The sequence below is a fragment of the Shewanella sp. Arc9-LZ genome (genome assembly GCF_010092445.1).
GTDB lineage: Bacteria > Pseudomonadota > Gammaproteobacteria > Enterobacterales > Shewanellaceae > Shewanella.
In genome coordinates this window covers 1,787,815-1,845,485 of record NZ_CP048031.1, presented here as the reverse complement: position 1 = coordinate 1,845,485, position 57,671 = coordinate 1,787,815, and the positions used below count along the sequence as shown (strand labels likewise).

Genomic DNA, 57,671 nt, shown 5'->3' with positions numbered 1-57,671 from the left:
ACCCATTTTAAAACCATGCGTTAACATGCCGGCTAAATCAATTAGCATGCAGTTAAACATCGGGAAAAAAGGCGCATAATCTAAGTCGTGATAGTGAATTTCGCCTTTTTCATGGGCGGCTACCACATCTTTTGGCAGTAAATGCGTTTTGGCATAATGCTTGGCCACAATGCCCGCTAATAAATCTCGTTGGGTCGGGATGACTTTGGCATCTTTATTGGCATTTTCGTTTAAAATGGCACTATCAGATTGCTCAACCAAACCGCGAATAGCACAATTTAATTTACTCTGGGTTTCACGGTGTTTATCTCTATCGTGACGGTACTCAATGTAATGACGCGCCACCGACTTAAACGGGCCCGACATTAATAAATTTTCAACTGCATCTTGTAGTTCGTGAATATCAACTTCGGTCTTCACAGCCATTTGCTGCTCTACCGTCTGCGCTAACTGCTGTGCATATTGATGGTCGGCTATACCTGCAGACTCCATTGCTGCCACAACAGCCTCTTTGATTCGACATCCATCAAAAGCAGTTCGGCATCCATCCCTTTTCACTACTACAAGCATACAACCATCCTTTACAAGCACTATATATAGCGCTTTAATACACGTACAACACAAGATAGAGTGTATTAGACACATTTACGCGGAGTAATACCTTGATCCAGATCATAATTGTCGGCAGTACTTAATATTGAAAAAACACTTGCTATCAGCGATAGATATTGTAGGAATAGCAACTAATTTTGACAGGCTAATACAAGGGGATAAAATCGACATAATTTAGCGATTTGGGATGCTTTGCTGAATCGATAATCTGATGTGAAAACGCCATAAGGGTTGTATTTGACAGCTTAAAATGGTGCTGAATGACGGTATTAAGTCATTGATCGAACCTTAAATGGCTAGATCAACAACACAAATAACTTACCCACTGTATCTAATGACTCGGTAGTTATCGTTAGATAGTTGCGGGTAGATCATTGCGGGCAAGTCACTACTAGATAATGACTAGATAATGACTAAATAACCATGAGTTAACTATGAGATAACTATGAGATAACTATGAGAGAGTGAATAATCTTATCAACCCATCAGACTGCGCAGGTTAGACAATGCCCTAGTTGAATAACAAACGCGGATTTAATGACAAATACCGATAAAATAGCAAATATTCACACAGCGGCAATCAACGGGTGTATTTATCATAAACACACCACTATATTCGATACTGCTTCAACATTTCTTTAAGGTCGCTTCGATTAAATGTTTAATATCACTTACAGCCTGCTCACCTGCTTTAATCGCTTCTTTAGCGCGATGAAACTCCATGGTGCCAATATCACCCACATCAGGTACGATGCAAATATCAGGTGGCTCGCCCATTAGGCGTGAACGTTTATGGCGTTGTTCTAAAATATCCATCGATTGTGACATCACCGCCAGCATACCCGGATGGGATTTTGAGCTTCCTAAAGAGAATTTATCGGTTAAGCCATTCATATAATCTTTGCCTTTACCCCATAGGTCCATAAAGCCAGATTCAAGCTCGCGCTTTTCATCAATAGGTTCAGACTTAGTGGCTTTGCGGCTTTTTACTTGCTCTGGGATTAAGTGCATTTGGCCACGACGATGGCCATTTAAATCCACCGCAATAACCACATCAACGCCCATAGAGCGAGCTAATGATACCGGCACAGGATTCACTACCGCACCGTCCACAACCCAGCGATGCCCTTGCTGTACTGGGGGTAAAAAGCCCGGCATTGAACATGAAGCCCTAACCGCATGGCGTAAGTCACCTTCTTTAAACCAAATCTCTTGCCCAGAATATAAATCTGTCGCGACTGCAGCAAAGGGACGATTCAGCTGTTCAATGTTAAGGTCGCCAATACGATTAGCCAATACATCAAATACTTTTTCACCACTGATAAGTCCGCCTTTTCGCCAGCCTAAATCCATTAACCCGAGTACATCCCAACTTGAAAATCCACTCACCCAGGTTTCAAGTTCACCCAAATGATTATTGGCATAGGCAGCACCCACTAATGCCCCTACCGAACAACCTGCCACTTTGTCAGGATAAATATCTAACTTGGCTAAACCATTCAATACCCCAATATGTGCCCAACCTTTAGCGGCTCCACTGCCTAGCGCTAATCCCACGGTGAGCTTTGTCATCTTTCGTTCCTTCCATGCTCGGTATTCAATTTTACGATACGCCCGCCTGAATCGTCCAATAGCGACGTAGAACTCAGGCCATAATATAAAGCTAAAAAATAGCATAACTAAAGCGACTCTTGTTGGCTATAGCAAGGTGAAACAGCTATAATCGTCGGCTATCATTTTTTAGGGGATTTACCTTTGCAATTTACCGATTTTTCGTTGGACAAGCGCCTGCTTGACAGTCTAAAGCACCTTGGCATTTCTACGCCTACCGATGTTCAAGCGCAAGCACTTCCCATTGCCTTATCAGGTAAAGATTTAATGGCATCGTCTAAAACCGGCTCAGGTAAAACCTTAGCGTTTTTATTGCCCGCAATGCAACGCGTGATATCCACTAGAGCATTGTCGAAAAAAGATCCTCGGGTACTTATCTTGTTACCGACTCGTGAATTAGCCCAGCAAGTTTATGGCCAATTACGTTTATTAGTCGCCAATACCCAATATAAAGCCATTAGCGTACTCGGCGGTGAGAACTTTAACGACCAAGCCAAAGCATTGGCCAGAGATCCACATTTCATTGTTGCCACACCGGGACGTATTGCGGATCACTTACAACAGCGCCACTTATATTTAAATGGCTTAGAATTACTGGTTCTTGACGAAGCTGACCGTATGCTCGATTTAGGTTTTGCGCCACAGCTAAAAGCCATTAATGATGCCGCTGATCATAAGCGTCGCCAAACGTTAATGTTTTCAGCTACGTTAGATCATGAAAGCATCGGTGACATTGCAACAACATTGCTCAAAACACCAAGCCATGTCTCTATCGGTGAGTCTTACACTGAACATAAAGATATTGAGCAACGAATTATTTTGGTTGACCATTTAGACCATAAACAAGCCTTGCTACAGCACATCTTAAGCCAAGAGCAACACAAGCAAGTGATTGTATTTACCGCTACGCGTTCAGATACCGACCGTTTAGCCACGCTATTGGCTGCGCAAGGTTTTGCCACCTCAGCACTCAGTGGTGATTTAAAGCAATCGGCTCGTAACCAAATTATGGATCAATTTGCTCGTGGCCAATCAAAAATATTAGTGACAACCGATGTGGCATCACGCGGCCTTGATTTAATCAACGTATCATTAGTGATTAACTTTGATATGCCAAAGTTTGCAGAAGAGTACGTCCACCGTATTGGTCGTACTGGCCGTGCAGGCGCTAAAGGTGATGCGGTTTCATTTGTAGGTCCTAAAGATTGGGACAGCTTTAAAAAAGTACAATTGTTTTTACGTAAAAATTTCGACCTCACGGTGATTGAAGGCTTAAAGGCCAAATTTAGCGGTCTAAAAGATAAGCCTCAGGCAGGCAAAGCCGGTACCAGTGCAAAAGCAGCTGTGATCAACAATAGAGTTAGCGCACCTAAAAAACCTAAAGCGGCACCAAAGAGTGATAAACGCTTTATCACTGGCGTCGATGTCGGTGATGCGCCAGTTCGCCGTAAAGTTAAGCCTATTGTCATTATCGAAGACGACGGCACAGCAGAAGACTAGATAGCCCATAAATCGCAGGTAATCTGCAAGTAGATGACCAACAAACTGCGATGACAGAATAATGAATGTAGGGCAGTACACTGCCCTGCAACAAATGAACGATAACGAGCATGCCAACGGCACACTCGTATGAATAAACCAGTAAGGATTAACATGAAAATTTGTGGTGTGGAATTAAAAGGCGGCGAAGCCATTATCTGTTTACTGACCTATGAAGGCGAAACCTATAACGTGCCAGCATGTCGTAAAGTTTCATTCAGTATTTCACAATCAGCTAGCACGGACTCAATTCGTGAGTTTGATTTTGCGTTTAAAAAACTAATGAGCGACTACAAAGTCGATGAAATAGCTATTATTGAACGTGAACAAAAAGGCAAGTTTGCCGGCAGTGCCACCAGCTTCAAACTTGAAGCGGTACTTCAATTAATGGACCTTCCAGTTTCGCTTATTTCTCCATTGATTATTAAAGAGCAATTAAAGCGTAACCCGCCACAAGTTGACTTTGAATCATTGGATCTAAAACGCGTGCAGCTTAATGCATTTGATGTTGCTTATGTTCAGCATAACCGACTCATCTTCGGTAAAGTGTAACCCACCGCTTTCACCGTTCTATATTGGCGTTATCGATACCGACTCAGATAACGGTAACGCCAAAAAATCAGTTGAACTACAACCATGTCAGATACTAAAACTAAAAAACCTAAAGCCCCACCTAAAATGCCAGTCAAGTCGGCAAGCCAATCATTAAAGCCAAAAACAGATCTCAGCCTGTTAGTCACCAGCGCCGACATTAAAAAGCAGCAAAGTGAACAAAGTGCATTGCGTTATTTGAATGGTTATCGTCCTGACGTGGTCGAGAAAATTCGCCAACTCGTTGACGCTAACGCCTTAGCTGCCCACTTTTTAACACGCTACCCAAAAATACACGACGTTCGCACAGACAAAGCCTTATACGATATGGCGCTGACATTAAAAAATACCTATATGCGTCAGTCAGACCCATTAGCCAAAGTCATTTTTGACGAAAAAATCAGCTTAAGCCACCATGCCCTGGGTTTGCATTCTTATGTTAATCGCCGCCAAGGTAATAAAGTGAAAGCCAAAAATGAAATTAGAATTGCAGCACACTTAAAACACGTTCCGTTTGAGCTATTACAAATGGTAGTGGTGCACGAATTGGCCCATCTGCGGGAAAAGGAACACAACAAAGCTTTTTATCAACTATGCAGCTTTATGTTAGCGGATTACCACCAATTAGAATTTGATATGCGAGTATGGTTAGTAGCTGAAGAAGTCGGACAATCGCCCTATACGAAGTAATCGATAAGCTATTGGCTCAATATTTTGTTTTAAAAAGACCCAGATACTGAGGGCTTGCAAACAGACCCCTCCATACTGAACAGAACAAATTAATCCATAAGTTAAGCACCGACATATTCAAGTTTGATTGTGTTGTAACTCATTTATGGACAAAAGTTAGTTTAAGATCTGGCCTGCAGCCACTAACGTCGCAAATAACCGGATATCAAAAGCCGCATAGCGCGAAGCGGCGCAGTTCTTGACAGTCCGAGTTAATTTGCCTTGTTAGATTTTTGCCTTGCCGGCTTCTGTTGCCTCTGGAACTTCTACAAGACTTCCAGATTTACAGTCATAAATATAGCCATAAATTGGAATATCACCTGGAACCATTGAGTTACTTCTGATTCGCTGAACATCCTCCAAAACACTTTTTTCTTGATCACTGATAGTTAACCAATTGATGTATTTACCATCGGTTGTACCACCACCAGCATTGCTATCGTGCCAACCCGAGGCATCAACACTTGCGGTTTTGAGACTACCAGACAACAAACCACCCATAATTTCATTGTTGAATGTTTCCATCCCACAATCCGTATGGTGAATTACAAACCATTCTTTCGTTCCAAGTAACTTATAAGAAATTACCAAGGAACGGATGGCATCATCACTTGCTCGGCCACCCGCATTACGAATCACATGGGCATCACCTTCAGCAAGACCTGCATATTTTGCAGGATCTAAACGAGCATCCATGCATGTAAGTATTGCAAACTGCCTTCCAGGAGGCATTGGTAGATTACCTTTATCTCCAAAGTCAGCCACGTAATTAGCATTTGCAGATGTTACTTCCTCTACTATTTTACTCATCATCATTCTCCTTTGTTTTGCCGCCAATTTTTCTCTATTGCTAGTTTCCACGACAGATTATGAAAACCTAACATTTTAGTCTTTATGCGTTGTGTTATTTGCGACGCATTAATCGCTTGTTGGACTTGGCCGATGCCTAGTCAAAGCTAATTGACATACTTAATGCTATTTTTGATGCGGGCTCTGGGCTACAGAGCCGTTTTTTGGTCAATTGATATCGAGTAGTGTGTAAGTTTTCATTGAAATCACTTTTCATAGTATTTTTCTATCATACATCTTTAAGCTTGGCTGATTCAATGAGGGTTATAAACTCAATTGAAACCGAGAATTTTTATGATTACATAACGAGAAACAAAACGGCTAATTTACAAAAGGCAAATTATAACTGTGCTTATACACAGCATTAGAGGTCTATGCCTTCTATGGTATTTGTTGAAAAAAATAGCATGAAGCTCACATGGTTGTGAGCTTAGTTTTCGCGGTACAGGTCGTTATTTGGCATCCATGCCACCACGACATTAGTGAATCCATTCACATCAGATTCCAATCGAAAGCGTTAGCATTTTCACTCTTTACAACAAAATGGGCCGAAGCCGTATTCAAATGAGGTTCAACGCTGAATTAATCCCTATGGCGACCTTTTCGCTCTGTTTTTTAAGTAAATAAGGAAAATATTGCGGGGCAGCGGGGCCAATTATGTTGTAAACTATAAGAGGGAACTACCGTTGGTTTACTCTTGGTCTGGTGTGGTCGAAGCGCCACGTTCGTAGTGGCCGCAGGCCAGAAAATTAACCATGCTCCCTATTTCTATAATGAATTAACATAACTACTTTTAGCTTTAATTACGATAGCTTTAATTACGATAGCTTTCAAGATGATACAACTGTATAAATTGAACAGGAATTACTCACAAACAGAGCGTTAGATAGAAAGTTCTGTCCAATTCAGTAGATTCAAAGCAGTGCTAGTGGTTAGATCCGCCTTGTGGCTTCATCACGGCCAATACTAGCCCTTTTATCACGAGTCCCTTATCACCAACCTAATGCCGCCATTTTATTATTCGCTATGCTTTTATTAGTAACATGCTCAAACATTAATAACTGAGTCACAATTTTCGCACCTAAGTCCAAGGCAAGATATATACAAACTGTAACCACTGTAACAACTGGTATATGCTGCAAACCATTGTTAAATCACTTCCTTATTCGATTTATTCTAAGAGAGTTTCATCATAATGACTCTTTTCAAATAAGCAGTTTGTTACAAAGGTTATGACTGGTAAACGTTTCAATTTATATCATCTTTATTGAAAGCATTTATCACAATATTTAGAGTAAATATTGTTCGATTTCAGTGCAATGCTGCTCAGCATTGTACCGCTGTAAAACTAATCTAAACTGCAAAACCAAAAGCCATACTCTCAACGTGCTGATTTATAAAATAAAAAAATAATAACCACACTTGGCATAAATCTTCCTTTCATATTGTGTGTCAGTGAAATGTGTAAAACGCAGGTTACATCAGCGTTAACCAACGTCGTTTCTTGCAACAACATCGCCCAGTTCTGTCCCAAATAGTACGATAAGCAGCGTCACACGCGGTATTAATAAACTAAAACACGCTTTAATACCTGGGCAAATTCGGAGTTCATTACAATCAATCTTGGTTATTAGCTGTGTGAATTGGTGACGTATCACACACAAAACCTATTGGAGTGACATGTTAAACGCGTTAATCCCACTTTCAGCATTACTCATATCTAATGCATTCTTAATTCTTGGCCATGGTTTATTACTGACTCTGCTCCCCATTGCGGCGAGTGAATCTGGTTTTAGCGATACTCAAGTCGCTTTAACCGGATCGGGGTACTTTTTAGGATTTGTTTCCGGCTGTTTAGCCACACCCTATATGTTAAAACGAGTTGGGCATATTCGTAGCTTTGCTGTATTGGCAACATGTTACTCGGTGGTCATCTTACTATTTCCATTATTATCCGAGTTTTATAGTTGGATGTTGTTAAGGTTTTTAATCGGGGTGATGATTTCTGGTTTATACATGATCATTGAAAGCTGGCTAAACGGCACGTCAACAGCGAATAATAGAGGAACAATACTGTCTATTTATACCACGCTAAATTTAATCATGGTGATGTGTGGCCAACAACTGTTCAATTTAGGCAGCGAGCACGAATCGATGCTATTCGGTCTAGCCGCTATATTTATCTCTATCGCAATCATTCCGGTGTCACTGACACGTTCATCAGCACCTGCGGTGGTAAAACACGTTAAGTTGAATATGGCCAAGGTATGGCGGCACTCTCACGTTGCACTGATTGGAGCCGTGGTTGCCGGTTTTGTCACAGGTGCATTTTGGGCATTAGCGCCTATTTACGCTAAAGATAATGGTTTTGACAGTATTCAACTCGGTGCATTTTTATCTGCTACCGTCCTTGGCGGAGCTTGTTTTCAAGTACCACTAGGTAAGTTATCCGATAGGTTTGATAGGCGCAGTGTTTTGATGTTTACTGCCTTAGGTGGCTCCTTGGTGTCATTACTCTTCGTCACTCTGCCTTACGTAGTCACTACTTTTGGCGGTTGGCCAGCAGCAATATCAGCCTTTTTTTGGGGAGGGACATGTATGACGCTATACGCAATATGCTTAGCCCATGCTAATGACAACGCCACCGCTGAAGATTTTGTTGAAATAAGCAGTGCCATGCTTATCACTCTTGGGTTATCGTCGGCTATTGGTGCGCCTATGGCTTCACTTGCGATGGGATTATTTGGCGCCAAGGGTTTATATGCCTTTACCAGTTCATGTTTGGCGATTTTCTTCGTGATAGTATTATTAAGACGCCGCAGCCATATTGCCCCCTCAACACTTGCAACAAAAGAAAGTTTTCGTGCCGTCACCGATATGGCAAGCCCAACAGCATATGAAATGGACCCCAGAACTGAGATAGATCCACAAGCGGAAGCACTGCAACGATAAGTAATAACAAGGGACAACCGTTACCGCTAGTATTGAGCACTCTTTAAGTACTGTGATTTAACAACAAAAAATGCAGCCTATATAGGCTGCATTTTTATCGATCAGAGTTCGCTTACACGCGTTGTGATTAGCCTAAATCCATCATCATGCTACGGCTATGCACCAAAGCTTGAAACGCTTGTAGTTGCTTTTTAGGTAATACAGTAGCTTCTGCAATATTGGCTTTCATTGCGTCGATAGGACGACCATTTACAATAAACTCATAATGTAAGTGAGGACCTGTTGAAGCACCAGTATTACCCGACAATCCAATCGGTTGACCACGAGTGACACGTTGGCCTCTTTTAACTAAAAACTTCGATAAATGCAGGTAGCGTGTGCTGACCTTATTGTCGTGTTGAATCACAATATAGTTGCCTGCATAAGGATGTTTAGTCACCATAGTGACTATGCCATCTCCCGGTGCTACGACTTGCGTACCTATTGGGGTAGCAAAATCAGTGCCGTTATGTGGACGAATACGACCAGTAATTGGGTGTTTACGGTTAGGGTTAAAGCGCGAACTTAAACGAACTTTTCGATTAAGCGGAATACGTTGAAAAGCAGGCGTTAAACTTTGACCTTCAATGTCGTAATAATTGCCATCGACATTTTGAAACGCGGTAATGTCGCGACGGCCGGTATTAATACGAATGCCTTCAATCGATGTTGTGCCTGTTGGTTCACCTTCAACAAATTGGTCGTTAACCAAAACCGAAAAAGTATCACCTGCGCGCAACTCACGAGAAAAGTTTAATTTCGTTTTTAACAGAGTTTCAACTTTTTGAATTTCAGCGGCACTTAAACCAGCGTTTTTAGCCGATACATAAAAAGAGCCGTTAATTTCTCCGCCAACGATGCGATTTTGCCAAATGCCATCGATGTTAATGTCATTAACACCGTAAGTTCCGTCTTTAAAACGGGAGAATACCACTTGGTGAGCAGGGCTAAAGTACAGTTCTAGCTTATCAAGCTCGCCATTAGCGTTGTCCCAAAATTGGATTCGGTTACCCGGCAGAAGTGTATCTAGTGCTAAGACTTCTAAATCAGCCTCAAGTACTTTATACATGGTTCGTTGGTCGATACCGGCTAATTCAAATAAATGACTTAAGGTATCACCACTTTCAATTACGCGATTTAAAATCGGTGAAATAGGCTTTACCAGCTTCAAAGCGCTATCTTGTTGAGCTATGTGTGGCAATAACGAATCGATATCGATTGCCACTGGAATACGTTGTGATGAAAACTCTTGTTGTGTTGGCCATAATAAAGCCGCCCCGACAACAAATACACTCGCTAGCAAGACTTTCTTGTGCAAGTTTGGCAAGTTCAATTGACTTACCGCTGGCCTTTGGAAGCCCATAATTTTACTCATTAGCAATGTCTAATCCACCCTAAAAGATGACGCTTTATATTTTTTATTTTTCTTTTACTGCAAATTGTTATTGCGATATTGGGCATAAATTCAGTTAACGCTATGCCTTCATGTCGTTTTTTATGGTGAATATGACCCAATATTTGATACTACGGCATCCGGTATAAACAGCTAAAAATACGGACTTTTGCACTCAAATTGCATATCAACGCTCTTTTATATCAAAAAATAATCATTTTACAAATATAAAATGATATTTAATTAATAATTAATTTGAACTCGATTACAGTAATCATGGGAGTTTGAGGCAGATCAAGACCCACTTACAGCAAACTCACCCTGCAATTTACTGATACCAAGACCGTTCATTTTAGTCACTTTTATCTGTACGTCGATCCGCTCTTTCATGGCTTCAATATGGCTAATGACACCAATCATTTTGCCCGAAGCATTTAAATTATCTAATGCGTCTAAAGCGGTATCTAACGTTTGACTATCCAACGTACCAAAGCCTTCATCTAAAAACAGTGAGTCAATGCTCGTTTTATGACTAACAAGGTCAGATAATGCGAGTGCAAGGGCCAGGCTCACTAAAAAGCTTTCACCGCCCGACAAGGTTCTGGTGTCTCGTACTGCATCACCTTGCCAGGTATCGAGTACTTGTAGCTCTAACGCATCGGACTCTTTGCGTTCAAGTAAGTAACGACCTTGCAAACGTTCCAGCTGTCTGTTCGCCAATGCCACTAAATGGTCTAAAGTAAGCCCTTGAGCAAACTTACGGAACTTATCGCCCTTTTGTGAGCCAATTAACGAATGCAGATACGCAAGATCGTCGTAATCTTGTTGCATTTGAGCTTGTTCCGCTAGCAGTTGCTGTTGCCCTGCCCGCTTATTGGTATCTTGCTCTAACTCATGACTTAAGCGCCACAGTGTTTGCTTGTCTTGTTGGTGCTTAGCTTCCATCGTTTGATATTGCAGCATTGTATCGCCGTGTTGAGTAATATCGTATCCGTGTTGCTCTGCCAGCTGCGCTAACTCCGTTTGTTTTGTTAAGGCTTGCTCAACTAACGTATTGGCTTTGACAATGTCGTTATCAAGTTGCAGTTTTAATTGCTGTAAGGTGTGACGCTCTTGTGGCGTCAATAAGGCTTGCTCAAATGATTGTTGATCTGCAAATGGACTTGATTGTAATGCCACTTGCCATTTTTCCTGCAACTGTTGTAACTCTTGAGTCGCCTTGGTTGTTTGCTGCGTTGTCGATTGCAGCTGTACTTGCAAACCAGCAAAATGTTTATCCGCCGCTTGCAGTTGTTGTTGAATTGAGACAAATACCTGCTGAGCTTGATCTACTGCGTGTTGGCTAAGCAGCTTTTCATCTTCAACCACTTTCTCTGCAAACACGACTTTACGCTTTGCGAGTACCGAATCGAGTTGCTCGTTAAGCGTAACTACTTGCGCAGTCACTTCCGCTAGCTTGGTTGCTATTTCAGTGGTGTGTAGATTGTTTGCGGTGAGTTTTTCTGCGGTGACACTGAGCTGCTGTTGGTTATCGATAGCCTGCTGCTGCGCTTCAATCCAACGCTCAAGTTGTTGTTGTAAATGATGCAGCCAAGTGTCGGCATCCTCAAGTCTCGGCGGCGTTAACCCTGTAGCAATAATGTGCGAATCCAGAGCGCTACTCAGTTGCTGCAGTTGCTTGTTAACAGATTCAATTTGCTGCTGATGACTCTCTAAACCTTGGGACAAATTATCGAGCTGCTGTTGCAATAACCCTTGCTGATTAATTAATACTGCCAACGCTTGTTCTGCTTGAGTAGCATTATGCTGATGTTGATGTAAGGTTTTTTGGCATTGATTAAGCTGGCTTATCGTTTGGGCAAGTTGCTGCTGTTTGGCTTCTGACTGGTCAATATAATCAGTTAGTTTATGTTGTTGCTCCTCATGTAATTCAAGCGTTACTGCAAGCACCTGAGTATGTTGTTGCCACTGTTGCTCAGTTAATTGTAATTCAGTTTGCGCTAGGCTCAATTGCTTGAGCGAATTGTCATAGTTAACTTGCAACGCCGTTTGTTGATTTTTAAGCTGCTCACCTTGCTGTTTAATCGCATCAAGTTCAATTTGTAGTTGCTGCATTCTTTGCTCGGTAACAGACACATTCAATGCTTCATAACGCTCAACTAACGGGTGCTCTGTCGAACCGCACAATGCACAAGGCTCACCGGCTTTAAGCTTGGCACGCTCTAAGGTTAAATTGGCTATTTGCTGTTCTTGCTGCAATATGGTTTGCAGATCTTTTACTTGCTGATTTTTTTCACTCCACTGGGTTCTTACCTGCGAAAGTGAATGCGCTAAAGCCTGTAAATCAGTGTTAAATTGCACCGATTGACTGCTTAATTGCTGGCATTGTTGCTGCTGACGCACATAGTGACTAAATAGCTGGGTTAACTGATAACGCCCAGCTTGCTGCTCGACCAGTTGTTGGTAGACATGATTAATCTGACTTTCGTCTTGGCCAGCCAATAATGCCGTTATTGCTTGCTGGCTGTCGGCTTGTTGAGCCAACGCTTGGGTGACCGTCGTTTTGGCCAGTTCTATTTGTGGCGAAAGCTCAGATAACGTTGTTTGAGTTTGCTCGATATTATGTTGTTGCTGAACTCGTTGAGTGTCAAGTTGGCTCAACTGCTGGTTTAATTGCAACACTTGGCTGTATTGTGTCTGCCAAGCCGCAAACTTTTTGGCCACTTCTTGGCCTTGTGGCAAACTATCAAGTTGTTGCTGTATGTCTTGCTTTGCCGACGTGAGTTGCTGTTGCAACGCCATCAACTGTTGCTGTTGCTCAATCGTTTTGTGTTGTTGCTCAGCCGTTTGCTGATGGCTTAATCTGACCTGAGACAACTGATAGTTCAATTGGCTAATGTGTTGGTCTAACGGCAACACCTGTTTGTCGATAAGCGTAAGCAAATCTTTGTGTGCTTGATTGGTTTTATCAACGCCTTGCTCAGCTTGCGTTTGCTTGTGGGTGTGCTGTTGCAGTGTTTGTTCAGCTACACCAACCTGTTCCGTTAACTGTTCAATCTGTTCCGATAATACTAGGGTGCTTAACTGGGCTTTTTGTTGCTGTTCAAATAGAGGCTGGATTTGCTGTGCTGGCTCACTATGTTCAAGTCGAGTTAGTTCATCGCTATGTTGCTGTACGCGAGACAGTGCTAGTTGCTGTTGAGCCTGAACGTTAACTAATGTCTGCTGCGATTGCTCAGTATTGTCCGCCCAGGTAATAAATTGGCTTAATTGAGCTAATTGCTGTTGATCGATCACAAGCGCCTGATTGAGTTGTTCAATCTGTAGTTGCTGCGCCACAACTTGTTGTTGATCAAATAACTCAACACTGCCAAGCTTAGCTTCAAGCACTTTTAGGTTAGTTTTGGCATCAGAAAAATGCTGATGCACTCGCGCTGAAATTAAGCTGTAAATTTCAGTACCCGTTAGCTCTTCCAATAGTTCTGCGCGCTCATTGGCTTCGGCATTTAAAAAAGCGGCAAACTGGCCTTGTGACAACATCATCGACTTAGTGAAACGAGCAAAGTCGAGTCCGGTGATTTCTTCAATTAATTCGGTTTTACGTTTTATCTGACTGGCAAGGATTTTACCGTCACTGAGTTTAGCCAATTCGACTTGCGCATCTTGTAAATTGCCATCGGCTTTGTCGCGCGAACGACGCTGACTCCAAAACGCTCGGTAAGCGACACCTTTAACTTCAAATTCAACTTCAGCTAAACATTCTGCAGTGCCACGAGTCATTAACTCGTTGGTGGTTTTAGAAATATTACTTAACCGCGGTGTACGATGGTAAAGCGCCAAACAAATCGCATCGAGAATGGTGGTTTTACCTGAGCCTGTAGGACCTGTAATAGCAAATAAACCGTTTTCAGCAAATGGCGATTGGGTGAAGTCGATTTTCCACTCATTTTTAAGTGAGTTAATATTTTTAAAGCGAAGGCTTAGAATTTTCATTATTGCTCACCCTCGGTAGCACTTTTTGTTGCAACGGCTTCTGTCGACGTTTCTTGTAACACATGGCTCGCAGCCGTTTCTTGACTGTTTCGCTCAGACTCCACTTCGGCATACACTTGGTTAAAGCGTTGCTTTATTCGTCCTAACTGTGCCTGTTGCGATTCACTCTCAAACTCTTCTTGCGACAAACGTCGCCCAAATACCTCGTCGACGCTGAGCTCAGATAAGGTTTCATTATCGAGCTGCTTAATGTGTTGCTGTCGTTGACTACGGGCACGCTTTAACTGCAATACTTCAACCGCTTTGTCTTGAGTCATGTCGGCAATGCGCGATTGCAAATCAGACAAATAATCTTGTTGTGACACCTCAATGCTCAACCAAGTCGTTTTTGCCGATTCTGCTTGCAAAGCAAATGTGCTTATCTGTTGCTCAATGCTATCTAAGTCGCCTTTTAACACCTGCATCGGCTGGAAAACTGGCACCATTAATGCTGTGATTTGAGATAATTTGGCATCACTAAATTCGACCAAAAACACCGACTTATTAGTGGCATTATCTGCCGCGAGTTCATCAAAACTTAACGCTATCGGTGAACCGCTGTAACGAATATGTTCAGATTTCGCCACCACTTGGGGGCGATGAATATGACCTAATGCAATGTAGTCTGCGGCAGGAAACAGCGCTGCATTAAAGGCATCTAAACTGCCAATATAGATATCACGCACGGATTCTGAAGTGCTTGCACCCACTGTGGTTAAATGACCTGTCGCAATAATGGGTACTGGTGTAGTAAATGTATTATTGAGTTGTTCAGCTTGCTCAAAACAGCGCTGATACAACTCGCTAATGGCATCACCCAATTTACGTTGTTTATCAATTGATGACTCACCTGATTCACTTAGCACCACATCACGCGGGCGTAAAAAGGGTAAACCACATAAAATAGCACCCACTTCACCTTGGCGATTTTTGAGGGCAAATACATGCTCTTCAACATGCTCTAACGCGCCTGGAATAACCACAGTATTTAGGCAAGCAAGGAGATTTTTAGATTCATTCAATGTCGACACAGAATCATGATTACCGCCCAATAAAATTAACTGGCAACCTGTTTGTTGAATTTGAACAATAAATTGATTGTATAGCGTACGGGCATAACTTGGCGGTGTGCCAGTATCGAAAATATCGCCCGCGACAATAAGCGCATCAACTTGGTGGATGTTGATTTGCTCAAGTAACCACTGCATAAAGGCCTGGTGCTCAGCTGCGCGACTTTTACCATAAAAATATTGGCCAAGATGCCAATCTGATGTGTGAATAATGCGCATAAAATCCCTTCAATAAAAACAAACACGTACACCACATAATGCTGGCGTTAATAAACCCAAATTATCGCTTCTATGATCACATGTACCGCGATCACATGCACTGCTATCACATGCACTGCTATCACATATATTGCGACCACAATAATTTGCCGCTCATGCCCAATGACATCACTACCACCAAAGGTTTAATGATTTTAACGCCTTTGGTCACCACTAAACGTGAACCTAACGTAGCACCAATTGCTTGGCCTACCAGCATAATTAATCCCAATACCACAGCGACTTGGCCACCGATTAAAAAGAAAATTAACGACGCAATGTTAGTGGCAAAATTGAGTAGCTTTGCATGCGCGGTTGCCTTGGCCAAACCAAAACCAGCCAATGACACAAATGCTAAAGCAAAGAAACTTCCAGTACCGGGGCCAAAGAAACCATCATATAAACCAACGCCCAATGCGGCAGTAAAGGCAAATACACTTGGGGTGAGGACTTGTTGGCGATCTTGTTCACTTATTTTTTTAGAGAATAAAAAATAACAACCAATGGCTAGAATTAAAAATGGCAGCACCACTTCCAATAATTTAGCGTCGATCATTTGTACTAATATTGTGCCAATTGATGCACCAATAAAAGCACATATCAACGACAGTTTGATACTGCGTAAATCAACCATCCCTTTACGTACAAAATATAAGCTCGCAAAAAAGCTGCCACCGCATGCTTGCAGTTTATTAGTACCCAATGCTGCTGCAGGAGGTAACCCTGCCCACATTAATGCGGGAATGGTCAGTAAACCTCCGCCACCAGCAATCGAGTCGATAAACCCCGCAACCAGAGCAACAAAAAATAAAATAACCGCGAGTTGGAGCGTGAGTTCAAGCATGGGGAGTCTCGTTATTAGGAATAGCGTGAAGTCGGCAGACATAATATAAGGCGTTATTAGACAATCTTTATCGTCAAAATACAAAGCGTTCTGTGTAATTTATTCCGCTTTACCCAACTAATTTCAGCTTGGGCTAATAAACACTGACCAAATAACGTATTACCCATTAATAAGCTTATATTGACTTAAACATCAGAATTGAAAATCGATTTGAGAAATGAACTACAACCGCTTTGCGCTTCACTTAGGCATTGTTATAGTAGTCGGCCTAGTAAATATTGAGCTGAAGGTTTTATTATGATTGTTATTACCGGCGCAAGTAGCGGCTTAGGTGCTGCACTAACACAACTGTATGCTGCAGAAAATCAACCGTTATTGGTGACAGGTCGCAGTGAGCAAAAATTAGCAGGTGTAATGGCTGATCTAACTCAACCAGAGCAAGCTAACGTACAAACTCACACAGCAGACTTGTGTGTGGCCGAAGATGTCAGTGCATTATTTTCGCGTTTATCAGCGCCGCCAAGCAAGGTTATTCATTGTGCTGGTAGTGGTTATTTTGGCCCTATCGAACAACAAGTACCTGAAGCGATTAATCAGTTAATACACAACAATCTCACTTCAAGCATTCTAGTGCTGCGTGAACTTATTAGTCGCTATCGTGATCACAACGTTACTGTAGTAGTCGTGATGTCGACCGCTGCGCAAGCTGGCAAAGCAAATGAGTCGACTTACTGTGCCGTAAAATGGGCCATAAAGGGATTGGTAAAATCGTTACGATTAGAATTGAAAGGCAGCCCGATGAAATTGATTGCGGTATATCCAGGAGGAATGGCAACGGACTTTTGGCAAACCAGTGGCAAAGACATTAATACATCAAGCTTTATGACGGCAACAGAAGCCGCCACCATGCTCAAGCAAGCCTTAATAGCGACAGAACATGGATATGTCTCTGATATCACCATTAACCGAGGTTAATATTCCATAAATTAGTTAACCTAAAATAGAACGAACAGTTTATTATCTCATCCTAGTTGTTTGTGATTTTCTTGAGTTCGTTTTTTTCTTGAGTTTGAATTTATTTGGATAAAAACGGTTTGGTTGACCAGTACCAGCAATATATCCACCCAGCAGGGGCAAAAATGAGATTTAACACAAGAGCGTAAAAACCCACCAAGGGTAAATTTGTGGTTTTCCCCTTGGCAAATCTTAAGGTGAAGAACACCACAACTAAGGTTAAAACGAAAATAATTTGGCCAATCAATGTGCCATTTAACTCCATGATTACACCCTTTAACCATCAAACCCGTTATGCTGAAATAGCAACGACGCTAAGCTGATGATACATCTCATATTAGATTATTGATAAGGCTACTACAATGTGTAAAAAAATCATCGTAATACTGATATCGTTTAGCTTTATTCTATCTTTGTCCGCCTGTGCTGAATTAAAACAGACTGGCAAAGAAATCGGTCACACCACAAAAAAAGTGACCACCGCTATCGGTCACGGGACGCGCGATACCGTTAAAGCTATTGGACATGAAACCAAAGAAGTCATTAATGAGATAAAAGAAGACTAAACCACGTCGCTTTGTATAATCAAAAAGCCGTTAATGCTGGGCATTAACGGCTTTTGTTCAATTGAATAATTCAATCTATAGTGAAGACTATGTTAGTTGCTGGCAATGTTAGTGCTTACAATGCTCAGTGTGAACATGGTCATCATCTGCAAATTCATTATCGCTGGCTTGGTTTTGCATCACGCCCCAACCATCAGAAATACCGTCAAACTCTTTGGCAAAGTTATTTAACTCAGTTTCTTTAGCCACAAGCGTTGCGTATTCAGGTACCATTTGTAGGCAAACAATCACTTCCCACTTGGTGCTTTCTTCATCAAAGTTAAGCTCAAGCTCACCTTGGAGGTCTTTTTGGCTTAATGCTTCTAAGGCTGACTCGGCATCACGTTGATCGTCAAACACCAAGAAGAAATCTACTTCTATTGATTGAGTAAGGTCAATACCGGCATCTGCCATTGCAGCCAACATTTGGCCATTATCATCTTCTGGGAATTGCATTTATCAATCCTTACTGTGCAGGAACAATTTCAATTGTAGCGCCATTGAACGAAACGACATCGCCAACAACACACTTTTTACGTTTACGAGTATCAACTTCACCGTTGACGGTAACTTGACCTTCGGTAATGACATGCTTTGCTTCGCCACCACCGTTCACTAGACCGAGTACTTTGAGTACTTTGTACAGTTCTACGAATTCATCACCTTGAAGTAATGCAAACGCTTGAGTTTGAGTCGTCACAATAATCGCCTTTTAATCAAAATATTCTGGCTATTATAGCCTATGCCAGTTTAGCAAGCATCAAGCATTTTGAATGGATTATTAAACGCATATGTAAACCCTAACTGATGACAGATTAACTGCCCATCGATAGTTTTATTGGGTTGTTGTTGTTGATTAAATTCTGGCGCACTTAACCCAAGATGTTCAGCGGCAGCAACATAAAACTCACCACGAGTAGGATGAGCGTTTGCAGCAAGATTATAAATAGCTAAAGTATCGTTGCGAGAAAGAATTAAGCTAACAGCAGCAACACAGTCATCTAAATGCACCAGATTAACCGCAACATTGGCGCCGCTGACATCCGTTTTTCCGGCAAAAAAACGTCCGGGATGTCGCTTAGGTCCAACCAAGCCTGAAAATCGTACAACACAGCTATTTTTCATAGCTGAAAACATCGCTTCTGCTTGTAATAATGTACCACTGGTATCATTAAAAGCAGCAGCATCTTGTTCGGTTACAGTTTGATCTAGCGAAGGATAAACCCCAGTCGTACTGATGAAAATAATTTTTTGATATTGGCGTTCACCCATCAAGTTTATTAACTGAGTTAAATAGCCAAGGTAATCAGTTTCGCCTCGTCTAAGTCCCGGTGGTATGTTAATCACGATAGCGTCTGCATCGAATAAAGACGAGTTTTTTGCTTGGTTAGTCACATTGGCCAAATCTAACTGATAAGCATCAATACCGGCTTGCTGTAATTGGACTAAATCCTCAGGGTGACGTTTTGAAGCCTTTACCTTAATACCTTGTTTAACTAATTGTGTCGCGAGCGGCAAACCGAACCAACCACATCCGATAATAGTAACTGTATTCATGTATTCTCGATATTACGACGTTAAATTTTAATGATTGAAGTTATTGAAGTAAAAACTAATTGGACTATTGGCTTGCAATGTTTTAATGGCACCCTCAGATAATTCGTCTAATTTCATCACTTCTTGAACTTGAACATCTTCGTTAATTAAAAAACGAAAACTAGGTTCCCCCCCACTGAGGTTACATGACCACACATGTGGCTGTTTTACATCGGCAGTTGTCATCATCACCTTAGCGATGCTTTCGTCGGTTAAGCGCACTATAGTGCCTGGAGGATAAATACCTAATATTTTAACTAAAACCGAAATTAAATTATCACTGTGTTTACTGCTGTGAGTTTTAAATAAAATACCCAGTGCAACTTGTGGCGTCTGGTATTGATGTAACAGGGTTTCATAGTCATTAGCTAATGACACTATTTGGGTGGTGGGTAAAATTTTAGCTTCGGTCAGATTATTAGGAAAACCGCTACCATCAATAAACTCATGATGATGCAACACTATGTCTAACATGGCTTCAGGAAATAATCCGGTGCGGTTAAGCATCTCGTGGCCAAAGTTAGGGTGCATTTTTAAAAAGTTAATTTCATGGTCAGTTAACTCACCACGTTTTTTACGCCGGATTGCCTCTGGGACTTTTAACTTACCAATGTCATGAAACAAGCTGCCTAATGCAATGTCACGAACATCTTTTTTAGACAGTGATAATGTGTGAGCAATCATCATAGAGATCACCGCAACTGAAATACCATGTTGAGTAACACTAACATCTGTTTCGCCACTGCCCACGAGCGTTAAATGAGGGGTTTCACTTTCATACAAATGATCGACTAAATCTTCAACTAAGGTGGCCGCTTCACGATAAGCACCTTCAGGATCACTGACTATTTTACCAAAAACGGTTCGACTATCGTTAACCGATTTTACAAAGCGCTGTTGGCTAACTCGCATACTTTTTTTAGCCAAAGGTCGATAATCAATTTCTTGTTCAACAACCTCTTCTGGTGGCTCAATTTCAACGGGCTCATCAACTTTAGGCAGCAAATCATGGCCATCAATCACGTAAACAAATGACACATCGAGACCTTTGATCATCTCGATTTGCACTTGTTGTTCAAGCTTTACTTTACTGCGAAAAAAAGGATGGCTTGTCCATGACAAAGGCAGCTTAACGGTTAACCCGATAACCATTTGCGAAACAGGTATTTGTGTTAATTCTGTTTTAGCCAAAGTACTGATCCTTTTTCACATTAGCCAAGTTATGGCCGAGATGATAATGTCATTTCTACGCTAACATTTTTGAAATAGAGCTATGTGTATCAAAGTCATACATTTTAATGTTTTTGGAAACCAATAAATAATAGTGCATTTATACCAAGTCGTACATTATTTCGTATCTGGCTTAATCTCATCATCAGATATGGTTTCGACTTGCACAGTACTATCATCAGGGGTCCAGTCGGTAAAATAGTAATATAGCCGCTTTGATTTGAAGACATAAATAACTGACCAAAACAGAAAAAGTGCATCAATCGAATAGCCAATTTTAAACAAATAGTCATCGTGCATCATACGTTGGAACAAAAATAGTCCATCAATAATGAGTAATCCCCACAAAAACCAAGCACTACGTCTAAACAAAGGTATTAATATCGGCCAGCTGCGTTTACGCTCGGCAATAATAAGTCCATAAATCAGTATCGCCCCGACACCAGCAATTAGCGCCGATACAAAATCGCTTTTTTCAGGATAAAATAACCTTACTAAACCAGCACGGTCATTAAACTGGGTTAAGGATGCAATAAAAATACACCAGCCACGGGCTAAAAAGACCAAAATCAAATACAAAAATAATGGCGGTTTTATATGACCACGATCATCTAACCAAGTAATATTACTAAAATTCACAATAAACTCTTATCGGCATGCACCAGCATAAATAAAGCAATACTAGTTTTTATGTTAGTTAGCCGCATTTAATAAATCCATTAGAGCTTGTTCATCTATCACCTTAACGCCCAACTCTTCAGCTTTGGCTAACTTAGAGCCAGCAGCCTCGCCAGCGACAAGGCAATCAGTATTTTTCGAGACACTGCCAGCCACTTTGGCGCCCAAAGCCTGTAATTGGGCTTTGGCATCGTTACGATTAAGTTGAGTTAGCGTACCAGTTAACACCCACGTTTGCCCTTTAAGACTAAGCTGCGATTCGTCAGCTTGTTCAATAACAGGCCAAGTAATGCCGGCTTCAAGCAATTGCTCTATTACTTCAATGTTATGTGGCTGTGCAAAAAATTGTCGAATGTGTTTTGCTACAATGTCACCAACATCAGCGACTTCGAGCAGTTGTTCAACGCTAGCTGTTCGAATACGCTCAAATTCGGCAAAGTGTTGGGCTAAATTAGCGGCGGTAGCTTCGCCGACTTCGCGTATCCCAAGACTATATAAAAAACGCGCCAATGTAGTGGCTTTAGCGTGTTTAATCGCCGCGACAATATTTGTGGCTGACTTCATCGCCATGCGATCTAACATCGTGATGCTAGAAGCGGTCAGGGAAAACAAGTCTGCTGGCGTTTTGACCAGTTCTTTATCAATTAATTGCTCAACGATTTTATCGCCCATGCCATCAATATTTAATGCTTTACGGGATGCAAAATGTTTAATCGCCTCTTTACGTTGCGCTTCACAAAAAAGTCCACCACTACAACGCGCTACAGCTTCACCTTCTAAACGCTCAACAATGCTTTGACACACCGGACAATGTTGCGGAAAGATAATATTTTGCGCATCATCTGGACGCTGTTCTGGCACGATAGCAACAATTTGTGGGATAACGTCACCTGCGCGGCGAATAATCACTGTATCGCCTATTTTCACCCCAAGACGGGCAATTTCATCAGCATTGTGCAAGGTCGCATTCGACACAGTCACGCCACCGACAAATATTGGTTTGAGGCGAGCGACAGGGGTAACAGCACCCGTTCGGCCAACCTGAAAGTCAACAGACTCTAACAAGGTCATTTCTTCCTGGGCTGGAAATTTATAGGCTATGGCCCATCGAGGAGCTTTAGCCACAAAACCAAGTGTTTGTTGCTTGGCAATGTCATTAACCTTTATGACGACACCGTCGATTTCATATTCAAGCGCACTTCGTCTGGCCATAATATCGGCGTAATATGCATAGACTTTTTCTAATGAATCAGTCACTTTCACTTCGCTACTGACGGGGACACCCCATTGTTGCAGCTGTGTTAGTTGGCCATAGTGGCTTGTTTGCATCGGTTGTGACTCGCCTTCGACTACACCTAATGCATAAGCATAAAACCCAAGAGCCCTTGAAGCGGTAATTTTACTGTCTAATTGGCGCAAACTGCCGGCAGCTGCGTTGCGAGGATTAACAAAGACTTTGTCACCTTTGCTTATTTGACGCTGGTTTAATGCCTCAAATGCCGCTTTAGGCATAAACACTTCGCCACGGACTTCAACTAAATCTGGAAATCCTTCACCGCGTAACTTGAGCGGAATAGAACGAATAGTACGCACATTAGCGGTAATATCTTCGCCGACACTTCCATCACCTCGCGTTGCGGCGCGTTCAAGAACGCCAAAACGATAAGTAATACTCACGGCCAAACCGTCTAGTTTTGGTTCGCAAACATAATCGACGCTATCGACTTTATCCGTTATACGCTTATTAAATGCTGCAAAATCGGCTTGTTCAAACGCATTGTCGAGACTTAACATCGGTTTAAGATGGGTAATTTGAGCAAATTTTTGTAATGCTATACCACCGACGCGTTGTGTCGGTGAATCTACCGATTTAAATTGCGGATAGTCACGTTCTAACTCAGTTAAGCGCTTAATTAATCTGTCGTATTCAGCATCGGGTATTGACGGAGCATCATCAACGTAATAACGAATATTATGTTGGTTAATGGTGTGAGTAAGTTGATCCATTTCAGTTTGAATAGCGTGCATTGTGGCATCCGTCATACAGGTTGTAACCGTGATTTGCTTGATAAAGTGTAAAGGTATAAAACAATTAAGGCCGCTGCTGCGGCCTTAATAAAAACATCAACCTACGCCGCATTGAGTCGTCGTAAATAATCTTTTTTGGTTGCATCTGACCAAGGTTGGCGTTGTCCATCCAATAATTCAGCACCGAGATCCTCGGCAATTTGATAAGCCGAGTTCAGCATAATGGTGAAGTTCATCAATGGATCGCCATAGCCAGGTAAGGTCATAAACAACACCACACCTTGGGTGACAAATTGTTCCATATTATCCGGGTCAAATATCCCAGGCTTTAACATGTTAGCGAGTGAAAATAGCACTTTGCCAGTACCAGCATTGTCGATGTGGCGATGAAAAATATCCATATCACCAAATTTGAAATTGAGCGACAACAAACTTGGCAATAATTCAGCGCCTTGGATTTGCTCGCCTGCTTTAGCAACAATGTGCAGTACTAATACATCGGTCGGCTCTAAAGGTTCATTTACTGGAGCATCTGCTTTAGGGGTAATAACCTCAGATTTAACCGCTACTTCAGCTTTAACCGCTACTTCAGGGCTAACATCCACTTTTGGCACCGCGGCTTGTACCGTTGGCTTAGTGGGTTCTGGTCTGGCGGCGACAGGTTTACCTGTGTAACTTTCTAATTTGGCTGTACTGGTTGAAGTATTGAATATCTTTTTAGGGGTATTCATTGACGTACTTGCCGTAGGAGCAGGTTTAACATCGTCTTCAACAAATAAGCTTTGTTGCGCAGGCTTTACTACTTTAGGTTGAATATGTTCTGGCTCAGTTTGGTGCGGACCAGGCTGACGCAGTGAGTCTTGTAAAGGAGTATCGGTGAGCTTAGTTGCACCTGAGTGTGGTTTTTGACTTAAATTGGTCTTTAATACAGGCTTAATGACTACATCTTCAACCTCACCAGGTTTACGTACACGCACTTTGCCAATGCCATCGGCGTCAAAACCTTCAGAGTCTCGACGTTTAGCTTGGTCTTTATAAAATCCTGCCATCGGACTTTGTTTCATAGATTTAGGTTGTTGTTTGCGAATCGACCAAAAACCGTGCACTAACACCGCAATAATTGCGATCGCGCCTAATACGAACAACACCAGTTGTAGATCTTTCATTAGATTCCCTGTCTTGCAAATTTATACCGCGTCTGCCATGGCGACGGCGGCTTCAATGTCCACTGCGACTATTCTTGAAACGCCAGGTTCATGCATAGTAACGCCAATAAGTTGATCAGCCATTTCCATTGTTATTTTATTATGACTGATATAAATAAATTGCACACTTTGTGACATTTCTTTCAGTAACCGACAAAAACGTTCGACGTTGGCGTCATCCAAAGGTGCATCTACTTCATCTAGCATACAAAAAGGTGCTGGATTCAGTCTAAAAATGGCAAAGACTAATGATAAAGCGGTTAACGCTTTTTCTCCACCACTAAGTAAATGTATGGTGCTATTCTTCTTACCTGGCGGTTGCGCCATAATAGTAACACCCGTTTCAAGCAGGTCATCACCGGTTAATGCCAAATAAGCTCTTCCCCCACCAAAAACTTTAGGAAATAGCAGCCCTAAATCATGGTTTACCGTTTCGAATGTGGCTTTAAAACGGCTTCGGGTTTCTTTATCTATCTTACGGATAGCATCTTCTAAAATCGCTAATCCTTTATTTAGGTCGTCATCTTGACTGTCTAAATAAGCTTTTCGCTCTCGTTGCGATTCAAATTCTTCAATGGCTGCAAGGTTGATAGCACCTAAACGTATAATGTTCTGTTTTACTTTTTCAAGCTGTTGCGACCAAACATCAACAGATGCATGTTCCGGTATGTCGGCAATGACCTGTTGTAACTGAATTTGCTGTTCTTGCAGCAATTGCAGCTGCCCATTAGCTTGCCCTTTTAAGCCCTCACGACGTAACTTTAACGTGCTTATCTTTTGAGTCAAGTCTTGTAACACTACAAGCTGTTGTTTTTGCATCAATACTAAACGGTCTAAACTGGTTTGAAGCTCTGCTTGTTGAGACCGATTTTGCTGTAATTGCTGCTGTAATGCTTGTTGCTGCTCGAGTGCTTGCGCCAGCTGTATTGATAATTGACTTAAATCATGTTGACCTTGTTGTTGCTGATTGTCGAGCAACATTTGTTGTAACTGAGTCAATTGACTGACTAATTCTGTCTGTTTTTCATGTTGTTGCTTTAATTTTTGTTCACTCAATGCTTGCTGGGTAGCATGTTGTTGCACTTGTGCTTGCAGCTGTTTAACGCTATTTGCAGCATCGGTGCGAGTAACTTTGGTTTCACGCAATTTAGCTTGGCTTGTTTGCCAAGCTTGTTGAGCAACATCGTGTTGGTTCATTGCTTGCAACAATACATCTTCTTGCGTTAGCACTTGTTCTTCAAGGGCATCGACATGCATTTGTTTATCACCAATTTGCTGTTCAAGCTTGGCGATTGATTGGCTGCATTGCTGTTGCTTATCGCGTTTCTCAACGGCTTGTTGAGTTAAACTCGTCACCAAAGAGTGCAGTTTTGTCTGCTCTATTTGCAACTGATGACAAGCCTGTTGGCATTGATTCAGCTCTACCTGAGTGGTCGCAGCCCGTTGAGTTAACGATGTCAGAGATTGCTGAGACAATAGCTGTTGTTGCTCAAGTTCTATTAATTGCTGGCTTAAGCTTGTTCGCTCTTGGCTCAGTACAATAGCGGATTGCCCTGCCTGAGTATGATTGAGCACAAAACCATTGCCTATCAAGTAACCTTCTTGAGTGGCAATATATTGCTCAGGAAGCAATGTTGGTAATAACTCCTTTGCTTCACTGAGACTGGACGCCCACACAACATGTTGTAACCATGGCGTTAAATTAACTGGGGTTGTTAAAGCAGGATACGTCACTTGATGCTGTGGCTCAAAACCCACTGTAGGCGGAGAAACGCTCAATGAAGATGTTTGCCCCAACCCTAGAACAGGTAATTGACTTAAGCCTTGTAACACTTTATCGACCGCTTTCTCCCAGCCAGGCACAACCTCAATAACTTGCCATAATTGTTGGCCATCATCTTGAGTATGATCGGCCAGTAACTCATCAATAAATTGCAATCGAGAATGATGACGAGTGACAGTTTGCTTAAGGGTTTGATAAGCATCACTCGCTTCAGTGACGGCTTGTTGCTGCTCAAGTAAGGAAAGCTCAAGTTGACTGTACTGCAGCTGTTTATCATTTAGTTGTTGTTCAACATTAGCTAATTCTGCCGTGCTGTTTTGCAACTGCTGTTGGTTGTTTTGCTGAGCTAAAACAGCTAACTCTGTTTGTAATTGAGCTAAGTACTGTTCGTTTTGAACCAAACTTTGCTGTTGATGGCTGAGCGTCGATTGGCTCAGTGCCAACTGCATTTTATGAGTCGCTAAGGTTTCAGCATATTGGGTTACTTGTTGCTGCTGATCATCACACGCTTCTTCGATAGCAAAAACTTGCTCATCGATTTGCTCAAGCACAATACTCGCCTGTTCATAAGCGGGTTGGTGAGTATCCAATTGCGCAACTAATTGCTGATGAGTATCGGTCATGCTGACAATATTATCGTCAGCTTGTTTGATTTGCTGTTGTAATACTTGAATTTGTTGCTGTAACTGAGAGTCTTGCTGTTGCTGATGAGCAAGCTGTTGCTCAAGCTTGGTCATGGTATTACCGGCTTGGTAATATTGCTCTACCAGCTTATGTTCAGCATCACTGAGCTCAGCCAATTGCTGTTTCAGCTGAATAACACTGGTGTCGCCCTGTTGTGCGGTTTTGGCTAACGCTTCAGATTTAAGCTCACCTTCGGCCGTTTCGGCATCAAGTCTGTCTGTTTGCTGCAACAATTGCTGATAGCGCATCACTAATAGTTGGCTATGCAACTCTCGTTCGCTATTTTTTAATTCGCGGTACTGCAGAGCAGCTTTTGCTTGTTGCGATAATTTGTCTAATTGAGCACCGAGTTCAACTCGAATATCGTTTAAACGTTCGAGGTTTTCACGGGTATGACGAATACGGTTTTCGGTTTCACGGCGACGTTCTTTATAACGCGAAATGCCTGCAGCTTCTTCAATAAAAACTCTTAATTCTTGAGGTTTAGATTCGATTAAGCGTGAAATAGTACCTTGCTCGATAATGGCATAACTACGCGGCCCAAGACCCGTACCCATGAATAAGTCGGTTATGTCTTTTCGACGACATTTTTGACCATTAAGGAAATAACTTGATTCACTGTCGCGGTTAACTTGTCGCTTTACCGAGATTTCTTGATAACTGGCATATTGTCCAGTGAGCCTTCCCTGAATGTTCTCGAATACCAGTTCGACACCCGCAACAGAAATGGGTTTGCGTGCCGATGAGCCGTTAAAAATAACGTCGGTCATCGAATCACCGCGCAAATGCTTTGCTGAACTTTCGCCCAGCACCCAGCGCACGGCATCGATCACATTGGATTTACCGCAGCCGTTAGGGCCAATAATCGCTGATAAGGCGTTATCAAATGGGATTTTAGTTGGGTCTACAAACGACTTAAATCCAGCAAGTTTTATTTGTTTTAATCTCATGTTGCCAGTTCAGGTACGCATTAAAAGGAAAAAGCAGCTCACTTTAGCAATTGAGCAGCTTTTTGTAACGATTTTTATCCTTTTGACACAGTTTATCACTTGTTTTATTGTGCTTGGCTCGTCAAAATCAACAATATAAGTCACAAAATAGGCAGTCTCAATGGTTACCAATTCAATAATCGCCAAGAAAAGTGGTGTGAATTATTTTATCCAAGGGTTTCAATTAATTAAACAACCGGGTTTGCGCTCATTTGTCTTTATACCGCTGATGATCAATTTAGTCTTATTCGCCTCAGCGATGTATTTTGCACTAGGACAATTAACAGCATTATTTACCTGGATGGATGGACAACTCCCAGAATATCTAAGCTGGTTGAATTTTTTATTATGGCCATTAGCCGTACTGACAATGCTAGTGGTAATGTCATTTTTATTCAGTTCCGTAATGAACTGGATTGCAGCGCCGTTTAATGGTTTGTTGGCCGAAAAAGTCGAGCAGCATCTCACCGGAAAAAGCTTAAACACCGGCGGTTCAGTCGATATGATCAAAGATTTGCCGCGAATTTTTGGTCGAGAATGGATTAAGCTAAAATACTATTTACCACGAGCATTATTGTTTTTAGTGTTATTTTGGTTGCCGATTATCGGCCAAACTGCAGCGCCCATTTTATGGTTTTTATTCACTGCGTGGATGATGGCAATTCAATATTGTGACTATCCATTTGATAATCATAAAGTGCCTTTTGATGATATGAAGTTCGCCCTCAAAAATACTAAAGGATCTAGTTTTAGCTTCGGTGCTACCGTGACAGTGTTTTCAATGATACCGATTGTAAACTTTATCGTTATGCCGGTAGCCATTTGTGGTGCAACCGCTATGTGGGTCGATAAATATCGTGACGCCTACAAAAATAGCAGTATTGCCCCAGATTAATCTGTAGAGAATTAATGCTTAGATGCATGGATGCTCCAACAGAGACCAGCTTAGATTACAGCGCCTCAAGACAAGCCCGATAGCGACTATCGGGCTTTTTTATTACATTCACGCAAGCTAATTTAACATTCAGTAACAATTTAGTGATGATTTTAGTACAAGTCGGACCTACGTTTTAAGGACTTTTTTGCGACAATAAGACAAATAACAAAAAATAAAAAAGAGTAAAAGTGATCAACGACTTAATGCCAACTAGCAGCTTAACCCCAATCAACCGATTAACCCGCACCTGTGACGTTATATTCACGTTAGCATTGGTAATATTAAGCAGTTTATTATCTTTTGCTGCGTTTGCGGGGTCGAGCCAGCAATTTCATCTCGACATCCCGACCATCAATGAAGATATTGAGCTTGATGGCGACTTTAACGAGCCTGCATGGCAACATGCTACCGAGGTAATACTGCGTTATGAAACCTCTCCTGGAGAGAATACCGCTGCACCAGTGACAACCACAGCTAAAGTCTATGCGTCGAACACCAGCCTATATTTTGCGTTTACTGCCCACGATCCTAATCCGGACAATATTAGGGCAAATCTACGTGATCGAGACAAATCCTGGGGCGATGACATGGTGGGTATTAAACTGGATACCTTCAATAATGCTCGTTTAGCCTACCAATTTTTTATTAACCCTTATGGCGTCCAAAGTGATTCCATAGAAAATGAACTCACAGGCCAAGAAAGTGATGCGTGGGACGGGATTTGGTATAGCAAAGGTAAACTGACCAAAAACGGTTTCCAAGTTGAGGTACAACTCCCCTTAAGACTGTTTAATTTTGATGACAGTAATCCAATTCAAACTTGGGGCATTGAGCTTATTCGCTTTTATCCTCGCAATGAAACCCATCGCTTATCCACTCATAAAATCGACCGTAACGTGTCATGTCAGTTATGCCAATTAGGTATCGCATCGGGTTTAGCCGGCGCAACTCAGGGTAAAGACTTACAACTCACGCCCTCTATTGTGGCAAATCAAAGCCAGCAACGAGACGTGACACAAGCCCAACCTTGGAGCGATGACAGTAATGTCGATGTTGGATTAGATTTACGTTGGGGGATCACACCGACTACCTTACTTAACGCCACCATTAACCCAGACTTCTCTCAAGTGGAAGCCGATGCGGGTCAGCTAGATGTTAACAACACATTTGCACTCTTCTTTCCTGAAAAGCGCGCCTTTTTCTTAGATAACAAAGATTACTTTGATACCCAATTAGATTTGCTACACACCCGCAATATTAGCTCGCCAGATTATGGTTTAAAATTGACCAGCAAAACCGACAACCATACTGTTGCAATATTGGCGGCTAATGACACTCAAACCCAGTTTTTAGTCCCTGGCAATTTAAGTTCTGATGTGGCGATATTAGATCAGCAAAGTCATAACATGGCGGCTCGTTATCGATTTGACCCCAGCAGAGAGTTTTCAATCGGTGGCCTAGTGACCTTAAAACAAGCGGATGATTATCATAACTATGTTGCCAGTGTTGATATAAAGTACCAACCGACGAAACAAGATACTTTTACCGCACAATATGCGCATTCACAAACAGCTTATCCGGACGATTTATTCACTAACTTTTGCAATACGGATGATTGTTTACAACCATCTGAACGATGCGAATTTGGTGATTGTAATATTAACGAACGCGTTTTACGCACCCATAAAGACGATAATTTTAACGACAACATGTACGCGGTTAGTTATCAACATGAACGCCGTAATTGGTATGCCAGTACTCACTACGAATCTACAGGTGATGATTTCCGTGCCGATCTTGGCTTTATCGACAAAATTGATGTCGCAAAATTTGTCGCTGGCGGTGGCTACATTTGGTATCCAGATAATCATTTCTTCAGCAAAATCAACCTCGGCGGCGATTGGGACATTACTCATAATCAAAACAACGAACGACTCGAGCAAGAAACAGAAATGTATATCGAGTTTGACGGCGGACTTCAAAGTTTTATCGCCACAGGGATAGTGCAACGACAACGAGTGGGCAGACGCCACAACCCGAGCATTATTGATATAGAGAATAACACTAGTGAATTTAATGAAACCTTAGGTTGGTTTTACACCAACTTCACTCCTATTGGATCGCTGAAATTAGAACTAGATGTGAACTATGGCGATGACATTGATTTCGCTAATGACAGGCCTGCAACTATCACTATGTTGAATCCGGGTATCGAATGGAAATTAACGGAATCATTAGTGCTTGATATATCACACCGCTACCAGACATTAGACGTCGATGATGGTCGTTTATTTACCGCTAATCTCAGTGATATGCGCCTCAATTGGCAGCTGACGCTAAACAGTTTTATCCGCTTAAGCAGTGTGTATACTCGCATAGAGCGCGACCCTGACTTATATCGTTACCAACGTCCAAATACACTGTATCAAGATATGGGTAATGAATTGCTCTATGGCTATAAACTTAATCCCCAAAGCGTGTTTTATCTGGGTTATTCAGACGCATTTATTGCTAATGATGACATCGACTCGTTAACCCAAGACGAAAAAACCTATTTCATGAAACTCAGTTACGCTTGGCTGCTTTAGGCATAACCAATAGGTTTACAATTAACCTTGTCGGGACAGCCATAGAGGCAAAAAAGCCGTTGATACTCAAGTATCAACGGCCTTATATTAGCTAACTCATCAGATGAAGTAACTTACTGAGAAACAACTTTATTGCGACCTGCATTTTTAGCTTTATACAGCAACTCATCGGCACGTTGCAGTGCATGGTCTAATGTTTCATTACTCAAGGTAGACACGCCGCAACTAAATGAAACAGACAAATCCCCTGCCGAGGTCATTATCGGGTTGCTTTCACATTGTTCCCGAAATTTATTCACTAGTAGGCTAGCTTTAATGGCATCTAAACCTTTAAAAGCAACAACAAATTCTTCTCCACCAAAACGCGCTACAGTAAAGTTAGCTCCAAAGGCGTTTTCTAAGCGTTGCACAAATTCAATTAACACTTCATCGCCGACATCATGGCCATAGGTATCATTGATTTTTTTAAAAAAATCAATGTCTAATAGTGCCACTGATAGCAGTTTCTGTTCCGAATCATTTTGTTGGTATTGACCAAAAAAATAACGCCGAGTGTAGGCTTTAGTTAAATAATCACGATTGGCTTTACGCCACAAATTACGCATCATATCGAGTGAATCAAGGGTGTTAAGCACTCGACAATGAAACTCTTCATGCACAAACGGTTTTTGTAAAAAATCATTAGCGCCGTTTTTAATAAACTTTGCCGACAAACTTTCATCATTGTCATTAGACAAACCAATGATAGCGATATCTTCACGGTTAAACTGCTCACGTACCCGCAAAACAAGTTCAACACCATCAACCTTTGGCATGTTGTAATCAGTAATAAGCAACTGAATATCAGGCTGCGCCTCTAATACGGCTAATGCTTCTTCACCGTCATTGGCTTCGATAACCTTGAACAAATGCTGTTCAAGCAGCATTTTTACAAACTTACGACTCACCAGCGAATCATCTGCAACCAATACTTTAACGTCTTGATTGCGATAAAGTCTGTCAATTAACTTGACCACATATTGATAACTGTGACGTTTATCTTTTGGGATATAGTCAACGATGCTGAGTTTCAAGATTTCTCGACGTTGAGCAGCGTCTAGATTACTAGTCAGTACGATACAAGGAGTCGAATACGATGCCACTAACTTGACAATATCGCCGTCAGAAGCATCGGGTAAATTTAAATCTGCAACCACTACAAAATATTGATTTTTTTCTAAAAAAACCAATGCACTCGACATATCAGGTGCGATATCCACATGGTATCCAAGATCCTGAACAATCATGTGTTTTAATATTTTCGATACCGTGGTGCTATCTTCTACAATCAACACTCGCAATATGGTCACCTTTATTATTGTCTCGTACTCGAGCTATCTAACACTTTTCAAGTACGATACTACCGATAGAGTAGCCTGCACCAAATGAGCACAACAAGCCTAAATCACCTGTTTTAAAATCGTGGTTAAATTTATGAAAAGCAATAACCGATCCCGCAGAAGCGGTATTGGCATACTCATCTAATACAATAGGCGCTTGAGTTGGTTCAACATTATCACCAAGAAGCTTCTTCACTACAAACAAATTCATGTTTATATTGGCTTGATGAAGCCATAAGCGCTTAAATTCTTCAGGCTTTATTTGTTCATCGGTAAATTGTGCGTCCAAATGCTGGTAAATCATCGGCAGTAGTTCTTTAAACACTTTACGGCCTTGCTGATGAAACAACTTATCTGCCGTGGTTGCATTTTCAGGGTCGCAGCGATTAACAAAGCCAAAGTTACTGCGAATATTACTAGAATATTCGGTTACACAGCGCGTAGACAACACGTTAAAGGCAAGTTTTGATGTAGATAACTCTTCGCGTTCAACCACGACTGCAGTAGCAACATCACCAAAAATAAAATGGCTATCGCGATCGCGAAAGTTGATTTGCGGCGAGGTTAACTCAGGATTAATGACCAACACTCTATTAGCTGTGCCGCCACGAATAGCGTTAACGGCATTCACAATTGCAAACGTAGCCGATGAACATGCCACTAACATGTCATAGGCAAAGCCCTTGGTGCCAATAGCTTGTTGGATTTCAATGGCAATAGCTGGGTAAGCTCGTTGGGTATAAGCACACGCCACAATAACCAAATCGATATCTTCAGCCGTTAAGTTTGCTTGTTGTAATGCTTGGTTCGCAGCTTCAATACCCATCTCGGCTTGCATAGACAAAGACTCAGAAGGTCTATCTGCAATTAATGGCATCATAATATTGGTATCAAGAATACCGTCTTTTACCATGACATAACGGCTTTTAATCCCAGAGGCTTTTTCGATAAACTCACTTGACGAATATGCCAACGCTAGCGTGGTCCCGGCCTCAATTTCGGCCGAATGCTGTTGATTAAACTGGTCAACATAACTATTGTAGCTATTAACTAATTCGTCGTTAGAGACACTGTAAGGTGGTGTATATAAACCACTGCCTGAAATCACAACTTTATTCATTTTACTCTACCATTTTTAGTGAATGAGTTAGCGAAAGTTCATTGAGCGCCAAATACATCGATATGGATCACTGAAGGTTTTAACATCGCTTATCGACGACCTTACTGATCAATTGCGTGGCACGACAGAGAAACATTTTGCTGATTAACGCTATTCTAGTATTTTATGATTTAATCTCGTCATACTAAATTAAATTTGTTTGATGGTCAGACCATTGAGTGATGACAATTGACTCCAAAAGCCTAATATAGCAGCATCTATAGGGTTTTTAGAATAAAAATAAACCCCTTAATAACTAAAAAGCATAAAGAAGAACAAACTTTCACTTCTAAATCCTGCTGAGCAGATTATGATTAGACGATGCAACCATAGGAGCAAATAATCCATGAGCAAAATTTTCGAAGATAATTCATATACTTTAGGCAACACACCGTTAGTTCGTTTAAACCGCGTTAGCAACGGTAAGGTGTTAGCAAAAATAGAAGCACGTAACCCAAGCTTTAGTGTTAAGTGTCGTATTGGCGCCAACATGATTTGGGATGCTGAAAAGAAAGGTATACTCACCAAAGATATCGAGTTAATTGAACCTACATCAGGTAACACCGGTATTGCACTTGCTTATGTTGCTGCAGCACGTGGTTATAAATTAACCTTAACCATGCCAAATACCATGAGCTTAGAGCGTCGTAAGCTACTGAAAGCATTAGGTGCAAACTTAGTGCTCACAGAAGGCGCTAAAGGTATGAAGGGTGCCATTGATAAGGCTGAAGAAATTCGCCAATCTGCGCCTGAAAAATACCTAGTGCTTGGCCAATTTGATAATCCTGCTAACCCTGAAATACACGAAAAAACCACTGGTCCAGAAATCTGGAATGATACCGATGGTGAAGTTGATGTATTTGTGGCCGGTGTTGGTACTGGCGGAACCTTAACAGGTGTAAGCCGTTATTTAAAAGCGCAAGGCAAAACCATTACCTCTGTTGCTGTTGAACCAGTTGATTCTCCGGTTATTGCGCAAGCATTAGCAGGCCAGCCAATTCAGCCTGGTCCACACAAAATCCAAGGTATTGGCGCAGGTTTCATCCCAGGCAACCTAGATTTATCTATTATTGACCGCGTTGAAGCGGTAACCAACGAAGAGTCTATTGAAATGGCTCGTCGTTTAATGAAAGAAGAAGGTATCTTAGTCGGTATTTCTTCTGGTGCCGCGGTTGTGGCTGCAAATCGTATTGCTGCATTACCAGAGTTTGCTGATAAAACTATCGTGGTAATATTGCCTTCAGCTGCTGAACGTTATTTATCAACGGCGTTATTTGCTGGTGAGTTTAGCGATAGCGAAAACGTACAGTAATAGATTGCTTGAATAGACTCTACATTTGTCTATTATAAAAACCAGCTTCGGCTGGTTTTTTGTTTCATCTCCATAATAAAGCCTAAACGTTGCTCAACTAAAAAGCATCATGCTCATCGCATATATTGCTAACTCCTTGTCTAATTTCGATAAATATTTATTTATTTGTACTAAAAACTAAACCTCAGTTGCAAAGTTGATATAAGTCGCTTGCCTATGCAACAGCCTTCCGTTTTACTTATTGAAGTAAACACTAGTAAACATCAATTTTATTGATACTTAAATGATTCATAAAACGGAGCTATTACGCTGATATGAAATACTCGCTTAAACAAATTACCGTTTTTGATGCTGTGGCCAGTCTTGAAAGTGTTAGCGCAGCTGCCAGAAAGCTATCGATGACCCAATCAGCTGTGAGTATGTCACTTTCTCAGCTAGAGAATTTACTAGACCGTCCGCTGTTTATTAGACAAGGCAACCGACTAACCCTAAGCCATTGGGGCAATTGGTTAAGGCCCAAAGCACGCCAATTACTTCAAGATGCACAACAAATTCAATTTGGCTTACACGAACAACACATAATTAGTGGTCAATTTAAGTTATGTTCGAGCCAAACTGCAGCAGAATATTTATTGCCAAACTTAATCAGCAAAATTGATAATGATTTTCCAGAATTAAGGATTGATCTTGAGGTTGAAAACACCGAACACGTTGTTGAAGGATTAATTAACTACGACTATGACCTTGGTATTATTGAGGGGCGTAACGACGATAGCCGCTTACATCAAGAAAAGTGGATTGATGATCATCTTGTGGTAGTTGCCGCGCCGCACCACCCTTATGCCAATGCTGAAAAAATTAGTTTAGCGCAATTGGAACAAGCAAAATGGGTGCTTAGAGAGCAAGGTGCTGGTACCAGACGCATTTTTGAAGGAGCTATCCACGGTGTGCTTGAAAAACTCAATGTGTGGAAAGAATACGAACATGTACTGCTGTTAAAGGCATTGGTCAGAAATGGGTCTTACTTAAGCTGCCTGCCCCATATTACCGTAGAGCAAGATGTTGCTGAAGGTAAGCTGGTTATTATTGATACACCACAGCTTAACCTACAGCGTCAATTGTCTTTTGTATGGCGCAATGATGCGGGTGATAATCCGCTTCGTGATTGCGTCCTAAATGAAGCAAGACGCATGAGTAAAACGCTTTAATGGTATTTGATAACGCCTTTACTTAACCATTAGATGGCTTGTGAAAGGCGTTATCGATTGAGTTGACTATCCCATCACCGAACAAATTTTAGTAGCTATCTGTTCTCGAGTAATAACTCCAAGCAATATTCCCTCATTTACAACAGGAAAACTACTCGGTTTATTCGCAGAAGCATGTCTTAAACGTTCTTCATAACTCATAAAGCGGCTACCGGTATACATTCCGCTAGCGGTAACAGGAAACAACTTCTCTCTGTCGACAACCATTAACTCAACAAGATCGGCAATTTTATCGTTGCCAGATACGGTCATCACTTGCGTCTGCATTAAATCAGCAACATGACTGTTAATGTGTTTGTTATATTCTTCTGACCATAAGCATCTTAATAAATCTTGTTGAGATACAAATCCTAATAAGCGATTTTGTTTGTCAACAACTGGTGCTCCTCGTTCTTGCGCAGCAGTGAGTTGCATCAGTCCTTCATGAATAGAGAGTTCTGGTGATAATGTAAAAGGTGTCGCTTGCATTAATTCACTGACAGTAAGATTAATAATTGATTTAGGCATAGCAGTTCTCCCATTCGTTTTTAGCGAAGGTGTAAGGTTAGATTCATGGTGAATTTGGGTTAATACTGAATGTGATTTGGAAAAATCTGTGGTCGATTGACTGACCATTGGTCGACTTGATATTGGTACGTTAGGTATTGGCTTATCTGAATTAGGCTGGTTAGAAGCTGACTTATTTGACATAGCCTGATTTGAAATAGCCTGGTTTGACATATGCGCGTCAATCGCCGGAATACATTCAGCTAATGCCAACGTGGCTAACGCCATAGGCGCTGTATGATTAGCATTAGAGTGCTTTAATCGTTCGATCATTAAATAAGCAAGACCGACAAATAACGCACCGCCGACGATGTTGCCTAACGTGACAGGAATAAGATTATTAAACAGAAAATGCATTATTGTGATATCAGCAAACTGGCTTGCGGGTACACCAATAGCGTTAAAGAAATCCGCCGATGCAAATTGTTGCAACATGATCCCCAGCGGCACCATAAACAAGTTAGCGATACTGTGTTCAAAACCACTGCTGACAAACATGGCAACGGGTAGCATCAGTAAGAAGGCTTTGGTTAGTACGTCTTTACTGGAAAACGTCATCCAGACACCTAGGCACACCAAAACATTACATAATATGCCCAAAATAAATGCTTGGCTCCAATCATGATGTATTTTGTGTTGCGCAATATTTAATGCATTCAAGCCCCATTGACCATCATTGAGCAGGTGCATTTTAGCCCCTAAAATCAACAACAACATCAACATAGCGCCAATGAAATTGCCAACATAGACCCGAGTCCAACACATCAATAAATCTCTAGTAGTAACCCGTTTTTGAGCCCATGCAACACTGCTTAAGACTGTGCTGGTAAAAAGTTCCCCCCCACAAATAACCACTAAAATTAACCCTAAGCTAAACGCTAAACCGCCAATAAAGCGCACTTGCCCCCAAGGACCAATTGTTCCGGTCGTTACCGTAATATAAAAAACAAAAGCCAACGCAATAAAAGCACCGGCAAAAATAGCTAAACCGAATGACTCAAGGTGCGACTTAATGACTTTAGATTGCCCGTATTGTTCAGCTTGCTGGCACATGTTGATAACTGCACTATTCGCAGCGTCTTGTGTGTAAGCACTCTGTATCGGCACTGTTGAAGTTTTTGTTGTTAAAGCAGTCATAAACTACATTCCAAATAAACTAATGGTTATTCTTTGGCTGCAGCATAAATATTGTAGGAACAGTGAGACATGTATTATCACTCTACTATTCATGGCGGCCTTCTTGTCGAAACATAAGACTACCTTTGAAATAATCAGAATAAAATTTGATAATAATGATGGCAACAATCAATAATATTGATTCACAATTCGTAATACCAACATCTGAAAAAATAGAATGATACCGATGGTAAAGTTGATGGAAGAGTTAATGGAAGAGTTGATGGATTGATCACTGATACTGGTATTGGTATTGGTATTGGGACTGATACTGATATTGATGTGAATGTAGATGTCAGCACTGATGTGCAGTAACGGTTATTCGTAGTTATCTCGCGATGCAATGTAAACCATTATGTTTGCGGCTGTTGAGTCTGTTAAATCAGTATCGTGTCAGCTTTTATACACTTAATCCGCAGTTACCCCAAAGTAATGTCGCAGGTTCATCGTTGTAATCTTAGACCTAACTATTATTGACTGAGCTAAAACGGTAACCCGTGCAAAGTCTATCTATACTGCTCACCGTTAATGAAGAGCAAGATATCATAATGGGTATTTACTCTGTTTCCGCTATTACAATAGATAATCATATGCCTACACTTGCCAATAAAAAACGGCAGTAGCCATAATTTATGTCGCAGCGTTCTATCTACATGAGGCTTTATCATCGATGTTATTTGCTGATTTATTTTGTGATTATAAAAACCTACGGTAGTGAATTAGGATTTTATTAGCCATTACAAATGATGGATAGTGTTCAATATTAATGGTGCTTGTGGATAGTACTTATGGATAGTACTTATGAATAGCGCTTATTGATAAAGTATCTGCAATGTTTCTTACTAGTCTTTTTTGTTTATAAAAAACTCATCTATGACAATCATCTATGACAATCAACATCATGCTAAACATAATAACGAAGCGCATAAAAAATCACTTAAAAATCATTAATATTCAAATAATGAATAATAATCTATTATCAACGAAGGTCAAAACCTAGATTTTTTTACGTAAAAACCACATTAATTAAACTCATGAAAAAAAGTTATAATATGTTAAATCGGTAATTTACCTAAAAAAAACGCTAGGTTATAATTTTTCATATAAAAATTAAAAATAATTTATGAACATTTTTTTAACAAATTAAATTTCGGCAGCCACAAATAACACAACAAACCAATATATTAAAAACCATTTATTAACAACGTAAGCTACTTGAAATAACATTGTAATCTTGATACTTACATTATTACAACTTATTGGCGCTTGTGATATCAAATTGTTAATCAAAATGAGCTTAATTGTATATACCCAGCTAATTACCAACCTGATGGCCTGATATTGTTTTTTTATTTAGGTGTGCTTATATCGATAGCTGTGTAACTTTGTTTCATTTTTATATTAAAAATGATCTGAATGATTACACCATAATAAAAAAACATTTTAGGGAGTTAAAATATGCAAGTTAATTCGCATTTAGCCAAAGCTATTCGCTTTGCGCTAATCAGTGGTGTCGCTGTTTCTGCAGCAACCACATTCAATACCTTTGCAGCAGAAGATCAAGCTAATCCAGCATCAACTGTTGAAAGAATATCGGTAACAGGCTCACGTATTATTCGTGAAGGTGCTGTTGCACCAACGCCGGTTACAGTAATTACTGGCGACGAGTTATTATCAACTGGTGTAACAAATATTGGTGAAGCGCTAAACCAATTACCTGCACTAGGTAACACCTACTCACTTGCCAACTCAGGCCGCTTTATTGGTACTTCGGGTCTTAACTTGCTCGATTTAAGAAGCATGGGTACAGCCAGAACACTCGTGTTAGTGGACGGTAAACGCCATGTATCAAGTTCTGCAGGTACTTCTTCAGTCGACGTCAATACCATTCCAAGTGTATGGATCGATAGAGTAGAAGTGATTACCGGCGGTGCATCTGCAATTTACGGTGCTGATGCGGTAACCGGTGTTGTAAACTTCATTTTAAAGAAAGATATTAATGGCTTAGATGTATCAGCAACCAAAGGTTGGGCTGACGATAGTGGCCACAATAAAGACCGTTTCTCATTATCTTATGGTTCTGATTTTGCACAAGGTGATGGTAATGTTGCCTTTGCGGTTGAATACAGCGCTCAAGAGCAATTAAGAGCATTTGATCGCGATCAGACTTCAACTGCTTTTTCGAGCCTAGCAAATAAAAACCGCACTGAAGATAACAATGACCCATCAGATCCAGACAAAATATGGACTCCTAACGCCGGTCACTACACGATTAGTAATGCCGGTACCTTCAATTTAGATGGTTGGAAAAGCTTTAATCCTGATGGCTCATTAAGCGATGTTTATAGCGGTCAAAATGTTGATGGTATTCGTTGTGCAAATTGTGATGTCACTAACTTAAACCAGTTTGTCGAATTACAACCAGAATTCGAACGTTACAATATTAACTTTAAAGCAAACTACCAGCTTAACGATAATCATAACGTTTATTTTGAAGCTAAATACGTTAACAGCCAATCAACAGATGAAGGCCAACCGGCATTTTTCTTTGGTAACCCGGTCAACGATATCAAAATTGATAATGCTTTTATCAATCCTGAGCTGGTTGCTTTAATGAAAGCAAACAAAGATAGCGACGGTAATTCAGCGCCATTAGATACACTTAATATTCGTCGTTTTATGACGGACTTGGGTGCGCGTATTGAAGATGATACTCGCGAAACTCAACGTTATGTTATCGGTCTTGAAGGTATAGTATTCCAAGATTGGGATTACGATGCCTATGCTATTTATGGTCAAACTGATTTAGAGCGCGTTAATAAAAATAACTTAATCTATGACAATTACACCAACGCCCTTGATTCTGTATTAGAAAACGGGATTGCAGTATGTCGTGATCAGTCAGCTAGAGATGCAGGCTGTGTGCCAGTCAACATTTTTGGTTTTGGCGCGCCAAGTCAAGATGCTATTAACTATATTAATACCGCTTCAACTGGTACATCGATTATTAAGCAAACCGTATTAGGTGGCTCACTAACTAACTCTAGTTTATTTGAATTACCTGCCGGTTATGCAGGCTTCTCTACTGGTGTTGAATACCGTAAAGAAGAAAGTGAGATATTTGAACCTTCAAATGCAGCAGGTACTTTCTTCAATGCATTGGGCGAAGATAAAGGCGATTTTGATGTAAGCGAAATTTTTGCTGAAATCACGCTTCCTTTGCTAGCCGATTTACCAATGGTACGTCAGCTAGACTTAGATCTTGCAATACGTTTTGCTGATTACAGCACCATTGGTAATGCAACAACATGGAAAACGGGCTTAAGCTGGGAAGTTGATGATCAGATCCGCGTTCGTACTACATACTCAGAAGCTATTCGTGCACCTAACATCAGTGAGCTTTATGGTGCTGCAAGCCAAACATTCTTCTCTGTAGATGACTCTTGTCGTGCTAAAAACTTAAATGATCTAGCTGATCCAACTCAACGCCAGGCTAACTGTGCGGCGCTAGGGATCCCTGCTGGTTTTGACGCTGATTACGACGATAAAACCCTTGAAGGATTAAGTGGTGGTAATCGCGAGCTAAAAGCAGAAGAATCGAAAAGTTTCACGTTAGGAATTGTTTATCAACCTGATTTTATTGATGGATTATCGATCACTACCGATTATTGGAATATCGAGATCGAAAATGCAATCAGTGCTGTTGGCGCCCAAGATATTATCGACCGTTGTGTTGATTCTCCATCTGGTGTGAATAACGAATACTGTAGTTTGATTACTCGTGATTCAACTAGCCACGAAATTACTCAAATTAGACAGTTCTCGTTAAACATTGCATCTCTTGAAGCTGCTGGTATCGACTTTGATATTGGTTATAACTTTGAAGCCTTTAGTGGTGATGTACGCACTAACCTTATTGCGACTCGTCTATTAAAACGTAAAGACTTTTCATTCCAGGATGAACCAGATACGTTTGAAGAACTTGCAGGCACGGCAGGCTATGCTGAATGGCAAGCAAACTGGAGCCTAAGTTACTCAATCGATAGCTGGGATGTTAGCTGGAGAACGCGCTATGTTGAGGGTGTAAGCCTTTATACTGATAAGGAATTAGCCTTAAACGCGAATCCTAATAGCAACATGGAATTTGACGATTACTTTATCAACGACATGGCAGTTGCATACAACTTCGATTCAGGTATTCGTTTGAAGTTTGGTATCGATAACGTGTTTAACCGTGAATTACCATACGGTTATACAGGTACTGATACTACAAGCTCAGCTTATGACAACGTAGGTCGCTTCTTCCATACTACAGCCTCTTATAAGTTCTAAACTATTCGTTATAAGCGATAGGTTTATTGATACAACGGCATCTTCGGATGCCGTTTTTTTTATCCATTCATGTTTATCAATTTCATGCTTCTCAAGTACTGACATTATCAACCACCAAAGCCAATCTTACTTTCCTTCAGCCAGCACTCGACCAATTTATTTTGTAACCACCATGGTAGCTACTGCAGCGGTCATTTCTCTATAATTCTTAATAATCCCGTAGACAAGTCTTAAATATAATTGAATAATAATTATACCCAGTATCAATTATATTGATGTGACACAATATTCTGAAATGAGTATTGCTTACGAGGTGAGTTATTAGGCAAATTTACTGATCTAATTTTGCTGTTAACTTGTTATCCAGCTCTCACTTCTAGTAAACAAAACATCAACTTTCTTGATACCAAGTGATGCAATCTCAACGCTATGCTAAAATCCACAAGGTAAATTGGTCTTACCAAAAAAGATCGTAATAAGGACATCACTGTAATGCTTCCCTAATAAAGGCATCGCAGCTGAGCAAAGTGATAAGAGCCATTGCGGCTCACCGGCAAGCTGCTCTTACGGACATAGCCATCACTTCAAAGGAACACACTCAAACTTCATCATTTGATGGATTAACCTGTTCTTTTCGGAGAATGAGAAATTATGTCAGACACAGTCAGTAATTCAGATACACAAGCTCAAGAAGCAAGCTACAGCGAGCTTCACCGTCCTGCTAGCGAGTTTGACACTCGCGATGCCTATCTAGAAAATGAACTCAAGATAATGAAGCCCAAACGTTGGGGACTCAACCTTCCTGGACGTGATTTTCGTTTTGAATGGGAAGACTTAGTCCCAGCCATCGCAGGAACTATTGGTATTACTGTGATGTATTCTGCAGTAATGGCAGCTTGGGCTGCAGGTTTAAGTGAAAAATGGGATCACGTCAATCTTGGGGCAGAATTTGCTATCCAGATTGTCCGTGTAGAAATGCTCATCCCAGCTTTACTCTTCTGTATTATTAGCTCTGGTTTTATTAATCCAAGAGCAAACCTTGGCGGCAACCATGGACCAATGATCCCGTTAATTGGTACCATCGCGCTCGCTGGTGCTCATCCATTAGCGTTAGCAATCCTCATTGGTATATTTGGCTTGATTTTAAGTTATTTCAAAGGGGGCTCGAAACTGGTTAACCTCACCAGTAGCGGTGTGGCCGGCGGTTTATTGGTGTTCTTAGGATTTATGGGAGCTAAAAGTCAGATAGGTTCGTTATTTGACTGGGCAGGAGGACTGCAAGCCAAGCACAGTCTTGACTATTCACTCGGTTATGTTGCATTTACCATCTTGTTAATCAATGTCATTATTTATGCAGCATTAGCCAAATACGGTAAACGCTGGTTAGCGATTCCATTGTGTTCTATTGCAGCAGTTACTCTGGCATTTGGCCTAGGCGCAGGCTTAGATTTACAATTTACTACCGCTCCAGGCATCCCAAATCTCAATCCGGTTTATTGGTGGGGTTCAACTGAACATGGTTGGCAGTTAGGCTTACCAAATGCAGCTCATTTTATTGCATCATTACCATTCGCAATTCTGGCTGTTGCCATGTGGTCACCAGACTTTCTTGGTCATCGTATTTTCCAAGAATTAAATTATCCAAAAGGCGCTGAAAAAGTACTGATGGATGTTGATGACACGATGACAACTTGCTCAGTAAGACAGATCGTTGGTACTGCAGTCGGTGGCGGTAATATTACCTCGTCGTGGGGAACTTACATGATCCCAGCGGCTATTGCCAAACGCCCTATTCCAGCTGGCGCTATCCTACTCGGTAGCTTGTGTATTATTGTGGCTATCATTGGTTATCCTATGGATATCACGGTGTGGCGCCCTGTTATGTCGATTGCGCTTTTAGTTGGCGTATTCCTGCCGTTATTAGAGGCAGGTTTACAGATGGTTAAAGACACGACGAGTAGCCAAGCCGCAGGTATCTGTATTTTCGCTGCATTTGTTGCCAACCCAGTATTAGCTTGGGCGTTAACCATGTTACTTGATAATAATGGTTTAATTGGTGATAAAGAGCGTCCTAAAACCTTGTCATTTGCAGACCGTATCGTTATCCCAAGCCTAGCCTTTGTGATTTGTTTGGCGGCGATGTTAGCAGTAGGCATGATCGAAGGGATTCCAGCGTTGCTATAATCTAGTCATGTTCGGTAATACCATCAATATAAAAGCGAGATCGGCAATGGTTTCGCTTTTTATTTGCCAAAAATTGCCGCGGGCTACTCCAAGTTATAAACAGATATGTTAGCCAGTTAACACTTTTGATAATCCGTTAGCGAAAGCTGCCGATATCGTCATTATGCTGTGCTATTATTAACCCATGGATAATTGGTCTTACCAATTAGTTCATTAACAGAAACAATATCGATTAGCGTCATTACACAAGCCAGGCGGAACATTTCTGCCATCAATGTCGCAGAAGATGTAAACGGCTCAGTCTAGCGAATCTACCTAGACGACAGAATGTAAACACTCAACGGATACCAACACTTTGTGTTAATTGTGATGACATCCGTAGAAAATCAACCAGAGGGTTAAGTAAATGACAGATAAAACCGAACTATTTGCCAACGCGTGGGAAGGTTTCGTAGCTGGCGATTGGAAAACTGAAGTTAACGTACGTGACTTTATCCAACAAAATTACACACCATATGAGGGTGATGAATCATTCTTAGCAGGTGCAACAGATGCAACATTAACTTTGTGGGACAAAGTAATGGAAGGCATCAAGCAAGAGAACCAAACTCATGCTCCAGTCGATTTCGACACTGAAATGGTTTCAACCATTACCTCTCATGATGCTGGCTATATCAATAAAGACCTTGAAACTATCGTTGGTTTACAAACTGAAGCGCCATTAAAACGTGCCATGCTGCCCAACGGTGGTATTCGTATGGTTGAAGGTTCATGTAAAGCTTATGGCCGTGAACTTAACAGCGATGTGAATTACGTTTACTCTGAGTTACGCAAAACCCATAACCAAGGCGTGTTTGATGTTTATACCCCAGAAATTATGGCTTGCCGTAAATCAGGTATATTAACAGGTTTACCTGATGCCTATGGTCGTGGTCGTATTATTGGTGACTACCGCCGTATTGCTTTGTACGGTATCGATTACCTAATGAAAGATAAGTTTGCCCAATTCAGCTCACTGCAAGCGCAATTTGAAGCTGGTGATGACTTATCAAGTGTGATCCAATTACGTGAAGAGATTTCTGAGCAACATCGTGCTTTAGGCCAAATGAAAGTGATGGCAGCTAAATACGGTTGTGATATTTCTGTACCCGCCAAAAATGCTAAAGAAGCCATTCAATGGACTTACTTTGGTTACCTTGCTGCAGTAAAAAGCCAAAATGGCGCAGCAATGTCACTGGGTCGTACCTCAACGTTCATTGATGCTTATATTGAACGTGACATTAAAAATGGTGTTCTTACTGAACAGCAAGCACAAGAAATGGTTGACCATTTCGTGATGAAACTACGTATGGTGCGTTTCCTGCGTACACCTGAATACGATGAACTATTCTCAGGCGATCCAATCTGGGCAACTGAATCTATCGCTGGTATGGGTCTTGATGGTCGCACATTGGTGACTAAATCAAGCTTCCGTTTCTTGCATACCTTGTACAACATGGGCCCAAGCCCAGAGCCAAACATTACCGTGTTATGGTCTACAAGATTGCCACAAGGTTTTAAAAGTTACTGTGCCAAAGTATCAATTGACACTAGCTCAATTCAATACGAAAACGATGACTTAATGCGCCCTGACTTCGAGTCAGACGATTACGCCATTGCTTGTTGTGTTAGCCCAATGATTTTGGGTAAGCATATGCAGTTCTTCGGTGCTCGCGCTAACTTAGCCAAAACCATGTTATACGCCATTAACGGTGGTGTTGACGAAAAGCTTAAAACCCAAATTGCACCAAAAGCGGACCCAATCACTGCTGATGTACTTGAGTTTGATGATGTTATGTCACGTCTTGATGGCTTAATGGACTGGCTTGCAACGCAGTATGTGTCTGCGCTTAACGCGATTCACTTTATGCATGACAAATACTCTTACGAGTCTGCGTTAATGGCATTACATGACCGCGATGTGCGCCGTACAATGGCGTGTGGTATTGCAGGTTTGTCAATTGCTGCCGATTCATTGTCAGCGATTAAGTTTGCTCAAGTTAAGCCTATTCGCGATGAAAATGGTATTGCGGTTGATTTTGACATTCAAGGTGACTATCCAAAATTTGGTAACAATGATGCTCGTGTCGATGACATTGCTTGCGATTTAGTTGAACGTTTTATGGCGAAAATTCGCACTAAAAAAATGTATCGTAATGCCATTCCAACACAATCAATCTTAACCATCACTTCAAACGTGGTTTATGGTAAGAAAACCGGTAACACTCCTGACGGTCGTCGTTCAGGCGCTCCGTTTGCGCCTGGCGCTAACCCAATGCATGGTCGTGATGAAAATGGTGCAATTGCTTCATTAACATCAGTGGCTAAACTGCCTTTTGCCCACGCACAAGATGGTGTTTCTTATACTTTCTCTATCGTGCCAAATGCATTAGGTAAAGATGATACGGGTCGTCGTACTAACTTAGCGTCATTGATGGATGGCTACTTCCTAAGCAAGCCTAACCGTGAAGGTGGTCAACACTTAAACGTTAACGTGATGAACCGTGAAATGTTAGAAGATGCGATTGTTAATCCGGATAAATATCCACAATTAACTATTCGTGTATCGGGTTATGCCGTTCGCTTTAATGCGCTCACCCCTGAGCAGCAGCAAGACGTGATTACTCGTACATTTACTAAAAGTATGTAGTCTCTGCTAAAATTGGCTGTATCGATGTGTAACATCTTATCGATACAGCCTTTTTTATACCCATTTTAAGGAACAACAATGACGTTAGGTCGCATACATTCAGTGGAATCATTCGGAACCGTTGACGGTCCAGGAATTCGCTACATCGCTTTTATGCAAGGTTGCCTTATGCGCTGCCAATATTGTCATAATCGTGATACATGGGATCTAGATGGCGGTAAGGAAGTTTCTGTTGATGAAATAATGAGCCAAGTCATTTCATATCAACCCTTTTTAGACGCCAGCGGTGGTGGCATTACAGCCAGTGGTGGTGAAGCAATTTTACAAGCTCAATTTGTCAGCGAACTGTTTAAAGCCTGCAAAAGTCAGGGTATACACACTTGCTTAGACACCAACGGCTTTGTGCGTAAATACGAACCCGTAATAGATGAGTTGCTCGACAATACCGACTTAGTGTTACTTGATATCAAACAAATGGACGATGCCAAACACATCGAACTGACTAAAGTCAGTAACCATCGAACACTTCAGTTTGCGCAATATCTTACCAAACGAAATATTAAAACCTGGATCCGTTATGTGGTTGTCGCTGGATTTACTGAAGATGTCGAATCAGCCATCGCATTAGCTGAGTTCATTAAACCGATGAGCAATGTTGAAAAAGTTGAATTATTGCCTTATCACCCGTTAGGGGAACATAAATGGCAAGCTTTTGGCGAAACGTATACTTTGGCGCATATTTCACCGCCAAGTACAGAAATCATGCAGAGAATTCAGCAGGTGTTTGTTGACCGAGGTATTAACGCTACATTTTAGTCACAATAACAATAAACAGATGTAAATTAGCATCGGCTTATGCATAAGATGAATTATAATTCGTCCCAGTAACTTTGATCTAAACGTTCAAAAGCCAGTTTCAAAATGGTGGCCATATCAGAATAGCAGGCTTTTGCGCCTAAAGGTTGGCAATAAATACCCATCTCAGTCAATGCTGAGCTGAGTTGGTTGCCCCAATCAAATAATGATAACGGTAACGGATGGCTCGCTCGCCAACCTAACCATAATAAGCCTTGTAGTGGCAAGCTGATAAAAAAGAGCAACATCGTTAATGCTTGCGGTAAATAATCCCAGCCAAATATATACAGCTGGCTAGCCGCAACGACTAATGCCAACACAGGCATTGCAATAATCGCTAATTGAGTCGCTTTGACGACACGGTACTCAGGGAAATAAAACCCAAGTTGCCTAACCATTGGCCAGGTCTTCATATAACGTTGACCATCGCCAAGTAATTTAACCAAATTCATGTTCAATATACGGCTACCTTTACAGCTTGGGACATGAGTATAACGATAACATAATACAGTGTCATGCCCAAAATGCACTGGAGAATTTACGCCTATACTGATTTAAATTTCAGTCGTAAATCACGGTAAGAACACCGAAGTGTGGCGTTTATGAATGAATAATCATAAACCTTAATCAAAATGGAATTTTACTATTTTATTTAGTTTCATTGACTTAAAAGGCGTTAACATGTCAGACAAATTAGTACTCGTGCTCAACTGCGGTAGCTCATCATTAAAATTTGCCATCATTGATGCTCAATCAGGCGATGATAAAGTTTCTGGATTAGCTGAATGTTTTGGTTTAGAAGATTCACGCATTAAGTGGAAATCTGATGGCAGCAAGAATGAAGCCAAATTAGGTGCCTTTACTGCGCATCGCGAAGCGGTAGAATTCATCGTTAATAACATTTTGGCAGACCATCCAGAACTTGCGGCACAAATTAAAGCCGTTGGTCATCGTATCGTCCATGGTGGTGAAAAGTTTACTCGCTCGGTTATTGTTACACCGGATGTCATTCAGGGTATTGAAGATTGTGCGTCATTAGCGCCTCTACATAATCCTGCGCATTTAATTGGTATTCGTGCCGCGCTCGCTTCATTCCCAGATTTGCCACAAGTTGCAGTATTTGACACCGCATTTCATCAAACCATGCCCGAAAAGGCATATATTTATGCCCTACCCTACAAATTGTATCGTGAACATAGTATTCGCCGTTATGGCATGCATGGTACTAGCAACATCTATATTTGTCGTGAAGCAGCCAAAGTATTAGGCAAAGAGACTAAAGACACCAATATTATTTGTGCACATTTAGGTAATGGTGCATCGGTAACGGCCATTAAAGGTGGCAAAAGTGTCGACACGTCAATGGGCTTAACTCCGCTTGAAGGTTTAGTTATGGGTACACGTTGCGGCGATTTAGACCCATCAATTATTTTCCATTTAGTTAAACAACTTGGCTATACCCTTGATGAAGTCAATAACCTACTGAATAAGCAAAGTGGTTTATTGGGTATTTCAGAACTTACCAACGATTGTCGTGGGATTGAAGAAGGTTATCAAGACGGTCACAAAGGTGCCACACTAGCCTTAGATATCTTCTGCTATCGTTTAGCCAAATATATCGCCTCTTACACTGTGCCATTAGGGCGTTTAGACGCCATTATATTTACTGGCGGTATTGGCGAAAACTCAGACCTTATTCGCGAGAAAGTCCTTAATTTATTGGCAATATTTAACTTCAAAGTCGATGATAATTTGAATAAAGCGGCTCGTTTTGGCCAGCAAGGCATCATTACCCAAGTAGGTAGCCCTATTGCTATGGTCATACCAACAAATGAAGAGTGGGTTATTGCCGAAGATGCTATTAAGCTGATCACAGCTAAATAAGCAGCTTATTCGGTCTTATATTCGGTTAATTAACATGAACAATACGCACACAAGAGGTCGTCATGTCTCGTAATATTATGCTTATTCCAATCGGTATTGGAGTGGGATTAACATCACTAAGCTTAGGTATGGTTCGTGCACTTGAACGCAAAGGCGTTAAAGTGCAATTTTTTAAACCTATTGCGCAAATTCGATCCGGTGATACTGGTCCAGAACGTTCAACCACTATTTTAAGCACGTCTCCAACTGTTAATCCGTTGGAACCTTATTCAATGGTCCATGCTGAAGCGTTAATCCGTTCAGAACAAACTGATGTCCTACTAGAACAGATTATTGCCCGCGCAGCAGAATGCGCCAGTAATACTGAAATCCTAGTGGTTGAAGGCTTAGTACCAACACGAAGCCATCCATTTGCTGATGACATTAACTATGAAATTGCCAAAGCATTAGACGCCGATGTTATTTTCATCGCAACCCCTGGAAACGATACGCCTAATGGATTAATGAATCGATTAGAAATCGCCTTTAACTCTTGGGGTGGACAGAAAAACAAACGTTTAATTGGCGCTATCATCAATAAAATTGGTGCTCCCGTTGACAACGAAGGTCGCACTCGTCCTGATTTATCTGAAGTATTTGATGATAAAAATATGAACGCGGTTGATAGCTCGGGAATGTTCCAACTTCCGGGTAAAAGTCCGCTGCGTATATTAGGCAGTGTGCCATACAATTTAGAGCTAATTGCCCCGCGCGCATCTGATTTAGCTAAGCACTTAAATGCCAAAATCATTAATGCCGGTGAAATGCATACTCGTCGTATGCGCCGTGTAACATTTTGTGCCCGTAGCCTGCCTAACATGGTTACTCACATCAAAACAAATTCATTGTTAGTGACTTCTGGCGATCGCTCCGACGTGATCGTGTCTGCATGTTTAGCAGCCATGAACGGCGTTAAAATTGGCGCGTTGTTGCTTACTGGGGGCTACCCGCCAGAACCAGAAATCATGAAGTTATGTGAACAAGCTTTTGAAACAGGCTTGCCAGTATTTTTAATTGATTCCAATACATGGCAGACCTCGCTCAATATTCAACGTTTTGATCATGAAGTACCTGTGGATGATGCGGTGCGCGTTGAAAAAGTGCAAGAATACGTGGCCAGCCATATCGACCAAACCTGGATTGAAAGTGTTACCCAGGATTCTCCACGTGAACACCGTCTATCTCCTCCGGCATTCCGTTACAAGTTAACTGAACTAGCCCGTGCAGCCCGTAAAACTATCGTGCTTCCTGAAGGTGAAGAGCCTAGAACCGTTAAGGCTGCATCAATTTGTGCAGAACGGGGTATTGCTCGTTGCGTGTTAATCGGTAACCGCGAAGAGATCTTACGCGTTGCATCGCAACAAGATGTTATTTTAGGTGAAGGCATCGAAATCATTGAGCCAGAAACTGTGCGTGAAAAGTACGTTGTGCCTATGCTCGAATTACGTCGCAGCAAAGGATTAACAGAAGTTGTTGCCCGTGAACAACTGGAAGATAACATGGTGCTTGGTACCATGATGCTGGCACAAGATGAAGTTGATGGAATTGTGTCTGGTGCTATTCATACTACGGCACACACTATTCGCCCACCATTGCAGTTGATCAAAACGGCACCGGGTTCTAGCTTAGTGTCATCGATTTTCTTCATGCTGATGCCAGATCAAGTATTAGTGTATGGTGATTGCGCGATTAACCCAGATCCAAGTCCTGAACAGCTAGCCGATATTGCGATTCAGTCAGCTGAATCAGCTAAAGCCTTTGGTATTGAGCCTCGCGTTGCGATGATCAGTTACTCAACGGGAACTTCTGGCACCGGTTCAGATGTGGATAAAGTACGTGAAGCCACACGAATCGCTAAAGAAAAACGTCCGGACTTGATTATCGATGGTCCATTGCAATACGATGCAGCAGTCATGCCTAACGTAGCGCTCTCTAAAGCACCTGACAGCCCTGTCGCAGGTAAAGCAACCGTATTTGTGTTCCCAGATTTAAACACGGGTAACACCACATACAAGGCGGTACAGCGTAGTGCTGATTTAATCAGCATCGGGCCAATGCTTCAAGGTATGCGTAAACCGGTTAACGATTTATCACGCGGCGCATTAGTCGATGATATTGTCTACACCATTGCGTTAACGGCGATTCAAGCAGCACAGAATAGTGAGAAAAAATAACGTCAGGCACTTCAGTGTAATATCGTTGTGAATTTACAATAAATGACCACTAAAAAAGCACTGATATTTATCGGTGCTTTTTTTGTGTCTGATGTCTTAGATTTTTTGTTTGATTGTCTGTTTGTCTGTTTGTCTGTTTGTCTGTTTGTCTGTTTGTCTGTTTGCAAAAGCATGTCCCTATGCGGTTCATGATACAAAAAATAATTAAGTCATTTATGGCACAAACAAAAACGCTACCCAATTGGGTAGCGTTTATAAAGAGCGTTATGTATCAATCAATACTAAAAATTATTTCTTAGCTTTTTTCTTAGTTGATTCACTAACCCATTTACCGCCGATAAACTTAGAAGACCAACCGGTAGCTTTGCCGTCAACTTCAGTAGCAACATACTGCTCTTTGGTTTTACGACTAAATTTAACCGAGGCTTTATTGCCTTCATCATCTTCGACTGGCGCATCGGCAAGATACGCATATTTAGGCCATAACAAATCGCGATACTGCACTAACTCTTCCACTAACGGCGCACGTGTTTCACGCGATTTAGGGAAAGTACTGGCGGCTAAAAATATACCAGCAGCACCATCACGAAGCACAAAGTGAGCATCCGATTTAGTACATTTTAATTCAGGTAGAAAGATAGGATCTTCTTTTGGTGGCGCCGCTTCACCGCTTCTCAGCAACTTACGGGTGTTTTTACACTCGCTATTGGTGCAACCAAAATACTTACCAAATCGACCGTTTTTAAGTTCCATATTATTGCCGCAACGATCGCACTCAATAATTGGACCTTCATAGCCTTTAATCTTAAATTGTCCGGCTTCAACTTCGTAACCATCACATGACGGGTTATTACCACAAACATGTAATTTACGTGTTTCGTCAATGAGATAACTGTCCATCGCGGTACCACACTTACCACATCGATGTTTAGCACGTAACGCTTCTGTTTCGCCATCTTCATTGTCGCTAACCGCTTCTTCACCTGGGGTTAAGTTTAGCGTGGTCTTACAACGTTCTTTAGGCGGCAACGCATAACCAGAACAACCTAAGAACACCCCTGTTGAACCAGTACGAATACCCATTGGACGGCCACAGGTTGGACACTTAATGTCGTCTGTTAATACCATCTCATTAGGGCGCATACCACCTTCATCAGGATCTAACTCGGCCAACAATAACTGCTTGGTAAAGTCGCCATAAAAACCGTCTAATACTTTTTTCCAGTCCAGCTTACCTTGAGCAACATCATCTAATGTTTGCTCCATGCTGGCGGTAAAGTCGTAGCTCATTAATTCTTTAAAACTGCCGACTAAGCGTTCGCTGACAATCTCACCCATTTTTTCAGCAAAGAAACGGCGGTTATCAACTTTAACGTAACCACGATCCTGAATGGTTGAAATAATCGTCGCATACGTTGAAGGACGACCAATACCACGCTTCTCAAGCTCTTTAACCAAAGACGCTTCACTGTAACGCGGTGCAGGCTTGGTAAAGTGTTGCTTAGGAGATAAGGTTTCAAGCACTAACTTGTCACCTTTTGCAACGACTGGTAGCGTCTTATCTTCTTCGTTTTTCTTACTCACTTGTGGCTGAACACGAGTCCAACCATCAAAACGTAAGGTACGGCCACTGGCTTTTAATTCGTAATCACCCGCGGTTACCGTTAAACGTGTTGCATCATATTGAGCAGGTGTCATTTGACATGACACAAATTGACGCCAGATAAGCTCATACAAGCGCTGAGCGTCTCTTTCCATATCGGTTAACGAAGCGGACTGCACAGCCACGTTCGACGGTCTAATAGCTTCATGCGCCTCTTGAGCGCCCTCTTTGCTACCATAACGAATAGGTTCTGCCGGTAAATACTTGTCACCGAACTCGGCACCAATCATTTCACGTAAGTTTTCAACCGCTTCTTTACTCAAATTGGTTGAATCGGTACGCATATACGTAATATGGCCAGCTTCGTACAAACGCTGCGCCATCATCATGGTTTTCTTAACACCAAAACTAAGACGAGTACTGGCAGCTTGCTGCAATGTCGACGTAATATAAGGTGCCGAAGGTTTGCTTGAGGTTGCTTTATCTTCACGCGCAGTAACAACATATGCTGCATCACGCAACGCATCGACAGCGACTTTAGCTTGCGCTTCATTAATCGGTTCAAATGCAGCAGATTGATACTTCATCACCTGCATTTTCAAGCTAGCGGCGGTAGGTGTATTTAACTCAGCATGGATATCCCAAAACTCTTCTGGAACAAACGCTTTAATTTCACTTTCACGCTCTACAACTAAGCGCACTGCTACCGACTGAACACGCCCAGCAGATAAACCACGAGCGACTTTTTTCCATAATAATGGTGATACCATAAAGCCAACAACACGGTCTAAAAAGCGACGAGCTTGCTGGGCATTAACCATATTGGTATCAAGTACCGACGGTTTACTAAACGCATCTTGAATCGCTGTTTTAGTAATTTCGTTGAACACAACTCGCTGATACCGTGAAGGATCACCACCAATAATTTCCTGTAAATGCCAGGCAATGGCTTCCCCTTCACGGTCCAAATCCGTTGCGAGATATATTTGGTCAGCAGTTTCTGCTAACGCTTTTAATTCTTTAACAACTTTTTCTTTACCAGGCAGAATTTGATACTTAGCCGCCCAGTCTTTATCTGGGTTAACACCCATTCGCGCCACAAGCGCTTGTTTGTCTCTGATCAGCTTGTATTTAGCTTTTTCTTCAGGAGATAATTTCTTAACTTCTGCTGCGGTTTTAGTCACAGTTGTACCGTCAGAAGTAGACGAAGTTGGTAAGTCACGAATATGACCTACACTCGACTTCACAATGAAGTCTTTACCAAGATATTTATTAATTGTCTTGGCTTTGGCCGGCGATTCGACAATAACTAGCGATTTACCCATAGTTTTATTTGCGCCAAAAAGTCTCGAAAAAAAGAAAATTGATTCCATATATAGAGGGTTGAGACAATAGTTTCAAGTTAATCCCTCTTTTACATGGCTAGTAAGTCATTTTTTAATCAGAATTGAATCAAAAATAAAAAATGTAAAAAATAATATGCGTTTTTTAAACGTAATTTTTCACTTAATGATACTTGCGAGCACCTTCAGTGCATTTTTAGTCATTTATACACATTTGTACAAATTAACCACACCTTGTTAACCCTTATAGCTTCAGTATACTGGGGTTAAATTAGCGTTAACTGACATGAACAATCACGTTCCTTTTTTATAAGTAACACAAATGAGTGTAACTACAATAATAATTATTCACTAAAATTCTCAAGGATCACGAATGAAGCATTTTGAAGCGAACTTTGATGGCTTGGTTGGACCAACCCATAACTATGCCGGATTATCATTTGGTAATGTGGCCTCATTTAGTAATGCGGCCCAGACATCAAATCCTAAAGCGGCAGCTAAACAAGGTTTGCAAAAAGCCAAGTCATTAGCAGATTTGGGGATGGTGCAAGGGGTATTAGCCCCACAGGAGCGCCCAGACCTATACACATTGCGTCGAATTGGTTTTTCTGGGTCTGACGCTGAGGTTTTACAAAAAGCTGCTCAGCAGGCTCCTGCGCTACTTAATGCTTGTTGCAGTGCATCAAGTATGTGGACAGCTAACGCGGCTACAGTGTCACCCAGTGCAGACACCTGTGACGGTAAAGTTCACTTCACCCCAGCTAATTTAGTTGATAAATTACACCGCAGTATTGAACCTGTCACTACCGGCAATATTTTGCAGGCGACATTTAATAACGACCGCTATTTTAAGCATCATCAACATTTGCCAGAACACGCAAGCTTTGGTGATGAAGGAGCAGCTAATCATACTCGCCTATGTTCTGAATACGGTCATGCTGGCGTTGAATTATTTGTCTATGGTCAAACAGCAACTAACCCTAACGCCCCTAAACCAACAAAATATCCAGCTCGCCAAACATTGGAAGCATCTCAAGCAGTAGCGCGGTTGCACCAACTTGAAGATGAAAGCTGCGTGTTTATGCAGCAAAATCCAGATGTGATTGATCAAGGTGTATTCCACAATGACGTTATTTCAGTGGGTAACAAAAATGTGTTGTTCTACCACGAACAAGCGTTTTTAAATACCGAAGCAAAGTTCGATGAAATTCGCCGTAAAATGAACTCTGACATGCATTTTGTCAAAGTCACCACAGAGCAAGTATCCATTGATAATGCCGTTCGTAGTTACTTATTTAATACCCAAATCATCACCCTACCTTCAGGTGAAATGGCCATTATTGCGCCAACAAATTGCCAGGAAAACCCTGCGGTATTTGCTTACTTAAATGAACTTGTTACCTTAGGCACGCCGATCAAACAAGTGCGCTATTATGATGTTAAGCAAAGTATGCAAAACGGTGGTGGTCCAGCTTGTTTACGTTTACGAGTCGCGATGAACGAACAAGAAGTCGCTGCAGTTAATCAAAACACATTGATGAATGACGGTTTATTTACGCGCTTAAATGCCTGGGTTGATAGACATTATCGTGACCAACTCACGGTAAGCGATCTAGCAGATCCACAATTAATTATTGAATCACGCACCGCGTTAGATGAACTCACACAAATATTAAAGTTAGGCAGCGTGTATCAGTTCCAAAGATAACGTTAACGGGTCGAATGAATAATTGAATAACATATTTTAAAAGCCAACAGCATCCGCTGTTGGCTTTTTGTTTTACATTGCTAAACCGAATCAATAAAAAAGGCGCTAAGTGCGCCTTTTTAACGATTGAAACTGTTACCCAGTCGATTATAGGATTGTTACAC

38 protein-coding genes (2 of these 38 only partly in view) are annotated in these 57,671 nt (G+C 41.4%); 17 read left to right on the top strand and 21 right to left on the bottom strand.

What is annotated here, in order from left to right:
* Together nrdD and rssA are read right to left on the bottom strand one after the other, a co-directional pair.
* Nucleotides 1-570, bottom strand: the start of a protein-coding gene (nrdD, locus tag GUY17_RS07855) for an anaerobic ribonucleoside-triphosphate reductase (protein WP_162022798.1). Its footprint begins 1,548 nt before the window's first position; only the first 570 of its 2,118 coding nucleotides appear in the window; it begins with the start codon at nucleotides 568-570; its stop codon lies off the left edge, out of view.
* A gap of 669 nt (nucleotides 571-1,239) precedes the next feature.
* Nucleotides 1,240-2,184, bottom strand: coding sequence for a patatin-like phospholipase RssA (gene rssA / locus GUY17_RS07850; protein ID WP_101088100.1), 945 nt, complete (start codon nucleotides 2,182-2,184; stop codon nucleotides 1,240-1,242).
* 183 nt (nucleotides 2,185-2,367) lie between these two features.
* On the opposite strand from rssA, the gene GUY17_RS07845 reads away from it, so the two are divergent.
* From GUY17_RS07845 to GUY17_RS07835, 3 genes are all read left to right on the top strand, one after another.
* Entirely contained in the window at nucleotides 2,368-3,723 is a 1,356-nt protein-coding gene (locus tag GUY17_RS07845; RefSeq protein ID WP_162022797.1) for a DEAD/DEAH box helicase, read from the top strand.
* 153 nt (nucleotides 3,724-3,876) lie between these two features.
* Nucleotides 3,877-4,314, top strand: a complete 438-nt coding sequence (locus GUY17_RS07840; RefSeq protein WP_101088096.1) for a DUF3010 family protein — start codon at nucleotides 3,877-3,879, stop codon at nucleotides 4,312-4,314.
* Between the two features lie 126 nt (nucleotides 4,315-4,440).
* Nucleotides 4,441-5,043 carry a M48 family metallopeptidase gene (locus tag GUY17_RS07835; RefSeq protein ID WP_254439926.1) on the top strand — a complete coding sequence of 201 codons (603 nt, stop codon included), beginning with the start codon at nucleotides 4,441-4,443 and terminating at the stop codon, nucleotides 5,041-5,043.
* A gap of 264 nt (nucleotides 5,044-5,307) precedes the next feature.
* On the opposite strand, the gene GUY17_RS07830 is transcribed toward GUY17_RS07835, so the two are convergent.
* The gene (locus GUY17_RS07830; RefSeq protein WP_101088094.1) at nucleotides 5,308-5,892 is read right to left on the bottom strand and encodes a carbonic anhydrase; all 585 of its coding nucleotides are present in this window, start codon (nucleotides 5,890-5,892) and stop codon (nucleotides 5,308-5,310) included.
* A 1,719-nt stretch (nucleotides 5,893-7,611) separates the two neighbouring features.
* Here GUY17_RS07830 and GUY17_RS07825 point away from each other — a divergent pair.
* Complete coding sequence (locus GUY17_RS07825) at nucleotides 7,612-8,883, top strand: MFS transporter (protein WP_162022796.1); 1,272 nt, start codon at nucleotides 7,612-7,614, stop codon at nucleotides 8,881-8,883.
* Nucleotides 8,884-9,010: 127 nt separating this feature from the next.
* Here the strand turns inward: GUY17_RS07825 and GUY17_RS07820 are convergent, their stop codons facing one another.
* The 4 genes from GUY17_RS07820 to GUY17_RS07805 form a co-directional block, all read right to left on the bottom strand.
* Nucleotides 9,011-10,297, bottom strand: a complete 1,287-nt coding sequence (locus GUY17_RS07820) for a peptidoglycan DD-metalloendopeptidase family protein (protein ID WP_101088090.1) — start codon at nucleotides 10,295-10,297, stop codon at nucleotides 9,011-9,013.
* Between the two features lie 312 nt (nucleotides 10,298-10,609).
* Entirely contained in the window at nucleotides 10,610-14,308 is a 3,699-nt protein-coding gene (locus GUY17_RS07815) for an AAA family ATPase (RefSeq protein ID WP_162022795.1), read from the bottom strand.
* The gene (gene sbcD / locus GUY17_RS07810; RefSeq protein WP_162022794.1) at nucleotides 14,308-15,636 is read right to left on the bottom strand and encodes an exonuclease subunit SbcD; all 1,329 of its coding nucleotides are present in this window, start codon (nucleotides 15,634-15,636) and stop codon (nucleotides 14,308-14,310) included. Before sbcD ends, GUY17_RS07815 begins: the two co-directional genes overlap by 1 nt.
* A gap of 121 nt (nucleotides 15,637-15,757) precedes the next feature.
* Entirely contained in the window at nucleotides 15,758-16,519 is a 762-nt protein-coding gene (locus GUY17_RS07805; protein ID WP_041413055.1) for a TSUP family transporter, read from the bottom strand.
* 297 nt (nucleotides 16,520-16,816) lie between these two features.
* Between GUY17_RS07805 and GUY17_RS07800 the strand changes: the two genes are divergently transcribed.
* Together GUY17_RS07800 and GUY17_RS07795 are read left to right on the top strand one after the other, a co-directional pair.
* A complete protein-coding gene (locus GUY17_RS07800; protein WP_162022793.1) occupies nucleotides 16,817-17,494 on the top strand; it encodes an SDR family NAD(P)-dependent oxidoreductase in 678 nt (225 codons plus the stop codon).
* A 401-nt stretch (nucleotides 17,495-17,895) separates the two neighbouring features.
* Nucleotides 17,896-18,099, top strand: a complete 204-nt coding sequence (locus GUY17_RS07795; RefSeq protein ID WP_101088078.1) for a hypothetical protein — start codon at nucleotides 17,896-17,898, stop codon at nucleotides 18,097-18,099.
* Nucleotides 18,100-18,207: 108 nt separating this feature from the next.
* Here GUY17_RS07795 and GUY17_RS07790 read toward each other — a convergent pair whose 3' ends face one another.
* From GUY17_RS07790 to GUY17_RS07755, 8 genes are all read right to left on the bottom strand, one after another.
* Nucleotides 18,208-18,594, bottom strand: a complete 387-nt coding sequence (locus GUY17_RS07790) for a ribonuclease E inhibitor RraB (protein WP_162022792.1) — start codon at nucleotides 18,592-18,594, stop codon at nucleotides 18,208-18,210.
* A gap of 10 nt (nucleotides 18,595-18,604) precedes the next feature.
* Complete coding sequence (locus GUY17_RS07785) at nucleotides 18,605-18,838, bottom strand: RNA-binding S4 domain-containing protein (RefSeq protein ID WP_101088074.1); 234 nt, start codon at nucleotides 18,836-18,838, stop codon at nucleotides 18,605-18,607.
* A 50-nt stretch (nucleotides 18,839-18,888) separates the two neighbouring features.
* Nucleotides 18,889-19,695 (bottom strand): SDR family oxidoreductase, encoded by an 807-nt coding sequence (locus tag GUY17_RS07780; RefSeq protein ID WP_162022791.1) that lies wholly within the window; start codon nucleotides 19,693-19,695, stop codon nucleotides 18,889-18,891.
* A gap of 27 nt (nucleotides 19,696-19,722) precedes the next feature.
* Nucleotides 19,723-20,925: an HD-GYP domain-containing protein gene (locus tag GUY17_RS07775; protein ID WP_162022790.1), complete on the bottom strand. Its 1,203-nt coding sequence runs from the start codon at nucleotides 20,923-20,925 to the stop codon at nucleotides 19,723-19,725.
* A gap of 156 nt (nucleotides 20,926-21,081) precedes the next feature.
* Nucleotides 21,082-21,603, bottom strand: coding sequence for a DUF2919 domain-containing protein (locus tag GUY17_RS07770; RefSeq protein WP_101088068.1), 522 nt, complete (start codon nucleotides 21,601-21,603; stop codon nucleotides 21,082-21,084).
* A 54-nt stretch (nucleotides 21,604-21,657) separates the two neighbouring features.
* A complete protein-coding gene (gene ligA / locus GUY17_RS07765; RefSeq protein ID WP_162022789.1) occupies nucleotides 21,658-23,670 on the bottom strand; it encodes an NAD-dependent DNA ligase LigA in 2,013 nt (670 codons plus the stop codon).
* 101 nt (nucleotides 23,671-23,771) lie between these two features.
* Nucleotides 23,772-24,836: a cell division protein ZipA gene (zipA, locus tag GUY17_RS07760; protein ID WP_162022788.1), complete on the bottom strand. Its 1,065-nt coding sequence runs from the start codon at nucleotides 24,834-24,836 to the stop codon at nucleotides 23,772-23,774.
* A gap of 21 nt (nucleotides 24,837-24,857) precedes the next feature.
* The gene (locus tag GUY17_RS07755) at nucleotides 24,858-28,292 is read right to left on the bottom strand and encodes a chromosome segregation protein SMC (RefSeq protein ID WP_162022787.1); all 3,435 of its coding nucleotides are present in this window, start codon (nucleotides 28,290-28,292) and stop codon (nucleotides 24,858-24,860) included.
* 160 nt (nucleotides 28,293-28,452) lie between these two features.
* On the opposite strand from GUY17_RS07755, the gene cysZ reads away from it, so the two are divergent.
* Together cysZ and GUY17_RS07745 are read left to right on the top strand one after the other, a co-directional pair.
* On the top strand, nucleotides 28,453-29,226 hold the full coding sequence (gene cysZ, locus GUY17_RS07750) for a sulfate transporter CysZ (RefSeq protein WP_101088060.1): 774 nt from the start codon (nucleotides 28,453-28,455) through the stop codon (nucleotides 29,224-29,226).
* Nucleotides 29,227-29,471: 245 nt separating this feature from the next.
* Nucleotides 29,472-31,856, top strand: a complete 2,385-nt coding sequence (locus GUY17_RS07745) for a carbohydrate binding family 9 domain-containing protein (RefSeq protein ID WP_254439916.1) — start codon at nucleotides 29,472-29,474, stop codon at nucleotides 31,854-31,856.
* Nucleotides 31,857-31,969: 113 nt separating this feature from the next.
* Here GUY17_RS07745 and GUY17_RS07740 read toward each other — a convergent pair whose 3' ends face one another.
* Together GUY17_RS07740 and GUY17_RS07735 are read right to left on the bottom strand one after the other, a co-directional pair.
* Nucleotides 31,970-33,196: a response regulator gene (locus GUY17_RS07740; protein ID WP_174839635.1), complete on the bottom strand. Its 1,227-nt coding sequence runs from the start codon at nucleotides 33,194-33,196 to the stop codon at nucleotides 31,970-31,972.
* A 37-nt stretch (nucleotides 33,197-33,233) separates the two neighbouring features.
* Nucleotides 33,234-34,355: a beta-ketoacyl-ACP synthase III gene (locus GUY17_RS07735; protein WP_162022786.1), complete on the bottom strand. Its 1,122-nt coding sequence runs from the start codon at nucleotides 34,353-34,355 to the stop codon at nucleotides 33,234-33,236.
* A gap of 385 nt (nucleotides 34,356-34,740) precedes the next feature.
* Between GUY17_RS07735 and cysK the strand changes: the two genes are divergently transcribed.
* The gene (gene cysK / locus GUY17_RS07730; protein ID WP_101088056.1) at nucleotides 34,741-35,706 is read left to right on the top strand and encodes a cysteine synthase A; all 966 of its coding nucleotides are present in this window, start codon (nucleotides 34,741-34,743) and stop codon (nucleotides 35,704-35,706) included.
* A 314-nt stretch (nucleotides 35,707-36,020) separates the two neighbouring features.
* Complete coding sequence (locus GUY17_RS07725; RefSeq protein WP_162022785.1) at nucleotides 36,021-36,914, top strand: LysR substrate-binding domain-containing protein; 894 nt, start codon at nucleotides 36,021-36,023, stop codon at nucleotides 36,912-36,914.
* A gap of 66 nt (nucleotides 36,915-36,980) precedes the next feature.
* On the opposite strand, the gene focA is transcribed toward GUY17_RS07725, so the two are convergent.
* Nucleotides 36,981-38,657 carry a formate transporter FocA gene (gene focA / locus GUY17_RS07720; protein WP_162022784.1) on the bottom strand — a complete coding sequence of 559 codons (1,677 nt, stop codon included), beginning with the start codon at nucleotides 38,655-38,657 and terminating at the stop codon, nucleotides 36,981-36,983.
* Nucleotides 38,658-40,154: 1,497 nt separating this feature from the next.
* Here focA and GUY17_RS07715 point away from each other — a divergent pair.
* The 4 genes from GUY17_RS07715 (at nucleotide 40,155) to pflA (ending at nucleotide 48,717) form a co-directional block, all read left to right on the top strand.
* Entirely contained in the window at nucleotides 40,155-43,028 is a 2,874-nt protein-coding gene (locus GUY17_RS07715; protein ID WP_101088049.1) for a TonB-dependent receptor, read from the top strand.
* Between the two features lie 651 nt (nucleotides 43,029-43,679).
* Nucleotides 43,680-45,212: a DUF3360 family protein gene (locus tag GUY17_RS07710; protein ID WP_162022783.1), complete on the top strand. Its 1,533-nt coding sequence runs from the start codon at nucleotides 43,680-43,682 to the stop codon at nucleotides 45,210-45,212.
* Nucleotides 45,213-45,618: 406 nt separating this feature from the next.
* The gene (pflB, locus tag GUY17_RS07705) at nucleotides 45,619-47,901 is read left to right on the top strand and encodes a formate C-acetyltransferase (protein ID WP_162022782.1); all 2,283 of its coding nucleotides are present in this window, start codon (nucleotides 45,619-45,621) and stop codon (nucleotides 47,899-47,901) included.
* 78 nt (nucleotides 47,902-47,979) lie between these two features.
* Nucleotides 47,980-48,717, top strand: coding sequence for a pyruvate formate lyase 1-activating protein (gene pflA, locus GUY17_RS07700; protein WP_162022781.1), 738 nt, complete (start codon nucleotides 47,980-47,982; stop codon nucleotides 48,715-48,717).
* Nucleotides 48,718-48,770: 53 nt separating this feature from the next.
* Here pflA and yfbV read toward each other — a convergent pair whose 3' ends face one another.
* Nucleotides 48,771-49,214, bottom strand: a complete 444-nt coding sequence (gene yfbV / locus GUY17_RS07695) for a terminus macrodomain insulation protein YfbV (RefSeq protein ID WP_101088042.1) — start codon at nucleotides 49,212-49,214, stop codon at nucleotides 48,771-48,773.
* Nucleotides 49,215-49,437: 223 nt separating this feature from the next.
* Here yfbV and ackA point away from each other — a divergent pair, with 223 nt between their 5' ends.
* Together ackA and pta are read left to right on the top strand one after the other, a co-directional pair.
* Nucleotides 49,438-50,640: an acetate kinase gene (gene ackA / locus GUY17_RS07690; RefSeq protein WP_101088040.1), complete on the top strand. Its 1,203-nt coding sequence runs from the start codon at nucleotides 49,438-49,440 to the stop codon at nucleotides 50,638-50,640.
* A gap of 62 nt (nucleotides 50,641-50,702) precedes the next feature.
* Nucleotides 50,703-52,853 (top strand): phosphate acetyltransferase, encoded by a 2,151-nt coding sequence (gene pta, locus GUY17_RS07685; protein ID WP_162022780.1) that lies wholly within the window; start codon nucleotides 50,703-50,705, stop codon nucleotides 52,851-52,853.
* Nucleotides 52,854-53,141: 288 nt separating this feature from the next.
* Here the strand turns inward: pta and topA are convergent, their stop codons facing one another.
* On the bottom strand, nucleotides 53,142-55,781 hold the full coding sequence (topA, locus tag GUY17_RS07680; protein WP_162022779.1) for a type I DNA topoisomerase: 2,640 nt from the start codon (nucleotides 55,779-55,781) through the stop codon (nucleotides 53,142-53,144).
* Nucleotides 55,782-56,172: 391 nt separating this feature from the next.
* Between topA and astB the strand changes: the two genes are divergently transcribed.
* Nucleotides 56,173-57,507: an N-succinylarginine dihydrolase gene (astB, locus tag GUY17_RS07675; protein ID WP_162022778.1), complete on the top strand. Its 1,335-nt coding sequence runs from the start codon at nucleotides 56,173-56,175 to the stop codon at nucleotides 57,505-57,507.
* Nucleotides 57,508-57,654: 147 nt separating this feature from the next.
* Here astB and GUY17_RS07670 read toward each other — a convergent pair whose 3' ends face one another.
* Nucleotides 57,655-57,671: the final stretch of a hypothetical protein gene (locus tag GUY17_RS07670; protein ID WP_162022777.1), read on the bottom strand. Its footprint extends 2,482 nt past the window's final position; only the last 17 of its 2,499 coding nucleotides appear in the window; its start codon lies beyond the right edge, outside the window; its stop codon occupies nucleotides 57,655-57,657.

What these genes read in the sequence shown, in the direction of transcription:
- rssA (WP_101088100.1), bottom strand. Translation starts at nt 2,184, where the DNA reads ATGACAAAGCTCACCGTGGGATTAGCGCTAGGCAGTGGAGCCGCTAAA.
- GUY17_RS07840 (WP_101088096.1), top strand. Translation starts at nt 3,877, where the DNA reads ATGAAAATTTGTGGTGTGGAATTAAAAGGCGGCGAAGCCATTATCTGT.
- GUY17_RS07835 (WP_254439926.1), top strand. Translation starts at nt 4,441, where the DNA reads ATGCCAGTCAAGTCGGCAAGCCAATCATTAAAGCCAAAAACAGATCTC.
- GUY17_RS07830 (WP_101088094.1), bottom strand. Translation starts at nt 5,892, where the DNA reads ATGAGTAAAATAGTAGAGGAAGTAACATCTGCAAATGCTAATTACGTG.
- GUY17_RS07825 (WP_162022796.1), top strand. Translation starts at nt 7,612, where the DNA reads ATGTTAAACGCGTTAATCCCACTTTCAGCATTACTCATATCTAATGCA.
- GUY17_RS07820 (WP_101088090.1), bottom strand. Translation starts at nt 10,297, where the DNA reads ATGAGTAAAATTATGGGCTTCCAAAGGCCAGCGGTAAGTCAATTGAAC.
- GUY17_RS07815 (WP_162022795.1), bottom strand. Translation starts at nt 14,308, where the DNA reads ATGAAAATTCTAAGCCTTCGCTTTAAAAATATTAACTCACTTAAAAAT.
- sbcD (WP_162022794.1), bottom strand. Translation starts at nt 15,636, where the DNA reads ATGCGCATTATTCACACATCAGATTGGCATCTTGGCCAATATTTTTAT.
- GUY17_RS07805 (WP_041413055.1), bottom strand. Translation starts at nt 16,519, where the DNA reads ATGCTTGAACTCACGCTCCAACTCGCGGTTATTTTATTTTTTGTTGCT.
- GUY17_RS07800 (WP_162022793.1), top strand. Translation starts at nt 16,817, where the DNA reads ATGATTGTTATTACCGGCGCAAGTAGCGGCTTAGGTGCTGCACTAACA.
- GUY17_RS07795 (WP_101088078.1), top strand. Translation starts at nt 17,896, where the DNA reads ATGTGTAAAAAAATCATCGTAATACTGATATCGTTTAGCTTTATTCTA.
- GUY17_RS07790 (WP_162022792.1), bottom strand. Translation starts at nt 18,594, where the DNA reads ATGCAATTCCCAGAAGATGATAATGGCCAAATGTTGGCTGCAATGGCA.
- GUY17_RS07780 (WP_162022791.1), bottom strand. Translation starts at nt 19,695, where the DNA reads ATGAATACAGTTACTATTATCGGATGTGGTTGGTTCGGTTTGCCGCTC.
- ligA (WP_162022789.1), bottom strand. Translation starts at nt 23,670, where the DNA reads ATGCACGCTATTCAAACTGAAATGGATCAACTTACTCACACCATTAAC.
- zipA (WP_162022788.1), bottom strand. Translation starts at nt 24,836, where the DNA reads ATGAAAGATCTACAACTGGTGTTGTTCGTATTAGGCGCGATCGCAATT.
- GUY17_RS07755 (WP_162022787.1), bottom strand. Translation starts at nt 28,292, where the DNA reads ATGAGATTAAAACAAATAAAACTTGCTGGATTTAAGTCGTTTGTAGAC.
- cysZ (WP_101088060.1), top strand. Translation starts at nt 28,453, where the DNA reads ATGGTTACCAATTCAATAATCGCCAAGAAAAGTGGTGTGAATTATTTT.
- GUY17_RS07745 (WP_254439916.1), top strand. Translation starts at nt 29,472, where the DNA reads ATGCCAACTAGCAGCTTAACCCCAATCAACCGATTAACCCGCACCTGT.
- GUY17_RS07735 (WP_162022786.1), bottom strand. Translation starts at nt 34,355, where the DNA reads ATGAATAAAGTTGTGATTTCAGGCAGTGGTTTATATACACCACCTTAC.
- cysK (WP_101088056.1), top strand. Translation starts at nt 34,741, where the DNA reads ATGAGCAAAATTTTCGAAGATAATTCATATACTTTAGGCAACACACCG.
- GUY17_RS07725 (WP_162022785.1), top strand. Translation starts at nt 36,021, where the DNA reads ATGAAATACTCGCTTAAACAAATTACCGTTTTTGATGCTGTGGCCAGT.
- focA (WP_162022784.1), bottom strand. Translation starts at nt 38,657, where the DNA reads ATGACTGCTTTAACAACAAAAACTTCAACAGTGCCGATACAGAGTGCT.
- GUY17_RS07715 (WP_101088049.1), top strand. Translation starts at nt 40,155, where the DNA reads ATGCAAGTTAATTCGCATTTAGCCAAAGCTATTCGCTTTGCGCTAATC.
- GUY17_RS07710 (WP_162022783.1), top strand. Translation starts at nt 43,680, where the DNA reads ATGTCAGACACAGTCAGTAATTCAGATACACAAGCTCAAGAAGCAAGC.
- pflB (WP_162022782.1), top strand. Translation starts at nt 45,619, where the DNA reads ATGACAGATAAAACCGAACTATTTGCCAACGCGTGGGAAGGTTTCGTA.
- pflA (WP_162022781.1), top strand. Translation starts at nt 47,980, where the DNA reads ATGACGTTAGGTCGCATACATTCAGTGGAATCATTCGGAACCGTTGAC.
- ackA (WP_101088040.1), top strand. Translation starts at nt 49,438, where the DNA reads ATGTCAGACAAATTAGTACTCGTGCTCAACTGCGGTAGCTCATCATTA.
- pta (WP_162022780.1), top strand. Translation starts at nt 50,703, where the DNA reads ATGTCTCGTAATATTATGCTTATTCCAATCGGTATTGGAGTGGGATTA.
- topA (WP_162022779.1), bottom strand. Translation starts at nt 55,781, where the DNA reads ATGGGTAAATCGCTAGTTATTGTCGAATCGCCGGCCAAAGCCAAGACA.
- astB (WP_162022778.1), top strand. Translation starts at nt 56,173, where the DNA reads ATGAAGCATTTTGAAGCGAACTTTGATGGCTTGGTTGGACCAACCCAT.